Genomic DNA, 56508 nt, shown 5'->3' on the forward strand with positions numbered 1-56508 from the left:
CCGAACAATACCTTGAACGTGAGCTGGCGCCACACGGTGACGCCGCAATTGAGCCTGGTCATGAATGTGACCGATGTGTTCAGCAGCAACAAGATGGAAACCGTCATCAACAGCGCGTCCCTGCGCGAGACGAGCACGCGGCGCTTCGATGGACGCATGATTTATGTGGGGCTGTCGTACCGCCTGGGCGGCGCCAGCTCGGCGGCGAAAGAGGGTGAGCGGGAACCGCGCTTCGGTCCGCCGGGCGGACGGGGGCCGGGCGGACCCGGTGGTCCAGGCGGTCCCGGCCAGGGCGGGCCGGGAGGCGAAGCAGGCTAGGCCGCTGCCGCTATCTCGTTCAGGAAGTCGATGAAACTGTCCGCATGGCGCTCGAAGCGCCATGCGCCCATGCCGTGTTCGGCCGTGTACACGGGCGCATCGCCGCCGGCAATGGCGCCCAGGTCCAGGCAATACGGATCGGCGCCCGCGTCGGCAATCACCAGGTACTGTTCCGGCCAGCCGGCGATGGCGGCGCTGCTGACGGTATCCCAGGCATAACCGTGCTGGGCCTTGACCAGCTCGGCCGCGCCGTACAGGCTCAAGCCCTGGAAATACTGTGGGCTGTCGATCAACACCCGCAGCGGCGAATGGCAAGCGAGGAAGCGCCGGTACTGCTCCGGCAAGGCCCAGCGCTGCGCGATGCCGGCCATGTCGGCGGCGCTGGCGATGGTCAGCCAGTTCGATGGCTGCGCCAGGTCCTGCTCCTTTTTGCGCCGGGCCGCCAGTTTTTCTCCAGCCTGGCGGCAGCCTTTTCCAGCGGCGTGCGCGGCTCATCGAGCGCCGCGTGGGTGGCGGGCGCCGCATGGCCTGCGCCATCCGGGTAGCCGTCCGCTTGCCAGGCCAGCACGGCGTCGAGCGGCAGGCTGTCGGGCTTCCAGTGGCCGGGGTCATGCGGCAAACCCGTATCGAAAGGCTGGCGGCTGAAGACGGCCAGGCTTTTCACGGCCTTGGCGCGTACTTCCAGGCGCGCGGCGCCGGACGCTGCCAGCGCCACCAGCGGCGCATAAGCGTCCTTGCCTGTGCTTTTCAGCATGCCATCGACGGCCCGGTAGGCCAGTTCGGGCTGCGTCAATGCCCATGCAAAAAATGCCGTCTGTTCATTGGCTTCCGCCAATTGCACGATATCGCTCATCAGGAAGGCGCGCCAATGCAGCAACTGGCCTTCCCTGGCGTAGGCGGTCAGGATGGCGAGCACGGCTTGCCGCTCGTCGGCAGCATGCTTTTTCAGCAGCCGGTCTTTCAGGCTGGAAAACTTCACGCCGTCCGTTTCGTCAAACAGCTTGCGGTGCAACGCCGCCAGCGGGGCGACCGCCATCAGACGGCCATCGCCGCCTTGATCGGCGCATGGTGTTCATAGCCTTCCAGCGAGAAATCCGACGGCTCGATCTTTTCCAGCCATTCCGGCTCGTACTTGCCCGTCTTGGCGTAGTCGGGCACGCGGTCGGAAATGACAAACTTGGGCGCCGGGAACGGCGTGCGCTTCAATTGTTCTTCCACCATGTCGAGGTGGTTTTCATAGATGTGCGCGTCGCCGATGAAGTAGGTGAACCAGCGCGGCGTGTAGCCCGTCAGGCGCGCCACCAGGTGCAGCAGGGCCGCGCCTTCGGCGATGTTGAACGGCGTGCCCAGGCCGATATCGTTGCTGCGCACATATAGACACAGCGAGATTTCGCGCGTGCTGGCGTTCGGGATGAACTGGTACAGCAAATGGCAGGCGGGCAGGGCGACGGCATCCAGCACGGCCGGGTTCCAGCCGTGGAACAGGATGCGCCGGCTGCCGGGATTGGTCATGATGGTGTCCAGGCACTCGCGCAGCTGGTCGACGGCCTTGTACAGCAGCACTTTTTGCACACCGTCCTCGACGATGGGGGCGACCAGGGCAAAACCGTTCGCTTGCGCATCGGCGATTTGCGCGGGCTGGTCAGCGTCCAGCAGCTTGTACGCGGGCCACTGGCGCCATTGCACGCCGTACACGGGACCGAGGTCATCCTCGCCTTCGCGGTAGGGGTTGGCCAGCCATTGCGCGTTTTCATTGGCGTTCTGGTCCCACACCTTGCAGCCCAGCGCGCGGAACTCGGCCGCGTTGCGCGAGGCGCGCAGGAAGGCGCACAATTCGCCGATCACGGATTTGAAAGCCAGTTTCTTGGTTGTCACGGCAGGGAAATTGCCGTTGGCCAAGTCGAAACGCATCATGGCGCCCGGCACGCTCAGGGTGCGGATGCCCGTGCGGTTGTCTTGCCAGCTGCCCGTTTCGAGCACGGTCTTGATCAAATCTTGGTATTGCTGCATGTATTTCTCCAACGGTAAGGATGGTGATTGTAACGCAGGCGCGACAGGCGGGCTGCGGGCCGCACACTTAATTACGCGGCCGGCTTACCTGCAAACATGACTCTGTGGTAATTTGTGTGTCCTTGAAGAAATACACAGAAACGGCAGATGCTGCACCATGTTCTTGCGACAATTTGTAAATAATAATAACGCCGCCGTGGTGGAGATGAGCAGGGCCGATTTTCTCAAGGCCAACCTGCGCCTGATCCTGGCCTGGCCCTTGCTGGGGCTGGTCCTGTGCGCGGTGCTGTGGACGGCCACCCTGCTGCAGCTGGAGGCGGAAAAGAAGGTGGCGCAGCAGCAGGCGCTCGACAGCGTCTCCTCGCAGGCCAAGGCTTACAGCCAGTACCTGCTGCGCACCCTCGAGCAGATGGACCAGCTGACCTTGCAGCTCAAGTATGAGTGGGAAAATTCGCGCGGCCGTCTGCGCCTCGACCAGTTGAAGACGCAGGGCATGTATGCCTTGCCGCAATTCGCCATCGTCGCCATCCTCGACCGCAAGGGCCATCCCGTGACGGCTACGGCGCCGCTGCAGCGCTTGCGCGTCAACGAGCGCAGCGATTTTTTGCTGCGCCACTGGCGCAGCAATTCCAGCGCGCTGCGCATCGCGCTGGGCAAGGCCAATGCCGCCAGCGAGGCGGCAACCCTGGGCGCCGGCGAAAGCCTCGTGCATTTCACGCGCCGGCTGGAAGACGAGGATGGCAATTTCGATGGCGTGCTGCTCATCTCCATCCATTCCAGCTATTTTTCCGAATTCTATAACAGCGTCAATTTCGGCAAGTTCGGCATGTCCGCCATGGTGGGCGAGGAGGGCGAGCTGTTCAGCACGCGCCTCGGGTCGCGCGTGCTGCCGAGCCAGAGCGGCGAGGGTACGCCGTTTCTCGACACGAGCTTTCTGGAAACGGAGAGCGGCGCCCTGCATTCGGGCGGCAGGATCGCTTTTTCCGACAAGCAAAGCCGCTATGTGGGCTGGCAGGCGCTGAAAGCCTATCCGTTTACGGCCGTGGTCGGCCTGTCGGATGGCGAGATGCTGCACCCCTACGAAGAAACGCGCACCATTTATATCGGCATCGCGCTGGCCGTCACCGTGCTGCTGCTGGCTTTTGCCGCCGTCGCCACCATGCTGTCGCTGCGCCTGGCGTGGCGCCACCACCAGTCCGAAGGCGTGCGCAATGCCTACCGCATGGCCACCGAAGGCACGAGCGACGGCTTTTATATCATCGCCGCCCTGCGCGGCACCGATGGCAGCATCCTCGACTTCGAGATCGTCGACTGCAACGAGCCGGGCGCCGGTTATTTTGGCGTGCGGCGCGAGCAATTGCTGGGCATGCGCCTGCAGTCGCGCGCCCACGAGCCGTATTTCCGCGACCTGATCCACAATTACCGGGCCGCCATGGAGTCCGGCTTTTCCGAGGAAGAGATCGAGCTGCCGGAAGGTAACCCGTTCAAGCTGCGCTGGATACGCCGGCGCCTGGTGCGCAGCGGCGACCGCCTGGCCGTCACCCTGCAAGACATCAGCACGGCCAAGGAGCACGAGCGCGACTTGCGCCGCCTGGCCAACGAGGACGGCTTGACGGGGCTGCCCAACCGCTACTGGCTGCAGCAATTCCTGCCCGGCGCCCTGGGCCGCGCCGCCATCGCGCGGCACATGCTGGCGCTGCTGTTCATCGACCTCGACGGCTTCAAGGATATCAACGATACGCAGGGCCACGCCGAGGGCGACAAGGTGCTGCGCGCCGCCTCGCTGCGCCTGAAGGCCGTGCTGCGGCCGGGCGACCACGTGGTGCGCCTGGGCGGCGATGAATTCGTCGTCGTGCTCGACCCGGTGGAGGACGACAGCCGCGCCGAACAGGTGGCGCAGCGCATCGCCATCGCCTTCGACGAACCGTTTTACCTGGGCAGCGAGCGCCACAAGATGGGCGCCTCGATCGGCATCAGCCTGTATCCGCGCGATGGCGCCGAGACGGAAGTGCTGCTGAAGAACGCCGATATCGCCATGTACGCCGTGAAAGTGGCGGGCAAGGGCCATCACCGCTTCTTCCAGCCCGAATTGTTCGAAACCATCCGCAACCGCCGCGAACTCGAGCAAAGCCTGGTGGCGGCGCTGGAGCAGGACCAGTTCCTCGTCGTCTACCAGCCGCGCGTCGACGCCATGAGCGGGCAGCTGTGCAGCATGGAGGCGCTGGTGCGCTGGCACCACCCGCAGCACGGCATGGTGCCGCCGCTGGAATTCATTCCCGTGGCCGAGAGCAGCGGCCTCATTTCGCAGCTGGGCGAAGTCGTCATCGAGAAGGTATGCCTGCAGATGGCGCGCTGGCAGGCCAGCGGGCTGGAACTGGTGCCCGTGTCCATCAACGTGTCGGCGCGCCAGTTCGGCCGCGGCGACGTGCACCAGGTGCTGGCGTCGGCGCTGACGCGCCACCGCATCGATGCGCGGCTGATCGAGGTGGAAATCACGGAATCGGCCATGATGGATGAACAGAACCGTGCCGTGGAGCAGCTGTCGGCCATCCGCGCGCTGGGCGTGCGTCTGCTGGTCGACGATTTCGGCACGGGATACTCCTCGCTGTCGCAGCTGCAGAAATTCGCCATGGATGGCTTGAAGATCGACCGCGCCTTCACCATGGAGCTGGGCCGCTCGGAGCAGGGCGAAGTGTTCGTGCGCGCCATCCTGTCGATGGCGCATGCGCTGGGCATGAGCGTGGTGGCCGAAGGGGTGGAGACGCGCGAGCAGCTCGACATCCTGCGTACGCTGCAGTGCAATGAAGTGCAGGGCTATTTCATCTCGCGCCCCGTGCCGGCCGAACAGATGCTGGCGCTGATGCACCAGCGCTTCCTGATACCGCTGCCAGCCCCGGCGCTGGCACTGTAAAACGTCGTGACTGGCGTGGAAAACAACGCCGTTTCATAAAAAGAGCGAACGTTCGCTTTTTTCTAAGAAATATTATATGCTTCGCTCATGCCGTCAGTGAATTGGAGTTCACGGCGGCAAGAACAGTGCAGGACGGGTGAGGTTGAGCTACCCGGGACAATGTGACGAAGACACTTCATATAATAAAGAGAGACCAACTTGAAACATAAATATCTGCCCCTCCTCATCGCCGTCGCATGCGCCGGCTTCGCATCCACCGCCCAGGCATCGGGCTACCGTTTCGGCTCGCAAAGCGTTTCCGCCCAGGGCACGGCCGATGCCAGCGGCGCCGAAGCGGCCGACGCCTCGACCATTTTCTATAATCCGGCCGGCATGTCGCGCCTGGAAGGCACGCAATTCGTGGGCGGCGGCACCCTCGTGGTACCGCATTCGACCTACACGGATTCGGGTTCGAAGCCTTTCTTCCCGGGCAACCGCACGCCTTACGCGGCAACCAAGGACTACGCGCCGGATGCCGTGTTTGCGCCGGCGCTGTATGCCAGCAAGAAAATCAATGAGCAGTGGACCGTCGGCGCTGGCCTGTTCGTGCCGTATGGCGCCAAGCTCGACTACGGCAACGACTGGTTTGGCCGCTATGCGATCACCAATATCAAGCTCGAAGCCATCGCCCTGAATCCTTCCGTCTCGTTCAAGCTGGACCAGCACCACTCGTTCGGTTTCGGCGTGACGGCCGAATACATGAAGGCGGAACTGGGCCAGGGCGTGGACGTGCCGGGTTCGGTCGCCTACCTGGGCAAGTATGCCCCTGGCGCATCGCAGGCCTTCCTGGCCAATATCGCCAAGACGCAAGGCCTGGCCGCGGCGCAAGCTGCGGGCGCCGCGTTGCAGGGTCCCATCAAGGATGGCCACGCATCGATGGACGGCCATGACTGGGGCTTCGGCTTCAACCTGGGCTACCTGTACCAGCTGAACGAAGGCACGCGTTTCGGCATCGCTTACCGCTCGTCGATTTCGCACAAGCTCAAGGGCAGCACCATCTGGGACTTCTCGCAGGTGACGGGCAACCCGGCCGTGAACGCCTTCATCGCCAAGGCGTCGAACAAGGTCAATTCGGAAGCGCTGGTGGAATTGCGCACGCCGGAAACCCTGTCGATCAATGCCTTCCATCAGATGGATGACAAATGGGCCTTGATGGGCGACGTCACCTGGACCCGCACTTCGCGCCTGCAGAACCTGGACATCCAGTTCCCGCCGACGGCCGAAGGCGCCGAGCGCATCCGCCAGAACTGGAAAGACACCTACCGCGTGTCGCTGGGCACCAACTACAAGTACAGCGAAAGCCTGATGCTGCGCGCCGGTATCGCCCACGACCAGGCGCCGGTCCGCAGCGCCGAACTGCGCCACCCGGCCTTGCCGGACAGCGACCGTATGCAGTATTCGATCGGCGCGAACTGGAAGCTGAACGCCAATTCCTCGATCGACCTGGCTTACAGCTATATCGACTTCAAGGATGCTGAAGTCAACTACAAGAATGACTGCTCGCCCGTCATGACTGGCTGCACCGGCAACGGTGAAACCACCAAGGGCCTGTTCAAGACCCGCATGCAGTTGATCGGTCTCGCTTACAACTACAAGTTCTAAGCAGGTAGTGGCGGCCGACCCGGCCGCCATGAAAGGGAAAAAGCGCCTTCGGGCGCTTTTTTATGCCGCGCCGCACGAAACTTGCTTTTCGAAAAATGTTGATTCATTATTGGAATGAAACCGGATGCAGGTCTGGATGGACATGAAAACCGACAAGGGCATGACATGCGAATTGACATTGATCAAAGCGGCGATGCCGCATTGCTGAAGGCGCCGGCAGGCGCCAGCCCGTGGCCGCCATGCGGCGCCACCCGCGGCGGAAAGGCCTGGCCATGAGCGCCACGTTTCCTGCTTTGCCGCCGACTTTCGTCCGGCCTGGCTTCGGCGACGTGCCCGTCGGTGCGGTGGTCGCCTTTGCCGGGGACAGCGCCGGTGCGCATATCGAGGCGAGCGGCTGGATGCCGTGCGACGGCCGCACGCTGGCCGCCGCCAGCTACCCCGAGCTGTTCGTCGTGCTCGGCTATCTGCATGGCGGTTCGGACGAACAATTCTGCCTGCCCGACTACCGGGGCAGCTTTTTGTGCGGCCACGCTGCCGGTGCTTCCGCGCCGACAGATATCGGCGTCAACTATCTGATCAAATTTACCTACGGTTTGCGGACACGGTAGCCATTCCGGCGTCAATCACGACCCTTTACCAGGAGACCAGGAGCGCGGCATGGCAGATTATCTTCAAGGCATGGATGTATCGGACAATAACGGCGTCATCGGATGGGGCCAGGTCGCCAGGGGCGCGGCGGCGCCGGCATTCGTCTATCTGAAAGCCACCGAAGGCGGCAGCCGGGTCGACAGGCAGTACGCCAGCAACCGCGCTGGCGCCAACGCGCAGGGCCAGTTGTGCGGCGCCTATCACTTCTTCTCGCCCTCCACGCCGGTGGCGCAGCAGGTGGCCAACTTTTGCGGCACGGTGGGCAGCGTCAAGGGCGACTTGCCGCCCATGCTCGATGTCGAACAGCCCGGACTGGCCCAGCCTGCCTATGCGGCGGCTGTGGCGGACTGGCTGCAGCAGGTCGGCGACAGGCTCGGCTGCATGCCAGGCATTTATACCAATGCCAACTTCTGGAGCAGTTGCGTGGGGGCGTTTGCGCCGTTCCTTGCCCATCCGCTATGGATCGCGCATTACACGTCCGGGCCCGGTCCCGCGCTGCCGCCTGGTGCCTCCAGCTACACGTTCTGGCAGTTTGCGGATACGGGCAGCGTGCAGGGTGTCGCCGGACCCGTGGACGTGAGCCGCTTTGCCGGCTCGCTGGCGCAGCTGCGGGCGCTGCGCTGCTGACGCCGGCCTGGCGGGAAGCCGGGGTCTAGATGCGCATGGCCTGGTCCAGCAAGGTCAATGCCAGCCGCACGCTGTCGTCCGGCAGTTCCAACAAGTTGTCTCCCACATACCACTCCACCACGCTGTGCCCGGGCAGGGCCGCGTGGCTGGCGCGGCCGAACAGCCAGATGCCGTGGTCCTCGGCCAGCTGGTTGCGGATGGCGATGGCCCGCTCGCGCGACACGGGCAGGTGCAGGTGCAGCATGTTGGCCTGCGGCTGGGCGGGGTTGACGGCGATCGATGGAAAATCGCGCAGCAGCGCGTACAGCCACTGCGTGCGTTCGAAATACTGCGGCATGGCGGCGAGGCGCGCGTCGAACTGCATGGCGGCGGCCACCACGTAGGGCGTGCGGTGCACGATGTTGCCGCCCTGGCGGCGGAACCATTCGCGCGCCCGTTCCACGAACGGGCGGCTGCCGGCCAGCATGGCGCCGCCGAGGCCGCCGATGCCCTTGTACAGCGACACGTAGACGGAATCAAAACCGTCGCAGATGGCGGGCAGGGGCTGCTTGAAGCCGGCCTGCGCTTCCCACAGGCGCGCGCCATCCATGTGCAGGTGGATGTTGTGCTCGCGGCAATGCCGCTTGATGTCGTTCAAGGCATCCCATGACGGGCGCTGGCCGCCGATCTCGCGCATCGGCAGTTCGACCTGCGCGGCGCCCAGCGCATCGGGCACGGCGCGCAGGTCGTCCGCCGTCCACGGGCGGTGCGGGTCCCCCAGCATCAAGCCCTGGAAGTGATCGAGCAGTTCATGGTTGCCCCGCTCGTGGCGCAGGATGTGCGAAGTCGGATGCAGCGCCACCAGGCACGAGCCCCGGTCCTGGCACGCCAGGCGCAGGGCGGTGACTTGCGTCATGGTGCCCGTGATGCAGAACACGGCCGCCTCGAAGCCGAGCAGGCCGGCGATCTTGTTTTCGAACTGTTCGATCAGCGCGCCTTCGCCATAGGTATCGTGCGCAACGTCGTTGGCCTCGCACCAGGCGGCCATGGCGGCGAAGGTGGCCGCCGGCGTCGGCTGGCGGTGGCCCGGCAGGACGGTATGGCAGCGCTGGCGCAGTTCAAGCTCGTTCACGGTGTTTTCCTTACAGTGTGGCCGTGGCCAGTTTCGCGCCGAAGCCGATGAACATGGCGCCCACGCCGCCGCCCATGCCTGCCGACAGGCGGCGACGGCGGCGGAAGGTCTCGGCCAGGCGGACGCCGACAAAGATGATGGCCGTCAGGTAGGTAAAGCTGATCACCTGGCAGATCAGGCCCAGGCCGATGAAGGACAGCACGGGGTTCGGGAAGGCCGGGTCGACGAACTGGATGAAGAAGGAAATGAAAAACAAAATCGCTTTCGGGTTCATCAGGCTGATGATCAGGGCCTTGCGGAATGGGTCGCTTTCCTTGACGGAGGCAGGCACGGCTGCCGCTTCGCCTTCGGCGGGCGCGGGCGCGCGCAGCTTGCGCCAGCAGCCTATCAGCATCTGCAGGCCGATCCAGCCCAGGTAGGCCGCGCCGATGTATTTCACGACATAGAACAGGGCCGGGCTGGCTTTCAGCAGCGAAGCGACGCCGCAGGCAGACAGCACCATCAGAATCAGGTCGCCGGCGAAGATGCCGAAGGCGCCCTGGTAGGCGGGCCGCACGCCGCGCTGGGCGGCCACGGACAGCACGTACATGGAATTGGGGCCGGGCAGGATGACGATGAAGATGGTCCCCAGTAAGAAGGTCCAGAAATCGGTGATGCCCAGGTTGGCGTGGAAAAGTGCGTTCATGATTATTCCGCTGGATTGAGCTGTACGTGATGGAATTGCAGTGCGGCAAGATTCGCATAGATGCCGCCCAGGGCAACCAGCGACGCGTGCGTGCCCGTCTCGACGATCCTGCCGTCTTCCATGACGATGATGCGGTCGGCCCGCTGCACGGTGGCCAGGCGGTGGGCGATGATGACGGTGGTGCGGCCCACCATGGCCGCCTCCAGCGCCTTCTGCACCAGGCGTTCCGATTCCGCGTCGAGCGCGCTGGTCGCTTCGTCGAGCAGCAGCAGCGGCGGGTTTTTCAGCAGGGCGCGGGCGATGGCGATGCGCTGGCGCTGGCCGCCGGACAGGCGCACGCCCCGTTCGCCGAGGAAGGATTTGTAGCCGTTCGGCAGGCGCTCGATGAATTCGTGGGCGGCCGCCATCTTCGCGGCGGCGATGACTTCCCCGTCGCTGGCGCCGGCGCGGCCGTAGCGGATGTTTTCCATGGCGTCGGCCGAGAAGATCACGGTATCCTGCGGCACGATGCCGATGGCGTCGCGCAGGGTGTGCAGGTCCAGCTGCTTGATGTCTACGCCGTCGAGGCGGATCGTGCCGCTTTGCGGGTCATAGAAGCGTAAAAACAGCTGGAACAGCGTGGTCTTGCCGGCGCCGGAAGGGCCGACGACGGCCACCGTTTCGCCGGCGCGGATGTCGAGGCTGACGTGGTCCAGCGCGTGCGTATCGGGGCGCGACGGATACGAGAACATGACGTCGTCCAGCGACAGCGCGGCGCCGTTCGCGGCGCGCGCGGGCAGCGGCAGCGGCGTGACGGGCGACTCGATTTCCGATTTGACGGCCATCAATTCCAGCAGGCGCTCGGTGGCGCCGGCGGCGCGCTGCGCTTCACCCATGACTTCGGACAGGGCGCCGATGGCGCCGGCCACGATGGAGGCGTACAGGATGAACTGGCCCAGGTCGCCGCCCGTCATCGCGCCTTCCAGCACGGCGCGCGCGCCCAGCCACAAGACAAACACGATGGTGCCGAAGACCAGCAAAATCGCGATCATGGTCAAGAGGGCGCGGGCGCGGATGCGGCGCATGGCCGTCATGAAGGCGTTTTCGACGGAGTCGCCGAAGCGCTTCGATTCGATCTTTTCATGCGTGAACGCCTGCACGGTGGGCATGGCGTTGAGGATTTCGCCGGCCATGGCCGAAGCGTCGGCGATGCGGTCCTGCGAATCGCGCGACAGCTTGCGCACGCGGCGGCCAAACACGATGATGGGCACGACGACGAGGATGAGCAAGCCGATGATGATGCCCGCCAGCTTGGCGCTGGTGACGAACAGCATCACCAGGCCGCCGAGGAACAGCAGCACGTTGCGCAGCGCCATGGAGATACTGGTGCCGACCACGGCTTGTATCAATGTCGTGTCGGTGGTGATGCGCGACAGGACTTCGCCCGTCTGCGTCGTTTCAAAGAATTCCGGGCTTTGCGTGACGACGTGGCGGTACACGGCGCTGCGGATGTCGGCCGTGACCCGTTCGCCCAGCCACGACACGGTATAAAAGCGCGCCGCCGTAGCCAAGGCCAGAACGGACGCCACGCCGAACAGGGCGAGGAACACCAGGTCGACGTGCTCGATGCTTTTCGAGCCGGCTGCGCCGCCGAAACCGAGGTCGATCATCTGCTTGAAGGCGGCGGGAATGGCCAGGGTCGAGGCGGCGGCCACCACCAGCGCGATACCGGCCAGGAAGAACTGCTTGCGGTACGGCGTCAGGAAAGGCATCAAGCCCTTGAAGGCGGCCAGACTGCCTTTTTCAGTTCGCGGCTGCTGCCGGTATCGGGCGTTGGTGCGGTGCTTGCGGCGGTTGCTTTGCTGGTACTGCCTGTTTCTGTGCTGGTTGTCATTGTTTTTCGCTTAGGATTTACTGTATTTCGGCATTTTATGCATTGCTTATAACTTCATCGGCTGGACATAGCCCGTCATCTCCAGGTAGGCGCGGCCGACCGGCTGGCCGTCGCGCTCCACCGTCACGGCGCCTTCCCAGTACACTGCCCCCGTCGAGCGGCGCGAATCGAGCTCCTGGTCCGCCTGCAGGGGCTTGATCTGCCAGCGCGTGGGGCCAGTGCGGATCTCGGTGGCGACCGGGTATTCGGCCTGCGTGCGGGGCGAGCGCCACAGCTGCGTGGGCGTGAAATCGACGTCGCCGGGCGCGTACTGCGTCATCTTACCGGACGCGTCGCGCCATGTCGCGTGCGCCCATAGTTTAGCACCTGTCTTGCTGCGGATATGGAAGGCCATCAGGGCGCCGCCGTCGTCGAGGTTGGCGCCTATCCAGTTCCAGCCGCTGGCGTCCGCATCGAGCACTTGGCTCGACCACTCGTGATCGAGCCAGGTGGTGCCCGTCACGGCTTCTGCCTTGCCGCCCGCGCGGGCGATGGTGCCCGTGGTACGCAGCTGCGGCTCGCTGTAGTAGTAACTCGATTGCGCGGGCCGCGCGCCTTTGCGCGAGTAGCCGCCGACGCCCTGCAGCAGCACGGCCTGCGTGGGCGCCAGGGTCAGCTGCAGGCTGAAGTCGCGCGCGGCCAGGCTGACCTTGTAGCTGCCGTCGGTCTGGCGCTGCATGCGCCAGTCGTCGAGTTTGACGTCCGTGTCGCCCACCTTGGCGTAGGCCAGGCCGAAACCCTCGCGCGCGCTTTTCTCGTCGTGCAGCAGCTTGCCCACTTTCGGGTCGGACAGGGCAGCATGGCCGATGATCAGCTGTTTCGGCGCGAAGGCGCTGGGGTTGTCCGCGTCGGCGGCCGTGGCGCTGCGAAAGAAGGTCACCTGATAGCCCAGCTGCTCGCCGCCGCTCGTTTTTACCCATCCGGTGGCGTACCACCATTCCGTTTTATACGCGGGATGGGCGCCGAAATCGTGCGGCATGCGCAGGGTCTGGCCGGCCGCCAGCGGCGTGACGGGGGCAAAGGCGGGCGGCGCGGCGATGGCGGCGGCGCTGCAAAACAATAGTAAACAAGTCAAACGGCGCATTACCAGTCCTCCCTGACGGCGCGGATGGGGCCAGCGGACAGCGCCTGGCGCCCCGCGATGAGGGCTGTGAGGGCGGCCGCCGTCAGCAGGGCGCCGGCCACGGTGGCGATCAAGGGCCAGGGCAAGTGCAGCTGCATGGTCCAGTGGAACGATTGCGGGTTGACGATGAAGACCAGCACAAAGCTGATCAACAGGCCCAGGACAAAGCCGGTGGCGATGCCCAGCGCCGTCAGCGCGCCGCCCTCGAGCGCCAGGATGGACAGGATCTGGCCGCGCGTCACGCCCACGTGGCGCAGCATGCCGAATTCGCGCGCGCGCGCCAGGGTCTGGGCCGAGAACGTGGCGGCCACGCCGAACAGGCCGATGACGATGGCGATGGCTTCAAGCAGGTACGTGACGGCGAAGCTGCGGTCGAAGATCTGCAGGCTCAGGGCGCGGATGGCCGACGGGTTCGACACTTCCAGGCTGGCGCCGAAGGGCAGGGCTTTCAGGCGCTGCTGCAGCTGCTCGCCCGTGGCATCCTTGGCCAGCCACAGGGCGGCGTCGCTGACGTCCATGTCGCCGGTCAGGGCGCGGTAGTCGGCCAGCGGCATCTGGATGGCGCCGGAAGAACGCGCATAGTCGCGCCAGATGCCGGCGACGAAGAATGGGTGCAGGCCGCCCGCCAGCGGCAGGGCCATCGGCTGGCCCGGTTTGACGTTGTACAGGTCGGCCGCCGCCTCGGACAGCCACACGGGCCGGCTGCCTGCCGGCACGGCTAATGTCTCGCCCACCAGCACCATGCTCTTGCCCGGGTCCTGCAAGTTGATGGGGCGCGCCAGCAAGATCACGTTCGGGCGTTCTGCGGCCAGCGACAGGCTGCGCACGCGCTGGAAATCCACCCTGGCCACGCCGGGCAGGGCGAGGATGGCGGCCTGCTCGCGCGGGTTCAGGGCCGTCGTGCCGCTGGCCGAGGTGCGCGCGTACACGTCGGCCGGCAAAATCTGCAGCAGCCAGTCGTCGACGGAGACGCGAAAGCTCGACACCATGATGGCCATGGCCACCATCAGGCTAAAGCTCGACAGCACGCCGCCGAGCGCGATACCGGCCTGGCCCGAGGCGTTCGCCAGGCGCGCCACGGTCAGGCTGCGCACGGGCGCGTGCTGGCTCGTTTGCGTGCGCAGCCAGGCGGCTTGCAGGGCGCGAAAGACGACGGACGCCAGCTGCGGCATCAGGGCGATGGCGCCGATCAGCAGCAGCGCGATGGACAGATAGCCGAACAGGGGCAGCTCGAACACGGGCGGCAGGATGGTCAGGGTGCCGGCCAGCAGCAGACAAGCCAGCGCGGGCCAGGTCTTCGCCAGGCGCGTCGTCACGATTTCCTCGCTGCCCGATTTCAGGGCGATGGCGGGGGCGGCGCGCGCCGCTTCCAGCGCGGGCGCGGCGCAGCCCAGCAGGGCCACGCCGAGGCCGAGGATAAAGTAGACGAAGGCGGCGACGGGCGTGAACTGCACCTGCGGCTGCACGCCCGCGAAATAGCCGGCGCCCAGGTCGCCGCCGAAGAAGCGCAGGGCGACGGCCGCCATGGCGTAGCCGCCGGCGATACCCAGCCCAGCGCCGACGATACCGAGGCTGGCGCCCTCTAACAGCACCTGGCGCAGCAATTGTCCCCGCTCCATGCCCAGCACGCGCAGCAGCGCGAACTGGCCGCGGCGGCGGATGACGGACAGCGCCTGCGTGGAAAACACGAGGAACGCCCCCGTAAACAGGGCGACCAGGGCCAGCACCGTCAGGTTGACGCGGTAGGCGCGGCTGAGGTTATTGTTGCGGCTATTCTGGTTCTCGTCATTGGGCTGGCCCACGTGGAAGCGCCCCGGGTACTGCGCTTCCAGCGCGCTGCTCAGCGCGGCCTGGAAGGCGTCGCGGTTGACGCCCTGGCGCAGTTTCAAATCGATGCGCGACAGCTTGCCCAGCTTGTTGAAGCGCCACTGCGCCGCGCCGATATCCATCACGGCGATGCGCTGGCCGGCGCGTGCCCGCTGCAGCGAGCCGGCCACGCGCAGGCTGACCGCACCGGTGCCCGATTGCAGGGCGACCTGGCCGCCTTCGGTGACATCGAGCCAGCGCAAGGCGGCCGGCGATAAAAAGAGGGCGTCGTCGGCCAGGGTGTCGAAAGGCTGGCCTTCGGCCGGCGCGCCGATCAGGTCGGGCGAGATGAAGCCGGCGCGGAAGACGTCGAGTGCCAGGATCTGCAGCGGGCCGCCATCCTTCTTGCCGCTAACGCCGGCTTGCAGTTCCAGCACGGGCGAGGCCACGGCCACGCCGTCGCGCTGCGCCAGCCACGGGTAGACGGCTTCGTCGAACAGCGCTTCGCGCCCGGCCACCTGCACGTCGGCCTGGCCGGACAGGCTTTTCACGGCCGTGGAAAATTCATTGAAGGCGGCCGCATTGATCAGGTGGATGGCAAAGCCCAGCGACACGCCGATGGCGATGGCGAGGATGGCGACGAAGGCGCGCACGGGGTGAAAGCGCCATTCGCCCAGCAGCAGCCAGCGCGACAGCAGGCGCGTACCCGCGGGATTGGCTGCCGGCGCACTCAATTCAGACATTCGACGGCCAGGCGTTCGCCGGCGCGCCGCGCTTTCAGTTGCGCCGCATCGCGGTTTTTATCGCCCGCGCCGACGGCGTCCTGCGCCGCCCATTTCTGCTCCAGCCGCAGCTGGGCGCAATGCTTCTCGTGCATTTCCTTCTGTTTGGCGGCCCGTTCGCGCGCCTGGTCTTCCAGCTTCTCGCGCTGCTTGCGCGCCGCTTCCATCTGGCTGGCCACCCGTTCCTGGCGCGTGGCGGCGCCCTTGTCGACGGCAGGCGGCGGCGAGGGCACTTCCAGGATCTGCAGCTGGCCGCCCGCGCAGGGTGTAGCGCTATAGCTGGTCCGGCCATCCTGCACGCATTTGTAGACGTCCTGCGCGCTGGCGGAAGCGGTCAGCAAGGCCATGAGCAGGAGGGGCGGCAGCTTCACAATATCTTCCCCGGATTCATGATGTTCTGCGGGTCCAGCGCCTGTTTGACGGCGCGCATCAGCTGCAGTTCCAGCGGCGACTTGTAGCGCGCCAGGTCATCCTTCTTCAGCGCGCCGATGCCGTGTTCGGCCGATATCGAACCGCCGAAACCGTGGACCTGGTCGTGCACGATGCGGTTGATGGCATCCTGGTTGGCCAGGAAATCCCGGTCTGTCATGCCGGCTGGCGGCGCCACGTTGTAATGCAGGTTGCCGTCGCCCAGGTGGCCGAAGCACACGAGCTGGCAGCCGGGGAAGGCTGACTCAAGGGCCGCATCCGTGACGGCGATGAAATCGGCGATGCGGGAAATGGGCAGCGAGATATCGTGCTTGATGTTCTTGCCCGCCTGCGCCTGCGCCAGCGGAATGTGCTCGCGCAGCTGCCATAGTCCCTCGGACTGCGCCACGGAACTGGCGACGACGGCGTCTTCGATCAACTCGTCTTCCAGGGCCGCGCCGATGCTCGCTTCGAGCAATTCCACGGCATGCGCCTCGGACTGGCTGCTGGACAGTTCCAGCAACACGTACTGCCCGTGCGCGTCGGCGAACGGACGCGGCAGTTGCGGGAACTGTTCCGCCACCAGTTGCAGACAATACTGCGACATCAATTCAAAGCCCGTCAGGCTGGCGCCGCAATGGTCCTGCATCAGCGAGAGCAGGCGCAGGGCGTGGGCGGGCGAGGGCATGGCGGCCAGCGCCGTGATGCAGGCTTTCGGCTGCGGGTACAGTTTCATCACCGCGCCCGTGATCACCCCCAGGGTGCCTTCGGCGCCGATGTACAGGTCGCGCAAATCGTAGCCCGTATTGTCCTTGCGCAGGCCGCGCAAGCCGCTCCAGATCTCGCCCTGCGGCGTGACCACTTCCAGGCCCAGGCACAGTTCGCGCGTGTTCCCGTAGCGCAGCACGGCCGTGCCGCCCGCATTCGTCGCCAGATTCCCCCGATGGTGCAGCTGCCTTCGGCCGCCAGCGACAGGGGGAACAGACAGCCGGCGGCGCTGGCCGCTTCCTGGATGGTTTGCAAAATGCAGCCCGCATCGACCGTGATGGTACGGTTGACGGGATCGAGCGCGCGGATGGCGTTCAGGCGCGCCAGCGACAGCACGACGGCCGTGCCGGCGGCATCGGGGATGCTGCCCAGTACCAGGCCCGTATTGCCGCCCTGCGGCACGACGGGCACCTGCCATTGCGCGCAGGCGCGCAGCACGCCCGCCACCTGTTCCACGGTGGCGGGGCGCAGCACGGCCAGGGCCTTGCCGGTAAACCTGTCGCGCCAGTCGGTGAGGAAGGGCGCCGTGTCGGCATCCTGGGTGAGGACGTAGGTGTCGCCCAGCAGGTCGCGGCAGGCGGCGAGGAAGTCGGCTTGGTCATGCACGGGCTGTACACTCATTTCTTGATGCTCACTTTATTCACTTTTTCCAGCAGCTCTTTGGCCATGCGCTTGGCGGCCTTTTTATACGGGCGCAGATACAGCACGGCGCAGATGAAATACAGGCAGACGATGGCCGCCTCGCCCCAGGCCATCAGGGCCGAGGTGGGGTTCCTGTCGCTGTAGCCGCGCACCACGCCTTCCGTAAAGTACAGCAGGATCACCATCGACGACCATTGCAAGGTGTAGACGTCGCGCTTGATGACGCCGTACAGGGGAATGAGCAGGGGCGCCGCCTTCAGGACGACCCAGGAGCCGCCCGGCTGCAGCGGCGCGACCACGGTTTCCCACAGCAGGCACCAGACGATCAGGGTGACGAGGCTGGCGATGGCGCCCCAGTGAAAATACCTGTGCAGTGTGCCGTGCATCATGCGCCTGCCAGTTTCGCGGCGTTTTCCGCCAGGCGCCGGCCCAGGGCGATGGCCAGGCGTTTTTCATCGTCGCTCAAGGCCTTGTCGCCGGCGATGCCCGACCAGTGCGTGGCGCCATACGGCGAGCCGCCCGTGGACGTCGTCATCAGTTCCGGGTGCGTGTAGGGCAGGCCCATGACCAGCATGCCGTGGTGGAAGAGGGGGATCATCATCGACAGCAAAGTCGACTCCTGGCCGCCGTGCAGGCTGCCCGTGGACGTGAACACGCAGGCGGGTTTGCCGGACAGGCTGCCGCCCAGCCAGTCGCTGGCCGTGCCATCCCAGAAGTACTTCATGGCGGCGGCCATGTTGCCGAAGCGCGTGGGCGAGCCCAGGGCCAGGCCCGCGCATTCCTGCAGGTCGTCCAGTTCCACGTAGGGCGCGCCGTCCAGCGGCACCTCGGGCGCCGTCGCTTCCGTCACGGTGGAGACGGCGGGCACGGTGCGCAGGCGCGCATCGCAACCGGGCACGCTTTCCACTCCCTGGGCTATCAGCTCGGCCAACTGGCGCGTGGCGCCATGGCGTGAATAAAACAATACGAGAATAATCAGATTGGTTGGCTTCATCATTGGTATTATAGGGCGCTTTACAGCCTGATACGACTGCTGTCATGGCGCCGTTCTGATTTTGCACATGTTTTCAAAATATATATTCCCGTTCTTCCAATACCTGTGGCGCACCCTGAGCATGGGGCTGGACGTCGTGCGCGGCCTGACGTGGTCCGAAACGCGCGACCTGCTGCAGTTCGCGCGCCGCCGCGTGCGCGAGGAAAGCCTGCCGCAAGTGGCCGGCAGCCTGACCTTCGCCACCGTGTTCGCGCTGGTGCCCCTGCTCACGCTGGCCCTGGCCATCTTCACCACCTTCCCCCTGTTTAATACCTTCCGCCACGCGCTGGAAGACTATTTCGTGCAAAGCGTGATGCCCAAGGGCATCTCGAACACCATCCTCGACTACCTGACCACGTTCGCCTCGAAGGCCACGCGTTTGTCGGCCATCGGCGCGGGCGCCCTGATCGTCACTTCGGTGGGCATGATGGGCTTGATCGAGCGCGTCTTCAACCGCATCTGGCGCGTGCGCCGGGAGCGCCGCTGGACCAAGCGTTTACTTGTCTACTGGGCCATCGTCACTCTCGGGCCGCTGCTGGTGGGCGTGTCGCTGACGGTGACGTCGCGCCTCTTCATGGCCACCAGCGGCGTGGTAGGCGCCGTGCCTTTCATCGGTGCCGTGTTTTACACGCTGGTGTCGATCGGCCTGACCATGCTGGCGTTTACCTTGCTCTACATCGCCGTACCGAACCGCGACGTGGACTGGCGCGACGCGGCCTGGGGCGGCTTGCTGGCGGCGCTGGCGTTCGAGGTGGCCAAGCGCGGCTTCGGTGAATTCATCCAGGAGTTCCCCACCTATTCGCGCATCTACGGCGCGCTGGCCGCCTTGCCGCTGTTCCTCGTGTGGATTTACCTGAGCTGGATGATCACCCTGGTGGGCGCCTTGCTGGTGGCCGCCTTGCCCGTCGTGAAATACGAGCGCTGGTGGTACGAGGCGGCGCCGGGCAGCGAATTCGTCGATGCCGTCGCCATCCTGAAAGTGCTGCACCAGGCTTGCCACTGCGCCGATTCGGCCCTGGTGGGCGCGGCCGAGATCCGCCGCAGCACGCGCCTGGGCTTCGAAGAGATGGAAACCCTGCTCGACAAGATGGTGCAGCAGGGCTGGGTGGGACGGGTCAACGTGGAAGGCGCCGTGCGGGTGCAGTGGGGCAAGCGCGTGGCCGACAGTTCCGATCACTGGGTCTTGCTGGGCAACGTCAACCGCATCAGCCTGGCCGATGTCTACCGGCTGTTCGTCTTCGGCGGCATGCGCGTGAACTCCGGCTACCCCGCCGGCTCCACCAATGAACGCGACATCAGGGCGGCGGAAGAAGCGGCCGCGCTGGCCGCCCAGGTGGAAAACGCCGTGGAGCAGGGACTGGGCCTGAGCCTGGCGCAGCATTTCGGGGAAGTGCGCTGCAATTGACGGGCCGGGGCCGTGCGCTTCCTGCCGGCATCCGCCTCGCGCGATAGGGACACATGTCATAAACTGGTCACCGAAGGCCGGTAAGCTTTCCTCTCCATTCATCTTGTAGAGGAAGCAAATATGCGTTGTCATTTGAGCGGTTTGAATTTGTGCCGCGGCCTGGCCATCGTGATGGTCAGCGGCGTGCTGGCTGCCTGCGGCGGCAGTTCCTCTGCCGCTCCCGACGCGGTGCCCAAGGAGGGCGAAGGACTGCCGCACCAGCTGGTCGGCTGGGCAGCGTTGCCTGACACGGCGCGCTGGCCGGGGCCGGTTTCCGGACAGTTTACGGCCGCGGTGCTGGGCGTCAGCCCGCCGTTTGCCAACGGCGTGCCGATTCCCGGCTTCTCCGCGCTGCTGAGGAATGACGACGGCAGCTGGACCGCCATGGCCGACAATGGCTACGGCGCCAAGGGCAATTCGGCCGATTTCGTGCTCGGCCTGTATAACGCCAGCATCAACTTCCGCACGGCCGCAGACGCCAGCAAGACGCCGGGCAGCATCAAGATCAACAGCTTCCTCGCTTTCAACGACGCCAGGGGTTTCTTAAACGACGGCAAGGGCATCGACCTGAAAATCACGGCCGACCATGTCAACTACCCAAGCAACACCTCCGGCGGGCTGGTCTTTTCCGACAGCGGTATCGCCGTCGATGCGCGCATTCGCGCGGGCCGCCTGCTGACCGGTTTTGACTTCGACATTGAATCGCTCGCGCGCGCCGCCGATGGCACCTGGTTCGTGGGCGAGGAGTTCGGCCCGTACATCCTGCACTTCGACAAAAACGGCACGCTCATGGGCGATCCCGTTCCCCATCCCTTCCTGCGCAGCCCGGCCAATCCGGAAGTGCTGGGCAAGGGCGCCAGCATCACCGTGTCGGGCAGCCGCGGCTTCGAAAGCCTGGCCTATAACGCCGACCACAGCCTGCTCTACGCGGTGCCGGAAGCGGCGCCAAGCGACCCGTCGCTGCGGCCCGTTGCCGCGGATGAGCGCTACCTGAATATCTTCGAGTTCGACCCCGCCGCCATGCGCTACACGGGCAAGAACCTCGTGTACCGCAAGGATGGCGCGGCCAAGGATAATGGCGTCGTGATCGGCGACATGACCAATGTCGGCGGCAGCAAGTTCGTGCTGATCGAGCGCGACGGCTTCTGGGGCGCCAAGGCCGTGATCAAGCGCCTGTACCTGGTCGACCTGAAGGAAAAAGATGCTGATGGCGCCCTCAAGAAAACGCTGCTGGTGGACTTGCTGAACATCTCGGACCCCAAAGGCATCGGCGGGCAGGCCAGCAATATGCCCGTGGGTAAGTTCAGCATGCCGTTCGACTCGGTGGAGAGCGTTGAAGTCCTCGATGCCCACACGCTAGTCGTGGCAATTGACACGAACTACCCCGGTGAAGACGGCCGCAAGCCAGGCAAGCCGGACGATACCGAAGTCATTACCCTGCGTTTTGACAAGGCGCTGTTCGACCGTTCCGTCAAGTAAATGACGCACCCGGCAAGCAACGGCGTTCCATGTTGCCGGCCGGGTGCGATATCAGCAGACGGGCCGGCAAGCCGTCACAGCAGCACGGGCCGCAGGGCCGCCTGCAGCGCCGCCTTGCTGAACGCGTCCGCATCCTGCGCCCGCACCACGCCCAGATAATACGTATCCTCGCCGCCGTGCAGGTTCACCAGGCGCAGCTGATGCGGCGCCAGGTGGGCGGCGATGGCGGCCAGGCCTTCGGCCATCGCATCGCCGTCTTCGCGCTCCGCCCAGGAAAAATCGCGCAGCGCGGGCAGGCCGATATGCTGGGCTATGCGCGGCACTTCATCGACGGACTTCCAGTCCAAGGTGGTGCCGTGGCCCAGCGCATCGGCGGCCGTGGACCAGAGCAGGAAGAAGCACGCCGCTTCGGGCGTATCGCCTTCGTATTCCTCTTCCGGGTCGTCCTCGGCCAGTTCTTCCAGCGTGATGTCCACGCAGCGCGCGGCCAGTGCCGCATCGCCCGGCAGGAGCAGGGCGGCCAGGGCGCGCAACTGCTCGCGGTCGGCCTTGGCCAGGATCTGCGCGGGCGTAAAACTGCGGCGCTTGGCGGGCTTTTTCTCGGGCTTGTTCTTGCCCAGGCCGATGGACTCGCTCAATTGCGCCGTGATGGCCGCCTTGAAGTTGTCCACGGTGTCGAACTGTTCCAGCAGCTGGCCCGTGAAATCCATGCTCCAGGCCATGCCATCCTTGACGACATATAAAAAATCGCCTTGCACGGCCACGCCGCGCAGATGGTGGGCGGGCGGATACCGCGGCGTGAAGGCTGGTTTTCCGTCCAGGGTCAGCATGCACGCGAGGCCCTGCGCATCGATGGCGAAGATCAGGTTCTTGCGCAGCTTCGGTGGCGACGAGGTAGTGGCGCAATCGATGGCTTCATACCGGCAGGGCGCCAGCAGCTCGCCCTGGCTATTGACCAGGCCAAACAGGAAGCGCCCGGCGATGCGCTGGCTGACGATGGCGATTTTCTTCTTCGTGCCGAAATCCTGCACGCAGCTGTAGGCGGGCGGCACCACGACCTTGCCCGTCTTGTCGACCACGCCGTGCACATTGCGCCTGTCGTCATCGTTTGTCTCGCCTGTCTGGCGCTCGATGTCGATCAAGCCGTCGTCGCGCTGGCAGATGTTGTCGACGCCATCGATCAGCAGCGCGCCATCGGGCAGGCGCAGCAGACGGCTGGCGCCGTCCGGTGCGATTCTCTGTACCAGATGGGGGCTGATGACGTACAGGGCGCCGGGGGACGGCGGCAGCACCACCGTGCCGTTGAGGTCCAGCACGCCGTGCGCATCGGGGGCGTCCGCCGTGGCAAAGGTGATCCAGCCATCGTCCGCGTAGTAGACGCCCAGGTCGACATAGCGCTGCGACAGGGGCACGATCCAGCGGCCATAGGGCGTAACCAGGCCGGTGACGTCCGGTGCGCCGGCGGTGCTCACTGCATAGCATAGCGCGTCTTCTTCCCATCCCGCCACTTCCATGTCCTGCAGGAAAGGCAGTTCGTCCGCGCCGCGTTCCTCGACGTCGGCCAGCTGCGCCTCGGCCGTGGCCGACCAGTAGCCGGTGGCGGGCGATGCGGCGCCGGCGGCCAGCAGAGGCGCCAGGGCATCGCGCTCGCCGCGCTGCAGGGCAAGGTGCAGGGCTTGCGCCTCGGCGCGCAGGGCTTCGAGCCCGGCCGCGTATTCCGGCGTGCCGATGTCGTGCGCGATCAGCTGCACGCAATCGAGGATCAGCCACGGCTGGCCGCCCGCCAGCAGGGCGCTGATGGCACCGCGCGCGACGATGGCGGCCGCGTCGCGCGGCCGGTCCATCAGCGCGGACAAGGCTTGCCAGCTGGCTTGCGCCTGCGCCATCGGCGCGGCCAGCACGCAGGGGCAGTCTTCGCCATCGCCGTAGATGGGCCAGGCGACGGCTTGCGTGCCGGCGCCGATGAGCAGCTTGAACAGCATGGGAATATCGCGCCGCCATTCGGCCAGGCCGGTGATGGCGTCGGTGTCGAAACCGGCCTGGCCGGGTAAAAGGCGGTGCTGAACAGGGCTGCGGTATGGATCATTGATATTTATCTAAAAGTAAACGGGACATTCAGGGCGTGGGCGGCATCACCCAGTGCGCCAGCGCGCCGCGTTCCAGGCCAAGATGTTTGGCCACGGCGGCCGCCTCGAAGGCCCACAGGCCGTAGTAGCCGCCCAGGCCCTGCGCGCGCAAATGGCCGTTGAACCAGTCTTCGCGCACCAGCGCCGTGTGCCAGCTGGCCAGGTAGTGCCGCAGGTGCTCGAGCTGCTGTGCGCGATCGTCCGCGTCCAGGCAGTCGAACAGGGCGGTATAAGGTTCGGCGAAATACCATTCGTCGACGGCGGGGCGCCGCGGATCGATGGCCGCCAGCAGTGCTTCGTACACGCCGTCTTCGCCATCGAAGGCCGTCTGCAGGGCGGCCAGGCGCATGGCCAGGTCGTGGCGGCCGAACAGCAGGGCCGCGCCCAGCAGCTGCAGGGTGCGCGCATAGTCCGTCAACTGTTCGAAATCGAAGGCGGGCAGGGCGTCGTCATCGTAGGCGGCGGCCAGGGCCGCGCGCGCCGCTTCGCAGGCGGCGATGGCCGCTTCCAGCGCCGTCTCCACATCAGGCAAGGGCAGGCCGGCCGTGTAGCGCAGCGAGAAGACCTGGTAAGCCGTGCTGGCGGCCGCGCACGCCCAGTAGGCGCTATCGCCGCCATCGACTTCCGCCTGCGCCTGCGCGCGTCCGTAGGCGGCCAGCAGGGCGTCGAGATAGGCGAGGTTGCGGGCAAAGTCGAAGGGTGCGGACGGCGTCTGGCGCGGCGTCCATGGCCAGGGCGCGGACGAAGGCAGACAGGTGGCGGCGCAATCGCGCTGGATGGCCCAGTCGGCGAAGATCTGCTGCAGATATGCCGCCGTCTCTTCGTCGTGGGCGATGGCGCCCGCGCCCACCAGGGTCGTGCCCAGCAGAGTGTAGCCGGGGAAGCGGCTGCTCTCGTAGGCGATGGTGGTCACGCTCTGGATGGCCTTGCCGTCGCTCAGGTCGCGCACGCGGAAATACACGTCGTCCCAGCCCGCCAGCGGCGCTTCCGGCTGCCCCGCTGGCAAGGTGGTCCAGCTGCCATCGGCCTCTTCTTCATAGGCGTCGAGCAGTTCGTCGATGCCGCCGGGGCGGTCGATGCGGTTGTTGGCGTCGTATTGCAGGCCCAGTTCGGCCGCAAACGCGGCCGCGTGGCGGCCCGCGAAGACCAGGTACTGGGCGTTCAGGGTGCCGACCAGCAGGTCGCTCGCCTGGCCCGCCACCGTCAGCGCCTGCGGCAGCCGGTACCAGTGGTGGCCAGGGATGCCGGCCATGGGACCGTTTTCGTCCGCTTGCGGGTTGGCGCAGCGTAGCTGTTCCAGCCAGTTGTAGCGTTCGTGCCGCTCCGCCTCCGTGCCGCTGCCGCGGCCGGTCAATTCATCGAACAGGGTATTCAACAACATGTGCATCTATCCTAAAAAAGCGTTCATGCCGCTGCCGTTTGGGCGAACGCAAACAGCGCGTCGAGCACGGCGTCCGGCTGCTCGGCCATCAATTCGTGCCCGCTGTCGACCTGCACCACCTTGCCATGCGCGATGGCGGACGTCAGCCAGCGGGTCGATTTGGGCGGCGTCATCATGTCGCGCGCGCCGAAAATGAATAAAGTGGGGCAGTGTATCGAAGCGGCGGCGATTTCGCCGTTCGCATAGGCATTGCAGGCATAAAAATCCGTGTGAAACACGTGACCGGGGTTGAGGGCCGCGATGCGCTGCTTCAGGCGCCGCGCGCCGCCCATGGCGTAAAAGCCCGGGCCAGGAAACGACGGCTTTTGCGCGATCGACGAGTGCGACCAGATATTGACCATGTCGATGGCCGCCTGTTCATCGTTGAGCGCCGTTTCCAGCAGGGCCGGCGAGACTTTCATCGGGTAGGTGGAACCCAGCATGGCCAGGTGGCTGACGCGATCCGGCGCCAGGAATGCCGCTTCCAGCGCGATCAATGAACCCATGCTGTGGCCGACCAGCATGGCCCTGGATGCGCCGGCCCCGTCCAGCACGGCGAGAATCCAGCGCGCCAGTTCCTCGACCTTGGTTTTCGCCGCGCCGCCGCTGCGGCCATGGCCCGGCAAGTCGACGGCCAGCACGTTCCAGCCGTGGTGGGCGAAATAGCGCGTCTGCAAGGCCCACACGGAATGGTCGTTCTGCGCGCCGTGGATGAAGACGGCCGTGGGCTGGTTCGGCTTGAATGGCTTGCCGCCCGTGTAGCAGTAGGCCGTGGTGTTGTCGATGGTGAGCAGCATGTCAGGCGCCTTTCTGCGACAGTTTCAGGCCACGGGCCAGGTCTTCGATCAAATCGTCGGCGTCTTCCAAGCCCACGGACAGGCGCATGGTGCCCTGCGTGATGCCCGCCTGCGCCAGTTGATCGTCGGGCACGCGGAAGTGCGTGGTGGAGGCGGGGTGGATGACGAGCGACTTGGCGTCCCCCACGTTGGCCAGGTGCGAAAAGATCTTCAGGCTGTCGACAAAGCGCTGGCCCGCCGCACGGTCGCCGCGCAGGCGGAAGGTGAACACGCCGCCCGCGCCCTTCGGCAGCAGGGTTTTCGCCAGTTCGTAATCGGGGTGCGACGGCAGTTCCGGGTAGGACACGGATTCCACGGCCGGATTGGCCAGCAAAAAGTCGATGACCTTGCGCGTGTTGGCCACGTGGCGGTCCATGCGCAAGCCCAGGGTTTCGATGCCCTGCAGGATGGCGAAGGCGTTGTGCGGGCTCATGACGGCGCCGAAGTCGCGCAAGCCTTCGCGCCGCGCGCGCAGGGCGAACGGCGCCACCGTCGATTCCTCGGCGAAGACCATGCCGTGAAAGCCGTCATACGGTTCGCACAGTTCGGCAAAGCGGCCCGTCTTGTCGTAGGCCGCCTGCCAGTCGAAGGTGCCGCCGTCGACGAGCAGGCCGCCGATGGCCGTGCCATGGCCGCATAAAAACTTGGTGGCCGAGTGGAATACCAGGTCGGCCCCATGCTCGAAGGGACGCAGCAAATAGGGCGTGGTAAACGTCGCATCGAGCATCAGCGGCAGCTGGTGCTCGTGCGCCAGGGCGGCAATCCGGGGGATGTCGAGCACGTCGAGGCCGGGATTGCCCAGGGTTTCGGCGAACAGCACTTTGGTATTCGGGCGGATGGCGGCGCGCCAGGCATCCACGTCGCGCGGGTCGACAAAGGTCGTCTCGATGCCGAAGCGTTTTAATGTATACGCCAGCAGGTTGTGCGAGCCGCCGTACAGGGCGCGCGAGGCGACGATGTGCGAGCCGGCGCCGGCGATGGTGGACAAACCCAGGTGCATGGCGGCCTGGCCGCTGGCTGTGGCGATGCCGGCCACACCCCCTTCGAGGGCGGCGATGCGCTCTTCCAGCACGGCGTTGGTGGGATTCGAGATGCGCGAATACACGTGGCCGGCCCGCTCCATATTGAACAGCGAAGCCGCATGCTCCGAGCTCTTGAAGGCGAACGAGGACGTGAAATGGATGGGCGTGGCGCGCGCGCCCGTGGCCGGGTCGGGCGCCGCGCCCGCATGCAGGGATAAGGTATCGAAACCGGGGTATTTCGGGCCGCTCATGGTGTCTCCGCCAAGTTTTATAGTGGCAAGATCGTAACCTGATTTGCATCTGAGCAAAAGGGCTCCTGTGCAGGGCGCATGGGGCCGTGCTGGCGGACGGCCAGACTCAGCTCGCGTGTAACCTGAAGTGTAAAAAAGTGACCGGCGCGGTGCGGCGGTGGTACGATATCGTATCAGCGATATTCGGGCTGTTTTACCTGTGCGCGTGCGCCGCGCGGCAGGGAAGCAGTGGCAAGCGAACGAAATCCTGGGCTTCAGGCGCACTCTCATGCATGTCCACCAGGAAAGATTTTATGCCCGCAATATCGTTCGACGGCTCCCTTGCCGTTCCCGGACCTTCTATCGTCGACGGCCTGTGCCAGGCAGGCTGGCTCATGCAAGAACACTTTATTTCCCCTGAACTCAGCCGCCAGCTGGCCGCCGAATGCGTGCAATCCATGCTCAGCGGCAAGATGAAGGGCGCCGGCGTGGGCAGCGGCCATGCGCCGCTGCTGCAGCCGGATATCCGCGGCGACCATATCGAATGGCTGGAAACGGGCCGTTCAGAAGCGTGCGACCGCTACCTGGCACACATGGAAGCGCTGCGCCGCGTGCTCAACCGTGAGCTGTTCCTGGGGCTGGAAGAGTACGAAAGCCATTTCGCCCTGTACGCGCCGGGCGCCTTTTACCGGGCTCATCTGGACCGTTTCCGCGACGACGACAAGCGCACCGTGTCCGTCGTGCTGTACCTCAACGACGACTGGCTGCCCGGGCACGGCGGCGCGCTGCGCCTGCACCCGCAGGATGGCGGTCAGGTGGACATCTTGCCGCAGGCGGGCCGCATGGCCATGTTCCTGTCGGGCGAGATGCTGCACGAGGTGCTGCCGACGGCGCGCGAACGCCTCTCGATTGCCGGGTGGTTCCGCCGCCGGGGCTGATGAAAAGTTGCGCGCAATCCCTCTTGATTTGATTGCGCGCAAGGCTGGATTTTTCCGCAGGCATAGGCTACAGTCGCAGTAAGGGCTTAGAATAACTAAAATACCAATCACGCGGACAGGACGGCCAATATGAAAGTATCTGAAATTCTCCAAGTCAAGGGCAACATCCTCTACACGGTCACGCCTGACCAGCCCCTGCTTGACGCGGCCAATACCATGGCTGAAAAAGACATCGGTTCGCTGGTGGTCATGGAATTTGGCGACCTGGTCGGCATGCTGACCTTCCGCGAGGTGCTCAACGCCTTGCATGAAAACGCGGGCCAGATCGGCGGCGGCACCGTGCGCAAGCACATGGATGACCATCCGATCACCGTGACGCCGGATACGGAAGTCAATGAAGTGCGCCGCATCATGCTGGAAAAGCACGCGCGCTACCTGCCTGTCATGAACGCCAAGACCCTGCTGGGCGTCATTTCCTTCTACGACGTGGCGCGCGCCGTGCTCGAAGCGCAAAGCTTTGAAAACCAGATGCTGAAAGCGTATATCCGCGACTGGCCGGCCGAAACCACCGATTAAGCTTAGCTCATGCAGTAATAACAACGCCGGCAACAGCCGGCGTTTTGCATTGTGAATGCAAGCCGGCGCCTACGCCGCCCCCTGCAGCGCCTCGTTGTTCAGCCAGGTGCCCAGCGCGGCGGCCGTCATGGGGCGGGCGAACAGGAAACCCTGCGCCATGGGACAGCCCAGCGCCTGCAAGATCTGTGCTTGCCGCTCGTCTTCCACGCCTTCGGCGATCACGGCCAGGCCCAGGTTGCGGCCCAGCTGGATGACCATTTCGGCGATGCTGCTGCCGCGCGCGGATCCCGTGATCTCGGTGACGAAGGCGCGGTCGATCTTCAGGCGGTCGACCTGCAGGCGCTGCAGGTAGGACAGCGAGGAAAAGCCCGTGCCGAAGTCGTCGATGGCGATGCTCACGCCCGTCTGCTTGATCTGCCACAACATCTTGATCAATAAGTCCGGCTCTTCCATGGCCATCGACTCCGTGATTTCCAGCTCGATGAACTCGGGCGGCGCCTGCGTTTCTTCCAGCGCCGCGCGCAGCATTTCCAGGAACAGCGGGTGGCGGAACTGCACTTGCGACACGTTGACGGACATGACGAAGTTGCGGTGGCCCTGCTCGCGCAGCAGCACCAGTTCGCGGCACGCCGTGCGCAGTACCCATTCGCCCAGGTCGATGATGATGCCCGAATACTCGGCGATCGGGATGAAACGGTCGGGCGAGATGAACTTGCCGTCCGGCGTCTGCCAGCGCAGCAGCGCTTCGGCGCCCACGGGGCGGCGCGTGGTCAGGTCGATTTGCGGCTGGTACACGACAAACAGCTGGTCCTGGCTGAAGGCCGTGCGCAGCGCGTGCATCATGCGGACTCTTTCCCGGATTTCGATGCCCATGCTGCGCGAGAAATAGAAGTGCCCGGCCCGCTGCTGGCTCTTGGCCCGTTTCAGGGCGATATCGGCATCCTTCAGCGCATCGGCGCCCGTGCCCGCATGTTCGCCCAGGCGCACCAGGCCCAGGGTGGCCGACAGCTGCACATCCTGGCCATCGATGCAGAATGGCGGCTGGAACAGGGCCAGGATCTTGCTCGGGTTGACTTGCGACGAGTCGCCCAGCACGCAAAAGATGTCGCCGCCCAGGCGCGCCACCGTCAGATGCGGTCCCAGCTGGGTTTGCAGCCGGCCCGCCACGGCGATCAGCAGGGTGTCGCCGAACTGGTGGCCCAGCGCGTCGTTGGTCTCGGCAAAGTGGTCGAGGTCGACCAGCGACAGGGTGGCGTCGTCGCGCGCGGGGCCGGCCAGCGTGGCGTCGAGGATTTCCACCAGGCGCGTGCGGTTGGGCAGCTTCGACAATTGATCGTAGAAGGCGGCGTTGTGCAGGTGCGATACCAGCTCGACGTTGTCCAGGCCCACGGCGACGTTGCTGCAGAACACTTCCAGCAAGCTTTCGTCGATGGCGGAGAGGGCGCGGCAGCACGAGGTAGGCGGCCGCGTCGCGGCCGGCCTTGCCCGCGAAGTACAGCGTGGCGTAATCGTGCGCGTAGACATTGCGCCGCTGCGCCAGCGTATGCTCGATGGCGGCCATCACGCGCGGGTTCTGCAGGCCGCACAGGGCGCTGTGCGGCAAGCCGGAAAAGCTGCCCGTGCAGGCCGAGACGAGCAGTTCCTTGCCGCCATTGTCCTGCAAGTCCTGCACGCACAGCACGCCGTCGGCGCGGATGCCCAGCAGGTCGGCGATCTGCGCCAGCACGCCGGCCGAGAAGTTCTGCACGCCGTGCAGCGCCATCAGCTGCGTGCTGGCGTGGACGATCTGGTCCAGGCCGCGCCGGCTGTTGCTGATCGAACGGATCTGCTCGTACGAGCGGATGGCGGCCGTCACCGTGGTAAACAGCTTGATGCGCGTCAGTTCGGACTTGGTCTTGTAGTCGTTGATGTCGAAATCGCGGATGGCGTCGATTTCCGGCGCATAACCGGGCTGGCCCGTGCGCAGGATGATGCGCACGTCCGTCATCTTGAGGGTTTCGCGGATGTAGCGCACCAGGTGCAGGCCCGCGTCGTCCTGTTCCATCACCACGTCGAGCAGGATGACGGCGATGTCGTCTTCATGCTTGAGCAGTTCGCGCGCCTGGCCGGCCGAATACGCATGCACGAATTCCAGCGGGCGGTGCTGCATTTCCAGGTTGCCCAGGGCGAAAGTGGTGGTGGAGTGGACGTCTTCATCGTCGTCGATGATCATCACCCGCCAGACGCTGCGCTGTGCGGCGGCCAGCGGCGCCGCTGGTTGCTCATCGAGGAATACCAGATCGTCGTGATCGTCCTTGTTGGCGTCAAGGGGGATGATCGGTGCGGGCATGTATAGCTTCTCCAGGATGACTCAGTACGGGATGTGAGCACATCAGAAATGTCCATGGCGTTGTTGCACCGCCTCGCCGTACTTGCGTACTGTCTTCGGCGGTGCGCCTAGCCCTGGCCATTTCTGATGCACTCAGGTCGCATCGAAAATGTAGCACTCAGGTGCTGCCGAGGCTCGCACATTTTCTGATGGTCCATCGTCCAAGTATATAGCTATTTAATAAGCAAAATGTTTTTTTAAGTCTATTCTGTGGAGCAATATTTCCTGGATTGCATGATTGCAACTCATATTTGGTGTTTTTTATATGAAAAAATACACGGGATTTAAAAATGGCGAGACGGGTGGGGCAATATCGGGCCTCGCTGAGGCATTAGCGGCATGGCATGCCCCGCAGGCTGGTAGAATTGAGTTTTCCAGTTCTCACACTTCCTACTATGTCCGGCAATTCTTTTGGCAAGCTGTTTACTGTTACCACTTTCGGCGAATCGCACGGTCCGGCCATCGGCTGCGTGATCGATGGCTGTCCGCCGGGCCTGATCCTGTCGGAAGCCGATATCCAGCCCGAGCTGGACCGCCGCAAGCCCGGCACCTCGCGCCACGTGACGCAGCGCCAGGAATCCGATACGGTCGAGATTCTCTCCGGCGTGTACCAGGGCGTGACGACGGGCACGCCCATCGCGCTGCTGATCCGCAATGAAGACCAGCGCAGCAAGGATTACGGCAATATCGCGGAAAGCTTCCGCCCCGGCCATGCCGACTACACCTACTGGCATAAATACGGCGTGCGCGACCCGCGCGGCGGCGGGCGCTCCTCGGCGCGCCTGACGGCGCCCGTCGTGGGCGCGGCGGCGATCGCCAAGAAATGGCTGCAGCAGCAGTATGGCACCACGTTCAAGGGTTGCATGAGCCAGCTGGGCGACATTCCCGTGCCGTTCCAGTCGTGGGAACATGTGCATGCGAACCCGTTCTTTGCCGCCAGCGGCGACGCCGACCTGATCGCGCGCATGGAAGCGGCGATGGACCAGTTGCGCCGCGACGGCGATTCCATCGGCGCGCGCATCGACGTGATCGCGCAAAACGTGCCCGTCGGCCTGGGCCAGCCCATCTATGACAAGCTCGACGCCGACATCGCCTACGCCATGATGGGCATCAATGCCGTCAAGGGCGTGGAAATCGGCGCCGGCTTCGATTCGGTGGCGCAAAAGGGTTCCGAGCACGGCGACGAACTGACGCCGGAAGGTTTTGTCGGCAATAACGCCGGCGGCGTGCTTGGCGGCATTTCGACGGGGCAGGATATCAGCGTGTCGATCGCCATCAAGCCGACATCGTCGATCCGCACGCCGCGCCGCTCGATCGATAAAGAGGGCAATCCCGTGATGGTGGAAACGTTCGGCCGCCATGACCCGTGCGTGGGCATCCGCGCCACGCCGATCGCCGAAGCCATGCTGGCGCTGGTCCTGATCGACCACGCCTTGATGCACCGCGCGCAGTGCGGCGATGTGTCCGTTTCTACGCCGAAGTTGAAGTAAATTGAATGTTGTCGGATGACGGGCCTGCGGCCCTGATCCGACCTACGACCCATGCCATGGAATGCTGTCGGATGACGGGTTTGCGGCCCTGATCCGACCTGCGACCCATGCCATGTAGGTCGGATTAGCGCTTGCGCGTAATCCGACACCATTGTCGGCGCTTCCTGTCACGCCACCTTGTTCGCTACCAGCTCGAGCTGGTGCCGCATCTCCACCGACTGCACCAGCAACGCCCGGATATCGTTGATCAGGTTGAATTCCGTCTGGTTCAATTGGATCGGCGGGAAGCTGTCGTCCCAGTCGCCGTACAAGAATCCCGTGGGGTGGCCGTTGGCCGACAGTGGCAGCACGACGAAGCTGCGCGCTTCCGACAGCGTCGCTTTCCACCATTGCGGCAGTTTGGCGGCGAATTTCGGGTCGCGCGCATTGTCGATGAAGATCACGCGGTCGCTGTTGAGGGCCGCGTGGAATACGTTCGGTTCATACGCGTCGCCGAACACCATCAGGTCCTGCAGGTCGGCCATGCCGTCGCCCATGCTGATGCGCGCCGAATACAAATGATCCTTGTGGTTGCGCACGAAGGCCACCGAGCGTGAGAAATCGAAGCCCTGGTGCAGCGTTTCGAGCGCCATCGAGACCATCTGGCCCGGACTGGCGCTGCCGATGGCGCCGCGCAGGTCGGCCAGGCCGCCGATCAGGACGCGGTTACCCTCGGCGCGCATGCGCGTCGACGCCAGCTGGCGCGCGCGCCGTTCGGCCGGTTTCGACAGCGGCGCGATCGACAGGTCGGCCGCCGCCATGGCCTTGGCCTTGTCCACCGCGACCACCAGGTCCGTCGCCGCGATGCCCAGAGTGCCCGCATAGTCGTCGATCAGCGCGTGCACCTGCGCCGCGCCGGCCGCATCGTCGTGCCACAGCGAATCGGCGCAGCGCGCCGCCATGGTCGACAATCCCGCCATCCAGTCGGCGCCGCTGACGGGCGAGTCGTCCGGCGACGGGTCCATCGGACGCATGCCGTTGATCAGGTGCTGCGGCAAGCCCCAGTGGGCAGCCGTGGCATAGCCCACTTCCGGCAGCGACAAGCCGAGGATTTCGCGCGCGGCCGCCGCCTCGTTGCCGGGACCCGCATGCGCCTGCATGCGCGCCCAGAAGTCCGTCATGTAGAACGTCACCATCATGCGGCCCAGGGTGTGCAGCATCGAGCAGACGACGGCCTGCTCCGCCTGCAGGCTGCCGGCGCTGGTGGCCACCTGCTGCGCCACCATCCCGGCCAGCACGGCCTTTTCCATTTCTACGTGGGCGCTGACGGAATCGGGCGACGCCTGCGACAGTTCCTCGATCAGTTTCAGGCCCAGCGCCAGATGGCCGATGGCGTCGATGCCGAGCACCAGCACGGCCTTCGAGACCGTGTTGACGCGCTGGCCGAAGGCCGAGTACATGCCGCTGTTGGCCAGCCGCAGCACCTTGTGCGTGAGGACAGGGTCGGACAGCACCGTTTGCGTGATGTCGAATTCGTGGTCATCCTCGCCGCGCATGGCGCCCAGGATGGCACTGATGGCTTTCGCGAAGCCGGGCATGTCGCCCTGCTGTCGCGTGCGGGCCCACAGCAGTTCCAGAGTGTTTTTGCCGAGCTGTGTCGGCACCGTGAAATGACCTGGATTCATTGCACACCTCCGCGCAACTCATTGGCAGACGGCGTGGGCACCAGCGCCGCATAGGTTTTGTCGCTCAAGGCCGACAGCGCGGCATGGGCCGGCATCGGTTTTCCCGTCAGGTAGCCTTGCACATACTGGCAGCCGCGCGACTCCATGAAGTGCATCTGCTCCTCGGTTTCCACGCCCTCGGCCACGACGGACAGATTCAAATGCTTGGCCAGGTCGAGAATGGTGTTGCAGATGGCCGCATCCTTGCCCGATTCGGGCAAGTCCTTGATGAAGGTGCGGTCGATCTTCAGTACGGAGATGGGGAAACGCTTCAGATACGCGAGCGACGAGTAGCCGGTACCGAAATCGTCGATGGCGATGCGCGCGCGGCGCTCCGTCATCTTGACGAGGATGGTTTCCGCATGCACGGGGTCGATCATCAGCGTGCCTTCCGTAATTTCCAGCACCAGGTGTTCGCCGGAGAGTCCGGAAAAGGCGATGGCGTCATCGAGCACGTCGAGGAATTTGTCGTTGCGGAACTGGCGCGGGCTGATGTTGACGGAGATGTACAGCGGCCGCCTGGCCACTTCCTGGAACTGCTTGAGCTGCACGCAGGCCGCCTTCAGCGCCCAGGCGCCCAGCAGGTTGATCAGGCCATTCGCCTCGGCGATCGGGATGAAGCGCACGGGAGGCACCAGGCCCAGGGTTGGATGCTTCCAGCGCATCAGGGTTTCGAAACCCTGGATTTGCCGCGTGTGCGCATCGACGATGGGCTGGTAAAACAGCAGAAATTCGCCTTCGCGCACGGCGTGGAACATGGCCGCTTCCAGCGAGATATCGTGTTCCGACGGGCCGTTCAGACGGGGGCTGTAGACCAGGCAGCGGGCCTTGCCCGTTTCCTTTGCGCGCGACATGGCCGCATCGGCCAGCGCCACCAGGCGCACTTCGTCTTCCGCATGCAGCGGATAGATCGATACGCCGACGGAGGCCCCCACGTAGATCGTGTGGCCATCGACTTCGAACGGCGCCTGCAGGGTGGCCAGCAGGCGGCCCGTCACCAGCTTGATCTGGGCGTCGGTGGCGCTGCCGGGCAGCACGGCGACGAATTCGTCGCCGCCCACGCGCGCCAGGGTGTCGCTGTCGCGCAGGGTCTTGCGCAGGCGCGCCGCGGCCAGGCGCAGCACGGCGTCGCCGACGGGGTGGCCCAGGCCATCGTTGACCTTTTTAAAGCCATCGAGGCCGATGGTGGCGACGGAAAAGCCCTGGCCCGAACGGGCTGCCTGGGCGATGACCATGCGGATGCGGTCCGACAGCAGCAGGCGGTTCGGCAAGCCGGTCAGCGCATCGTGCGTGGCCATGTGGCGCAGGCGTTCTTCCGTATTGTGCTGTGCCGACGTGTCGCGCCCGACCACCAGCAATTCGGCCACGCCGGCCGCGTTCATATAAGACGACAGGCGCAGCTCGAACCAGATTTCCTGGTCCGGCGTTTGCAGGCGCACTTCCAGGCGGCCCGGTTCTTCCAGGGCGTCTTCCAGCGCCGCCTGCAGCGCCGCGCGCGACGCTTCCGTGGCCAGCGGCAGCAGCAAATGGCCGGACAGGCCCGATGGCGCGCCAAACAGCGTGGCCGCGCGCTTGCTGGCGAACAGGATCAGGCCGTCCATATCGAGCCGGAACACGACGTCGCCTGCCTCTTCCATGAGGTTGTCCAACTCGTGGCGGGCCTCGCGGTGGGCGGCGGATGGGGTACTGGAAAACATCGTGCTGGCTTTTACCTTTTTGTTATCAGTGCCGGCGCTCGCTGCAGGGCGGGCGCCAACGGAAAGAGTGCGTCGTGCGTGACGCGCGCCATAGGGGCCGGAAGGGCGGCTATCGGAACGCGATCCACACGAAATGTATCATTGAAAAGCATTCGATTACATGAAATAGAGCAACATTGCTTCAGGTTTTGTAAATATTCCTGCCTTCCATGAAAAAAATCATGCTACGCGACACACACAGGTATTTTCATCCCACGTAGAAACATTTATCTGCGCTTGCTTCCACTGGCGCGCTTGCCCCGCCATGCGCTTTGCGCTAGTCTGGCTGGCAGACGGCGTTGACGGCGCGTCCGCTGCGGGCAAGGGCGCCATGATAACAAATCGCGGGAGACCCCCATGAATGCTTTTGACACGCATGAAGTTTTCAACCAGGCCACGCCGTTTGAAAACGTCAACCTGTTCGCCTGCGACCCGGCGCTGATCGAGGCGCTGTTGCGCGAGGGCGGCGGCGCGGCGCGGCAGGAACTCGACGCGCTGGGCGACAGGCTGGGCCGCGCCGAGACGTATGCGCTGGCGCGCCTGGCCAATATCCACACGCCCGAGCTGCAGCAGTTCGACCGGGCCGGGCGGCGCATCGACGAAGTACAGTTCCATCCGGCCTGGCATGAACTGATGGCCATCCTCGTGGGCGCGGGCGCGCACGCGTCGCCCTGGGCGTCGCCCGGCCCCGGTGCCCAGGTGGCGCGCGCGGCCGCCTATCTATTGGTGGGGCAGGTGGAAAACGGCACGCAGTGTCCCGTGACGATGACGTATGCCTCGGTGCCGGCCTTGCGCCAGGCGCTTGATCTGCCGCAAATCGCCGCGCGCTGGCTGCCGAAGATCCTCTCGCGCGAGTATGATCCCCGCTCCTTGCCCGTGGAACAGAAGCGGGGCGCCCTGGTCGGCATGGGCATGACGGAGAAGCAGGGCGGCTCCGACGTGCGCAGCAATACCACGCGCGCCACCCCCGTGCCGCAGGATGAGGCGCGGGCCATGTTCGGCGAAGAGGCCGGCGCCGCCTGGCGCATCGTCGGCCACAAATGGTTTTTTCGGCGCCGCAGTGCGACGCCCATCTGATCCTGGCGCAGGCGGACGAGGGCGGCTTGTCGTGCTTCTTCCTGCCCCGCTACCTGCCCGACGGCAGCCGCAACGCCATCCGCGTGCAGCGCCTGAAGGATAAATTGGGCAACCGCTCGAATGCCTCGTCGGAAGTGGAATTTACCAATGCCTACGGCTGGCTCGTGGGGCAGCCGGGGCGGGGCATTCCCACCATCCTGGAAATGGCCAGCCACACGCGCCTCGATTGCGTGCTGGGCAGCGCCGGCATCATGCGCGCCGCCTTGACGCAGGCGCTGCACCATGCGCGCCAGCGGGCCGTGTTCGGCAAGCCGCTGGCCGAGCAGCCACTGATGCAAAACGTGCTGGCCGACCTGGCGCTCGAATCCGAGGCCGCCACGGCGTTTGCGCTGCGCCTGGCCCGCTGTTTCGATGAAAAGGACGATGCGCAGCAGGCGATGCTGGCACGCGTGCTCACGCCGGCCGGCAAGTACTGGATCTGCAAGCGGGGGCCAGGCTTCGGCGCGGAAGCCATGGAAGTGCTGGGCGGCACCGGCTACGTGGAAGAGGCGCCGCTGGCGCGCCTGTACCGCGAGTTTCCCGTCAACTCGATCTGGGAAGGCTCGGGCAATGTCATGTGCCTCGACGTCTTGCGCGCCTTCGGCAAGTCGCCGGCCGCGCGCGACGCCCTGGCGGCCGAGCTGGCGCTGGCCGGCGATGATCACGCCGACTTTGCAGATTACCGCGCGCGCCTGCTGGCCGACCTGGACGGGCCGCAGACGGACGAATTTGGCGCGAGGCAACTCTCCGAGCGCATCGTGCTGGCCGTGCAGGCGGCCTTGCTGCTGCGCCATGCGCCGCCGTTCGTCGCGCAAGCCTTCCTGCAGTCGCGCCTGCTGCAGGCGCCGGGCGGGGCGTATGGCCGCTTGCCGGCCGGCACCGATTGCGCGGCTATCCTGGCGCGCGCGCTGCGCGAGTCTTGACGGATGCGATCCGCAATTATTTCAAAATTCCGGCCACAGGCGGGCTGTGGGCTGGGATAATGCTGCAATCCATGATTTTATCGACACACGGCGCGCTTGCGGTGCATGCCTGCCGCCGCGCCAGAGAGTAGAGAAAGAAAAACAATATGAAACAAGATCCACGCTTCCCGAATTTGTTCATTACCGATCATCCCTTGATCCAGCACAAATTGAGCCACATGCGCGAGCACGACACGTCAACGCGTACCTTCCGCGAATTGCTCAAGGAAATTACTTTGCTGATGGGCTATGAAATCACGCGCGACCTGCCGCTGACGACGCGCGAAATCAGGACCCCGCTCGTCACCATCGATGCGCCCGTCATCGCCGGCAAGAAACTGGCCATTGTGCCCATCTTGCGCGCCGGCATCGGCATGAGCGATGGCTTGCTGAACCTGGTGCCATCGGCCAGGGTCGGCCATATCGGCGTGTACCGCGATCCCGCCACCCACATGCCGGTGGAATACCTGGTGCGCCTGCCGGACTTGAACGAGCGCACCTTCATCCTGTGCGATCCGATGGTGGCGACCGGCAATTCGGCCGTGTACGCCGTCGACGTGCTGAAGAAGCGCGGCGTGACGGACGAGCAGATCATCTTCCTGGCCCTGGTGGCGGCGCCGGAAGGCGTGACCGTGTTCCAGAACGCGCACCCGAACGTCAAGATGTTCTGCGCCTCGCTCGATTCGCACCTGGATGACCACGCCTACATCGTGCCGGGCCTGGGCGATGCCGGCGACCGCATCTTCGGCACCAAGTAAGCCATTCAGACGAGTATTGCGATGGCAACCTTGATCGACCCGGATTTCCGCGCGCGTTTGCGCGCCCTGAACGAAAAATATGCGGCCAGCGTGCCGGCCCTGATGCAGGCGATCGCGCAGGCAAGCGGCCGCTGCGACAGCGAAGGCCCCCGCCTGGAACCGTTGACGCAGTTGCACCGCGCGCTGCACGCGGTGGCCGGCTCGGCCGCCACCTTCGGTTTTGCCGCGCTGGGGCAGGAATGCCGGCGCATCGAACAGCTGGTGCGCACCATGCTCAATGCTCCCGCGCAAGCGGTGACGGAATGGCCCGCCGTGCGGGCGCAGGTGGTGGTGCTACTGGATTGGGCGGGACGCGATGCGGCCGCCACCCAGTTCACCGCATAAGCGACAACGCTATAGAGATGTGGTTGCAATGATTCATTTGATGCAACGCAAAGCACCCGCGTCGCAGATTAGGATATAGTGTATCCATGCCGCTGGTACAGGGCGCCGCAAGACGGGGATTTGGCTATTAAAGTAGTGTTCGCAAGTTTATTTTGCGAAAGAATGGTTTTTCTCAGTTTTGTTGGTATAATTGGGCATCGTTGGATTCGAGGTAGTAGTGCAGTTTGTCTGTCATTTCTTTCTTGCTTCAAACGATATAACGGGCGCAAGCCCAACTTAACTGAAATAGGAAATTGTAATGGCAACTGGCATCGTAAAATGGTTCAATGATTCGAAGGGTTTCGGCTTTATTACCCCTGACGAAGGCGGCGAAGATCTGTTCGCTCACTTCTCGGCTATCCAGTCGAACGGCTTCAAGTCCCTGCAAGAGAACCAACGCGTTTCTTTTGAAGTGACCGCTGGCCCTAAAGGCAAGCAAGCTTCGAACATTCAGCCAATCTAATACGCTGGATCAAACGAAATAAAGAAATCCTCGGTCTCCGAGGATTTTTTTCGCCTGAATTTCCGTAAAGCATGGGATTTGCGTGGGCTGCGCGCTCTTTTCGGCGTGTTTGCGTCGTCGTGTAGGTCGGCTTGGCGCAGCGTAAGCCGACACCAGCCCATACATTTTGCCAACACCACCAGGGTCGGCTTACGCGCAAGCTACGCTCTACGATTCCGTCCGGCAGTGACTAGATTGTTCTTTCGCGCCAGTAATCTGGTTGCGCATAGCTATGCCGTAAAAAATCCACAAACGCCCGTATGCGCAGCGGCAGATGGCGGCGCTGGGCGAACACGGCATAGATGTCATTGCCCGGCGCGGCGAACTGGTCCAGCACCGTCACCAATTGGCCCGATTCGATCTCCGCACCGACTTCCCACATCGAGCGCCACGCCAGGCCCTTGCCGGCCAAGGCCCAGTCGTGCAGCACTTCGCCATCGTTGCACACCATGTTTCCCGCCACTTTTAAAATCACATTCTTGCCGTTTTCGCGGAAGGTCCAGCCCCGCTGGCTGCCTTCGCTGCTGATGGCCAGGCAATTGTGCTTGGCCAGGTCGGCCGGGATGCGCGGCGTGCCCGCCCGTTTCAGATAGGCGGGCGAGCCGACCAGCACGCGCTGGTTGTCCGCCAGCTTGGTGCTCACCAGCGAGGAATCGGACAGGCTGGCGATACGGATGGCCACGTCGATGCCTTCGCCGATCAGGTCGACCAGGCGGTCGTTCAGGTTCAGCGACACCGTCACGTCGCGGTGCTCGGCCACGAAAGAGGGGATCAAGGGCGCCACGTGCTGGCGCCCGAAGCCGGCCGGCGCGGAAATGAGCAGATGGCCGCTGGCCTTCACGCTGCGCTCGGCCACGGCCGCTTCCGCCTCTTCCAGTTCACCGAGGATGCGCTGGCAATCCTCCAGGAAGGCGGCGCCTTCATTCGTCAAGGCCAGCTTGCGCGTCGTCCGCTGCAGCAATTTCACGCCGAGGCGCTGCTCCAGCGCATCGAGGCGCCGGCCTATCATGGCCGGGGCGATGCCTTCCGCGCGTGCGGCGGCCGACAGGCTGCCCTTGGCCACCACTTCCACGAAGGTCGATATTTGTCTGAACTGGCCCATATGCTGTGCTCGCTATCTCGTCACTTGTGATAAAAACGCATAGATGAAGTGATTTTTAATCTCGTTTCCATGCCTTATAGTGCAATACTATAGAACAAACGCGCCGCCTGGCAGAGTGTTTTTGCACCTCTGTCCAGCTTGCCCATGCAGTCCTTGCGCTTATACTTGGATCATCAGATTACTTTTGCTTATATTTATTCAAAACCGGAGAACTTCATGACGCAGAACACGATCGCACTTCCAGAAGGCATGCAAATCACGGGTGACATCCAGCCCGGCTACGAACAGATTTTGACGCCGGCAGCGCTGGCGCTGGTGGCCAAGCTGACGCGTGCATTCGAACCGCGCCGCCAGCAATTGCTGGCTGTGCGCGTGGAGCGGGCCAAGCGCCTCGACGCGGGCGAGCGTCCTGATTTCCTGCCAGAAACCGCGCACATCCGCGACGGCGACTGGAAGATCGCGCCGATCCCGAAGGCGCTGGAATGCCGCCGCGTGGAAATCACCGGTCCCGTCGAGCGCAAGATGGTCATCAACGCGTTCAATTCCGGCGCGGACAGCTACATGACGGACTTCGAGGATTCGAACACGCCGAACTGGGATAACCAGATCACGGGCCAGATCAATATGTTCGACGCCGTGCGCAAGACGATTTCGCTGGAGCAAAATGGCAAGTCGTACAAGCTGAACGACAAGATCGCCACCCTCGTCGTGCGTCCGCGCGGCTGGCACCTCGATGAAAAGCACGTGCTGGTCGACGGCAAGCGCATTTCCGGCGGTATTTTCGATTTCGCCCTGTTCATGTTCCATAACGCCAAGGAACAGCTGGCGCGCGGCGCCGGCCCGTATTTCTACCTGCCGAAGATGGAATCGCACCTGGAAGCGCGCCTGTGGAACGACATCTTCGTCATGACGCAAAACGAACTGGGCTTACCGCAAGGCACGATCAAGGCGACCGTGCTGATCGAAACCATCCTCGCCGCCTTCGAGATGGATGAAATCCTGTACGAACTGAAGGAGCACAGCTCGGGCTTGAACGCGGGCCGCTGGGATTACATCTTTTCGTGCATCAAGAAATTCAAGCTGGACAAGGATTTCTGCCTGGCCGACCGCGCCAAGGTTACGATGACGGCGCCATTCATGCGCGCCTACGCCTTGCTGTTGCTGAAAACCTGCCACAAACGCGGTGCGCCAGCGATCGGCGGCATGGCAGCTTTGATCCCGATCAAGAACGATCCGGAAAAGAATGACATCGCCATGGGCGGCGTGCGCAACGACAAGGCGCGCGACGCCACCGACGGCTACGACGGCGGCTGGGTCGCCCACCCGGGCCTGGTCGAACTGGCCATGGGCGAGTTCACCAAAGTGTTGGGCGACAAGCCGAACCAGATCGACAAGCAGCGTCCCGACATCGATGTGAAGGCGTCGGATCTGCTGAACTTCCAGCCGGAAGCGCCGATCACGGAAGCGGGCTTGCGTTACAACATCAACGTGGGCATCCACTACCTGGGCAGCTGGCTGGCCGGCAATGGTTGCGTGCCCATCCACAACCTGATGGAAGACGCGGCCACGGCCGAGATCAGCCGCTCGCAAGTGTGGCAGTGGATCCGTTCCAGCAAGGGCGTGCTGGAAGATGGCCGCAAGGTGACGGCCGAGATGGTGCGCGCCATGATTCCGGAAGAGCTGGCCAAGGTGCAGCGCGATGCGCCAGGCGGCAACGGCCCGACCTATGTGCGCGCCGGCCAAATCTTCGAGGAAATGTCGACGTCGGAATCGTTCGCCGAATTCCTGACCTTGCCGCTGTACGAAGAAATCTGATCCTGATCAAATAACCGCATAAAAAAATCCCGGCGATGCCATCAGCATCTGCCGGGATTTTTATTGCGGAAGGATAAGCTTAAAAATTATTCTTCCACATCCGCAAGGCCGCAAATGCTTCCACGGGCGAAGCGTCGCTGGCCAGCTTGCCTTCCACCTTCAGGCTGGTCAAGATCGCCGGTTCGCGGTAGCGCAGGAAGGGGTTCGTCGCTTTCTCAAGAGCAATGGTCGACGGCACGGTCGATAGACCTTGCTGGCGCTTCTCCGTGTCGATGGCGATGCGTTCCTGCAAGGCCACGTTGCCCGGCTCGACGGCGTTGGCGAAGCGCAGATTGGACAAGGTGTACTCATGCGCGCAAAATACCTCGGTATCGTCGGGCAGGGCGGCCAGCTTGCCCAGCGAATCGGCCATCTGGCCCGGCGTGCCTTCGAACAGGCGGCCGCAGCCGCCGGCAAACAGGGTGTCGCCGGAAAACAGCCACGGCGCGCCGCTGCGCTCGTCGCGCTGGCGCACATAGGCGATATGCCCCTTGGTATGGCCGGGCACGTCGATGACCGTCAGCGGCAGGCCCAGCTCGGCCACGTAGGCGACAACGCCTTCGCCAAGCGGTTCCGTGATGGCTGTGATAGCCTCATTGCGCGGGCCGAAGACGGGCACGGCGAAATGCTGCAACAATTCAGGTACGCCACCCGTGTGGTCGGCGTGGTGATGCGTGAGTAAAATGGCGGACAAGGTCAACTGATGGGCTTGCAGCGCATCGAGGATGGCCATCGCATCGCCGGGGTCGACCACGGCGGCGTGGCGGCCGTCATGGATCAGCCACAGGTAATTGTCGGCGAAGGCGGGCACGGCAAGTACCGATAAAGCGTGTTCAGGGGAGTGTGTCATGAGCAAAAGAGAAAACTGAATGGACAGTGCGGCATCCGAAAAATCCATTATAGCGCTTGACGGCTGGTTGCAGACCCCGGCCGGTCTCTACGTGCGCGCCTGGGAGCAGCAATGCCTCGACAGCCTGACCGTGGATATCTTCGGCTTTAACGCCGTGCAGATCGGCTTGCCGCAGCTCGATGCGCTGGCCGCCAACCGCATGCCGAACAAATGGCTGCTCGATGCGCGCCTGCCGTCGCAATCGCCGCAGGGCAGCCGACTGACCCTCGTGTCGGCCTTCGACGAGCTGCCGTTCGACTCGCAAAGCCTGGACCTGGTGGTCTTGCCGCACGTGCTCGAATTTGCTGCCGAGCCGCACCAGGTCTTGCGCGAAGTCGAACGCGTGCTGATCCCGGAAGGGCGCGTGATCGTCTGCGGCTTCAATCCGGCCAGCCTGTGGGGCATGCGCCAGGGGCTGGGACGCATCACGGGACGCCGCTATCTGCCGCAGGCGGGCGAGCTGATCTCTATGCCGCGCATGAAAGACTGGTTAAAATTGCTGAACATGGGCGTCAGCCAAAGCCACTTCGGCTGTTACGCACCTGCCTGCCGGACAGAAAAATGGCTGCGCCGCAACGCCTTCATGGACAAGGCGGGCGCGCGCTGGTGGCCATATCTGGGCGCAGTGTATATAGTGCAGGCGATCAAGCGCGTCAAAGGGATGCGTTTGATCGGTCCGGCGTGGACCAAAAAACCGGCGACGGCGCCCGCAGGCGCACCGGTCACGAATAAAAGGCGGGAACAGCAAGATGGATAAGGTAGAAACGAAGGTTGAGATTTATGCCGATGGCGCATGCAAGGGCAATCCCGGCACGGGCGGCTGGGGCGCACTGATGGTGGCCGATGGCGCCAAGAAAGAAATTTACGGTGGGGAACTGAATACGACGAATAACCGCATGGAATTGAAGGCCGTGATCGAAGCCTTGACGGCGCTCAAACGTCCCTGCCAGGTGGTGATGTATACCGATAGCCAGTATGTCCAGAAGGGCATCAGCGAATGGATCCACGGCTGGAAGGCGCGCGGCTGGAAAACGGCGGCCAAGGCGCCCGTGAAAAACGTCGACCTGTGGCAGGCGCTCGACGCTGCCCAGGCCGTGCACGAAGTGGAGTGGCGCTGGGTGCGCGGCCACAACGGCCATCCGGGCAATGAGCGGGCCGATCAGCTGGCCAACCTGGGCGTGGAAACCGTGCGCGCCTAAGAACGCCCAACCAAACCTACTGCGCGTCGCGCTTTGCGGCCTGTGATGCTCACCGGCTCGGCGCCCCCGTACCAAGTACGGTTGCGCTTCTCGGCCACAAATCACTGCCGCTCGCTACGGTTTTGTTGGGCGTTCGAACATGTCTGGGTGCGATTGCAGCACACAGGTTTGCTATACTGTGCCCTTCGCTTTTTGCTTTTACGAATGAATCCGCCATGCGTCAAATTGTTCTCGATACTGAAACCACCGGCCTGAACCCGCGCACGGGCGACCGCATCCTGGAGATCGGGGCGGTCGAACTGAACAACCGCATGTTGACGGGGAATAATTTCCACCATTACATCAATCCCGAGCGCGATTCGGAAGAGGGCGCGCTGGCCGTCCACGGATTGACGACGGAATTCCTCAGCGACAAGCCGAAATTCGCGGAAATCGCCGACGAATTCCGCGCCTACATCGCCGGCGCCGAACTGATCATCCACAACGCCCCCTTCGATATCGGCTTCCTCAACGCGGAATTCAAGCGCCTGAATCTGCCGCCCGTGCACGAGCAAGTCGCCGGCGTGATCGATACCCTTGTGCAGGCGAAGGAAATGCATCCGGGCAAGCGCAACTCGCTTGACGCCCTGTGTGACCGCTACGGCGTCTCGAACGCCCACCGCAAGCTGCACGGCGCGCTGCTCGACTCCGAATTGCTGGCCGACGTCTACCTGGCCATGACGCGCGGGCAAAACAGCCTGAGCATGGAAGAAGAAGTGGAAGTGGCCGCCGACGGCGCCGTGCTGGAAATCGTGCCCTTGGCCGAAGTCATCTTCCAGAGCGCCACAGCCGACGAGCTCGCCGCCCACGCCGCCACCATCGCCGGCCTCGACAAGGCCGCCAAGGGCCAGTGCATCTGGACCGCCGTCACGGCCCCACCAGCGGCCGCCTGAGAAAAAAGTGGGCCATGACAAATTTCCTCTTGCCAGCCCTTGCAGATGCCGCAACACCTATGCGATAATTCGCCTCGCTTCGGGAGGTTAGCTCAGGGGTAGAGCACTGCATTCACACTGCAGGGGTCGCAAGTTCGAAACTTGCACTTCCCACCAAATTTTCGTTTGTATTCAATGGCTTAGGATTTCATATCTTGTCTGAATAGGAACTTGGGGCAAACTCGGGGCAATGGAATTTCCGTCCATTGCCCAGCCCCAAACGATACGGCCGTTTCCTGCGGCCGTTTTCACATCTAGCTGGTTTCAAGCGCCTATCCAACCTCCCCTTGCTCTCAAAGCAACAAGTTCGTACACTAAGCCATGCAGGTCGTCCGCTATCGGCTGCGGACTCAATCGTTCAACGCAACACTTTAACTTAAATGCATCGTTGTAGAGTGGAAATGATGCAAAAGAGCACTCGAATTGATTGCTCCGCAACCCGCAAATCCAGGGATTAACGCTGCAAGAGGTTTTGCCACGGAAGAGTTCATGGTGGAATCCACCGAAGCTCAAGCAACTATGGCTTCAGCGCGGCAAGAGTCCCTATAGGGCAGGGGATTGGCAGGTCGGCCTCGATCTCGTCGTTGGATCAGGCGGCTACGAGATCGCACACCAAGTGCCTGGCAGGACGCCCGGGCCCCAACACGATCCATCGGGATCTCATTTCCCAAGAAATATGGATCCAGGGTTGCCGCGAAGTTCCTCATCATTCACGCGACAATTCAAAAAAGGCAATATTTCCAGGTGTATTTTTACACTGGATAACATTTTTTTGTTATGATTATTGCACTATTTTCGCTTGCTGGAGCCATTATGAAACATCAACAATATGATGTCGACTTGCTGATAGCAGTCGTAACATCAACATTTCCAAACGCTACCCAAAGAGTGCTCGAAGAAGTTGTTAATGCCCTGAATGCGCTTTCAGCTCCCACTGAAAGTGATGCTTGGAAAGAATTAGGTAATCGTTTCTTCGACAGTGCTAAGGAAGCACGGGAAAATTCCGAGGCGTTCACCTATTGCCTGTTTGGTGGAGTCTGCCTGGGACGCTCTGTTGACTTGGCCCGTGCTAAAAATGTGGCAGCGGGTGGTCAACACTAAGGCAAAGACATTATTGCCGATAGGCTGTACCGGTTATGCCGCGGCAAGATCATCGCTACCAGCGCCGCCAAATACAGCACAGCTCGAACTGAGGCCTAGCCGGCAGAGCGCGAGGCGTCGAGCGCTCGCTGCAAGTGGTAGCGCGGCAGGCAGCAGTCGCAGTCATTGAATCGGGGCTATTCGGCACGCGGCCTTTGGTGACCAGCACGTTGTGGCTTATTTCGCGGCAAGCACCGGCGCTGGGATCTGCCTCAGCATCAAGTTGCGGATAAGGATGGACGCGAAGGTCAGCGCCAGGAAGACCAGGCCACCCAAGATGATCGACCGGATACCCATGCCAGCAATGAACATGCCGCCGATCGTGGTACCCAGAGTGATCCCGATATTGCCGAAGGACAGAAACAGGCCCGTCGCCAGTTCGGGGCTGTCGGGTAGAGCCGAGGCGATCCAGTATTGCTGGAAATTGTTCCCGGCGCCGTAGACCAGCCCCCAGAGGCAGGCCAACACGAGCATCGTCAAGGTGGAGGCTCCGACGAAATACAGGGCGATATAGATGACGCCCAGCACGAACGGGAAGAGAAACACGGCCCGCAGCGGGTTCGTGCTCAGTAGCCGGCCCGCCACAGGATTGCCGCAGATGCTGGCCAGGCCGAACAGCAGCAGGGTGAGGCTCAGCGTGTGTGGCGCCAGCTGCGCGACGTTTTTCAGATAGTCGGCCACGTAGCTGTACACGCTGGCCATCGAGGCAGCGATCAAGGCCACGGTAGCCAGGGAAATCCACGTCAGGCCGCTACGCAGCAGGTTCAGCTGCGTGCCGTAGGCAACCCTGGAGCCCACCGGCATCGACGGCATGGCCAGCAGGGTGAGCATGAAAGCGACCGCATTGACGGCGGCGAAGAATAGCATGACGGCGGAAAACGAGGTCGCGCCTGCGATCAAGCTGCTTATCGGCACCCCGAATACCATGCCAGCCGAGACACCCATCATGATCCTGGCCACAGCCTTGGAAGCGTCGCGCGGGCCTGCCGTTTCTGCAGCGATGGTGAAGGCCAGAGTGCAATAGACGGGGTGGCATAGCGCGGGAATCAGGCGCGCCAGAAGCAGCACGGTGAAATTGTTTGTCACCATGCAGACCAGGTTGCTGAGTACGAAAATACCTTGCACCCCTAACATGGCTGTTTTCCGGTTGACGCCGGAGAACAGCAGCGGCATGACCGGTCCCGCCAGCGCCACGCCCAGCGCGAAGATACTCACCAGCCATCCCGCCTGCGTCACGCTGACGTGAAAGGTGTCCGCGATCAGCGGCAGGATGCCGACTACGCCCAGTTCCGTGGTAAGGATGCCAAAAATACCAAAGCTGAGTTTCCAGACCGGCGCCTTGTTTTGATTTTCCATAGTTCACATATCATGTAAGAATTAATATCGGCCTACCTGCGGCATGCTGGCACCGTACTGTGCGTCGCTGACCTGCTCCATCCAGACGACGTTGTTGCCATCGGCAGTGCCGGTCAGCGCCAGATGGGTCATGGGCGCCGATGGCGTGGCGCCGTGCCAGTGCTTGACGCCGGGAGCGCACCACAGCACGTCACCGGGCCGCAGCTCGATCACCGGTCCGCCCCACGCTTGGGTCCGGGCGGTGCCGGCCACGATCACCAGGCGCTGGCCGGTGGGGTGGGTATGCCAGGCCGACCGCGCGCCCGGCTCGAATGTGACGAAACCGCCGGTGAGCGGTGCCTCTCGGGTCGGCTCAAACAGGGGCGTGATGCGCACCCGGCCCGTAAAAAGCGTGCCGGCGCGTCGATGGTCGGACGCGTTGCTGCTGGTGAAATCTCCTGCTGCAGCGCTTGCGCGCTGGCGGCGAGTGGCGCGTACAGCAAGGCGGAGACAAGCAGGGCGACACTGGCGGGGAGGTGAAATGGCATGCGCTTTCCTTTCTGTTAATGGGAATACTGCGCGAACACTTGCTTGACGGCGGGCAGTGCCGAAAAGACGCTGGGCCAGCCAGCGTAGAACGCCATCTGGGTCATCGCCTCTGACGCCTGCTCTTGCGTCAAGCCGTTGTCCAACGCGCGGTTCAGGTGGTAGCTCAATTGCGCCACCTGACCGTTGGCGACCAGCGCGCTGACCGTCACCAGGCTGCGGTCGCGCGGCGCCAGGCCTGGACGCCGCCACAGGTCGTGGAATAACACGTCGGTGGTGTATTCCACCACGCCCGGCGCCGTGGCACCGACGCTCTGCAGCACGGCGGCCTCGCGCTGCGCCTCGCTTTCCAGGTCGAGCGGCAGTAGTTCGGGCCGGGCCGGCGGCAGTTGCGCCGGCCCGACGCCGCGCTGTGCGAACACTTGGCTGGCCGCCGTCACGGCGGCTGTGGCATTGCCCCAGCCGCAGTAAAAGGCCAGATGGGTGATGATTTCGGAGACTTCGCCTGGCGTGACACCATTATCGAGCGCCAGGTCCAGCTGATAGGGCAAGTCGATGGACTGGTTGCGGGCAATCAGCACGGCCAGCGTGACGACGCTGCGGTCCCGTGGCGACAACTGCGGGCGCGCCCATAGCCCACCATGCACGGTGTCCGTGGTGTAGCGGGCCAGGCCCGGCGACACTGCCTGCATGTCCTCCAGCGTGGTCGCGTGCCGGGCGCCAAACGCCGTTGTGTGCTGCGGCATGGAGGCGCAGGCACCCAGGCTCAGACAGGCCGCGATGGCAGGTGTTGCGTAGGATTTCATCATGCGATTAGCGGGCATGGTCGGCGCACTCGACAGGCAGGCCGACGGCATATTCCGCGTCCGTGACTTTCTCCAGCCAGACCACCGCTACGCCGTCGAGTGCTTCCTGCACCGCGATATGCGTCATGGGCGTGGTCGGCGTGGCGCCATGCCAGTGCTTGTGGCCAGGCGGACACCAGACCACGTCGCCAGCCTGGATCTGCACGATCGGCCCGCCTTCGCACTGGGTCCAGCCGCAACCGGCCGTAACGATCAGCGTCTGGCCCAGCGGATGGGTGTGCCACGCAGAGCGGGCGCCAGGCTCGAAGGTCACATTGCCGCACGAGGTACGGGCGGGCGCCGCCGGGTTACTCAACATTTGTACACGTACCTGGCCAGTAAAACAGGCCTCGGGACCCGCGACCGTGAGAAGCGTTGCTGCACGTTTCAGTTCCATGGAGTGTCCTCTATAAATGAGTCGGCGAAACCGCCGCTATGTCTTATTTACTATAGGGACAAGGCGCTGATGCGACTAGTGGCTATAATCGGCAAATACTTATGAAAATGAATCATAAATGGCGCGCACAAACAATTTCAACGATCTGCTTTTCTTTATTGCGGTGGCGCGCGAGCACAGCTTTACGCGCGCCGCGGCGCAGCTGGGCGTCTCGCAGTCTGCCCTGAGCCACAGCGTGCGTGCCCTTGAGGCGCGGCTCGGCGTACGCCTGCTGACACGAACCACGCGCAGCGTTTCGGCCACCGAGGCAGGCGAGCGCTTGCTGCAAAGCGTGCCGTCGCACTTCGACGACATCGAGGCAGAACTGGCTGCGGTGGCCGAGTTTCGCGACAAGGCGGCCGGCAGCATCCGCATCACCTCGACCGATTACGCCACCCGCACCATCCTGCTGCCGCGCCTGGCACCCGTCCTGCGTGACTATCCACAAATCCGGGTAGAGATCATTAACGACTACGGCCTGGCTGACATTGTTGCCGAACGCTATGACATCGGCGTGCGCCATGGCGACCAGGTGGCCAAGGACATGATCGCAGCACGCATCGGTCCTGACCTGCAGATGGCGATCGTCGGCGCGCCCACTTATCTGGACGGACGGCAAGCGCCGATGACGCCACAGGACCTGATGATGCACAACTGCATCAATCTGCGCCTGCCGACGCATGATGCGTTTTATGTCTGGGAACTGGAAAAAGACGGACGCGCCATCCAGGTCAGGGTCGAGGGGCAGTACGCATTCAATGGCGCCTATGAGATCCTCGATGCGGCCCTGGCCGGCATGGGCCTTGCCTACGTGCCGACGGACCTCGCCGAGCCGTACGTGGCGACCGGCCGCCTGCGCCGCGTCATGGAGGACTGGTATCCGCGCGTGCCGGGCCTGCACGTGTATTACGCCAGCCGCCGGCAATCGTCGCGGGCAATGCAACTGGTGGTCGAGGCCCTGCGCTACCGTCCTGAGCAAACGTAAGGGCCTGGATCCGCCTGGCAGCTCGTTTCATGAGTCATTTTCATAAGTGCATGCGCTTTACCCGAATTGATCAATGTTCAGGACCTGGCTAACATCGTCCGCTGATGACAGTCAGGGGGAAATGACATGGCGGGGGCAACGCAACACTGGAGGGTAGCGAGCGGTCCGCAGTCGCTGCGCACGGTGGCGATACTCGGCGTCCTGATGGCGTTTGCGTCGATCTCGACGGACCTGTATCTGCCGGCGATGCCGTCCATGGCCGAGGCGCTGGGTACCGATGCCGGGCACATGGAGTGGAGCATTGCCGCCTACCTGGCCGGCTTCACCCTGGGTCAGCTGGTATGGGGGCCGCTGTCCGACCGCCATGGCCGGCGCCTGCCGGTCGCTGGCGGCCTGCTGGTGTTTATCCTTGGCTGCGCGGGTTGTGCCATGTCGGGTTCGGTGGGCGCGCTGGTCTGCTGGCGCGCAGTGCAGGCCGCCGGTGCCAGCGCCAGCGTGGTCATCGCCCGGGCCATGGTGCGCGACTTGTACCGGGGCCCGCGCGCGGCGCGGCTGATGTCGACCCTGATGACGGTGATGGCGGTGGCGCCGCTGCTCGGCCCCAGCGTAGGCGGCCTGATCCTGCACGTGGCGTCGTGGCGGGCGATTTTCTGGACGCTGGCGGCGCTCGGCGGCGCCACTCTGGCGGCACTGTCATGGTTGCCGGAAACGTTGCCCCCGGCGCGGCGCACTTGCGCACCGCTATCGGCAGCGTTGGGCGCCTATGGACAATTACTGCGCCATCGCGCCTTGCTTGGCTATGCCGGCGTTGCCGGATGCTATTTCGGCGCCTGCTTCGCCTACGTGGCAGGTTCGCCGTTCCTCTACATTGCCTATTTCCATGTATCGCCACAATGGTACGGCATGCTCTTCACGGCAGGCGTGTCGGGGATCATGCTGGCCAACCAGATCAACATACGGCTCCTGAAACGCTTTTCCGCCGACGCGCTGATACGTTTCGGGACCGGCATGGCGGCCCTGGCAGGCGCCGTTGCCGCGCTCGACGCATTCGAAGGCTGGGGCCACTTGTGTGGCGTCGCCATTCCCCTGGTTTTTGTGGTGGCGGCGAACGGTTTCATTAGCGCCAATGCCATTGCCGGCGCCTTGAGCCATTTCGACGAGGGCGCCGGTGCCGTCTCGGCGCTGCTTGGCAGCGTGCAGTACGGCACCGGCATGGTTGGCTCCGTACTGGTGGGCACGTTCGCAGGCGCCCGCTCGAGCTTGAACGTCATCGCCTGGATGTGCGTCGCCAGCATGCTGGGCGCGTGGCTGTTTCTGCCTGGCCGGGCAGGGAAGCGGCACGCGATTACATCGCCAGTGCAGTAGCGGTGAGGTGGCGCGGCCCATGCGGGCGGCCGGAAAACCATTCCATGAATGAAGCGGAGAATATGCATGTCTACTGAAAAAACCATGAAAGCAGCCGTGCCAGCGTTGATTTTGCTGGGCCTGGTGATCCTGCTGTACGGGCTCGCCATGCTGGCCGGCGGGGTGTATCTCATAGCGCTCGGCGGTTCCTGGTTCTTCGCCCCGGCGGGGCTGGCACTGGCGTTGGCCGGCTGGCTCATTGTTCGGCGGAGCCCGCTGGGAGCTGCGCTGTACCTTGCCGTGTTCGCCATCACGGTCGCTTGGTCGCTGTGGGAAGCAGGGTTCGCTTTCTGGCCCCTGTTTTCGCGCCTGTTCGCCATGGCGGTGCTGGCTCTGCTGCTATTACTGCTCATGCCGGCCTTCCATCGGGGCGGTGACGCGTTCCGGCGCCGCCCGGCCCAGCTGTTGGCCGCAGCCCTGGCAATTGCGCTGGGCCTGACTTTTTATGCCAGCTTGCAGCCGCGTCCTCTTGCCACGGTACAGTTGACACCGGCACCGGTGGCGGGCATGGCTGTCGGCACGGTCGCGGCGGCAAGCTGGCCGTACTTCGGACGTACCGCATCCGGCACCCGGCACGCGCCGCTTGAGCAGATCACGCCCGCCAACGTTGCCAGCCTGACAGTCGCCTGGACCTACCGCACGGGCGAGATTCCCAGCGGCAGCGCGGCGCACGTGGTGACGCCCCTGCACATCGACGGCACCCTGTATGGCTGCACCCAGTCGAGCAAAATCTTCGCCCTGGATGCCGAGACGGGCAAAGAGCGCTGGCGCTTCGATTCCCATGCCGCGCCGAATAAGGTTTATCCGCGCTGCCGTGGCGTGGCGTATCACGATGCCGGCGCCGATGGCAGGGCACCTGCGGCCGCATCGGCGCCGGCATGCAGGCGCCGCATCATTGCCACCACGGTCGATGCGCGCATGGTCGCGGTCGACGCCGCGAGCGGCAAACCTTGCGAGGATTTCGGCGAGCATGGCGTGGTCAGCCTGCGCCCGGGCATGCAAAATCCGAATCCCGAGCTGTATTTTCCCACTGCCGCGCCAACCGTGGTGCGTGATCTGATCGTCGTTGGCGGGCTGGTGTGGGACAACCAGAAGGTGGGCGAACCGTCCGGCGTGGTGCGCGCCTTCGACGTACGCACCGGCGCCCTGGCCTGGGCCTGGGACCTGGGCAATCCCGCCATCACCCGACTGCCGCCGGAAGGCGGTTCGTATTCACCGGGTACGCCGAATGTCTGGTCGATTCCGTCGTTTGACGAGAAGCTGGGTCTGATCTATCTGCCGACCGGCAATTCGACGCCCGATTTCTGGGGCGGCCATCGCAGCGCGGCCAGCGACCGCTATTCGTCCTCCGTCGTCGCGCTGGACATCGCCACGGGCCGGGAGCGCTGGAGATATCAGACCGTACACCATGACTTGTGGGACTATGACGTGCCATCACAGCCGGCGCTGTACGATGTCGCCGACGGCCACGGCGGCGTCGTCCCGGCCCTGATCCAGACCACCAAGCGCGGTGAAATTTTCATGCTCGACCGCCGCAACGGCAAGCCAGTCGCAACTGTCGAGGAGCGCCCCGTGCCGCAGGGCGGCATGGCCGACGACCGGCTTGCGCCCACCCAGCCGTTTTCGGTGGGCATGCCGTCCATCGGCACCGAGCCGCTCAGCGAAGTGCGCATGTGGGGACTGACCTTGGTCGACCAACTGGCGTGCCGCGTGGCGTTTCTCCAGTCGCGCTACGAAGGCATCTTCACGCCGCCTGGCGAACGCCAGACCATCCAGTATCCAAGCTGGCTGGGCGGCATGAACTGGGGTTCCGTCAGCATTGCCGAAAACCTGGGCTACCTGATCGTCAACGATACCCGCGTTGCCGTGACCAACAAGCTGGTACGGCGTGAAGACTATGACCGCAAGGTGCAGGCCGATGGCGGGCACGAGGGCAGTGCGCCCCAGGCGGGTACGCCGTGGGGCGTCGAGCAGCGACGGTTCCTGTCGCCGCTGGGCATTCCCTGTCAGCAGCCGCCATACGGCACGCTCACAGCGATCGACCTGACAACGCGCCAGATCGTCTGGTCGGTCCCGTTAGGCACCACGCAGGAAACCGGCCCCTTGGGCATCGCCACCCGCATGCCGATCCCGATCGGCATGCCCACGCGCGGCGGACCATTGACGACTGCGTCAGGTCTGGTATTCATCGGTGCAAGCCAGGATTTCCGGCTGCGTGCTTTCGACGTGCGCACAGGGGCGGAGCGCTGGAGCGTGCAATTACCGGTAGGCGCGGAGGCGACGCCGATGACCTACCTGTCACCGCGTAGCGGTCGCCAGTTCGTCGCCATCAGTGCAGGTGGAAACTCCGCGACTACGCAGAAGGGCGACTATATCGTCGCCTATGCGCTGCCACGCTAGCTCCGTTTGGCGCCTGGCATCGACATGATAGTGCGGCAAGTGCCGCCAAGTTCCACGTCGGGCCGCCCGTGATCGCCAGTTCCAGTTCACCGCCAGCGTCATACATCCCAGATATCAGCCAGTGCTCGAGCAGATGATGTGCTGACCACTATACCGAGAACCACGGATCAGAAGAGTCTAAGCTACTGGCAGCGATTCAATGGTACTGTCTGCTTCCGCCCCGAAGCAGACGTTAGGGGTGGTGCCGACCACCCATGAATCGGTTTCTCGATGCTTGCCAAGCCCAACTGTATCAAACCGGTCTTTGCCATCGAGAGGCCAAACACCAAGCCATTCAAGTGCCGAATTGATGGCGTTGTTAGAAACAGATACGAGCGCATCTGTCCCCCCTGCTGGAATCAATGTGTGTGCTTGCGTGCCACTCCCTGTAGTGGTTTATCGTAACCAACTGTGCCGTCATAGTGGGCCTCTACGAGCCCATCCAATCGCGCTGTGTCGCCGTCGATGGTGACACGTGGGTTGGTCACGGAATGAGTCGTATCCAACGTCGCGAGAGAGGCGGTGAGGGCAGCAACGATATAGTCTCTACCCTCGATCACCGGATATTCAAATCCGGCCTTGGCGGCAGCTGGGCGAAAGTCCGACATGGCATTTTCTGCCAGTGCGGACGATAGAAGGTTCTTGTCTCGAAGGTCGATGCCAGCGGCGAAGCGGTACAGAGTATCGACTACCGCAAGCTGGTCTGCGACCTCGTTGGCAAGTGATGGTGACATGGTCATAAGTAATTCCTTTGCTGAACCGGCGGCTTGCGAAATGCAGCCAGTCCCGGCATCGGCACCCTTGAAGGCACCTATCATTGTTTTCTCTAATGGTTACTCGAGATCGGCGTCGATGTGTTCGATCAGACCGGCGGCGTTGGCCTGGATTCGGAGAGACCCAATCTCGTGGCCAAAGGTGCCGGTGAAGTCAACGCGAACAAGCGCCACCAGGTTGTGTGGTTGCTCTAGCGACAACAACTTGCTCGCAGTGTTATAACCGACGAAGAATTGTTCGAGGTAGCGACGAATACCTTCGATGCCGGCGAAAACATTGCCAACCGAAACGTCTTCGATGACCGCATCGGACGTGAAGAGAGCCAACGTTCCCTCGACGTCAAAGGCATTGGCGAGTCGTATAAATTGATTAATTAGCTTTTCCATGGAATGCTCCTCAAGCATCGACGATCGTGGTGTCGGCGATGGTCTCGGCAAAACCATTGCCGAAAAGCATTGCAGGGGTCTGAAAACCAGAACGGTACTCGCCGCCGAGAACGCGCCGTCCTGTCTCGGCGGCGGCAGTAGCGGTGAACGTGTAGCCGTTGACTGTGTCGAGCACCGAGCGGACAACACTGCCATCTGAACTGGTGACCTCGGCGACGGCCTGATAACGATGGGCCAACCGTTCCTGCTCACTCGGCCCATCCGGCAGTGCCGAGAGATCACCTTGAGGGAATCCGTCACCGGTAACGAGGACGAACGTTTCAATGTCAGGAATGCCAGTTGACTTCCAGATCGTAATCAGATCGGGAAGGGTGACCTGAAAGCAATCCACTGCCCCCTTGCCAAAGTCGAGTTTTCGGACCGCTCCGTGCGGCCGCACAACCAGTCCTCCGCCGTGGCGCGCAAGCGTCTCTGAGGTGACGCTGCCCATGGCGCTGACGGCCGATCCTCGCGACAAACCACCTGATACATGCATGGCCACTTGAATGCTCGATGGATTATTTGCCTTTGCGACGGCGTGTCCGGCAAGGCAGCCCAGCATTGCCACGCTGCCGCCACTGCCCGGCAGTAGCATCACACCTGCGGCTTT

46 protein-coding genes, 1 tRNA gene and 4 pseudogenes (2 of these 51 running past the window's edge) are annotated in these 56508 nt (G+C 63.8%); 23 read left to right on the top strand and 28 right to left on the bottom strand.

Annotation, left to right across the window (positions count from 1 at the left end; genetic code table 11):
- Positions 1–318 (top strand): annotated as a pseudogene (locus ACRHIG_RS15785) (outer membrane beta-barrel family protein); it begins 1490 nt to the left of the window's first position.
- On the opposite strand, the gene ACRHIG_RS15790 reads toward ACRHIG_RS15785, so the two are convergent.
- From ACRHIG_RS15790 to ACRHIG_RS15800, 3 genes are read right to left on the bottom strand one after another with little or no spacing between them, the layout of a single operon-like run.
- Positions 315–689, bottom strand: a complete 375-nt coding sequence (locus ACRHIG_RS15790; protein WP_489627017.1) for an SMI1/KNR4 family protein — start codon at positions 687–689, stop codon at positions 315–317. The pseudogene ACRHIG_RS15785 and the gene ACRHIG_RS15790 sit on opposite strands and share 4 nt — an antisense overlap.
- Before the next feature lie 20 nt (positions 690–709).
- The gene (locus tag ACRHIG_RS15795) at positions 710–1354 is read right to left on the bottom strand and encodes a hypothetical protein (protein ID WP_489627018.1); all 645 of its coding nucleotides are present in this window, start codon (positions 1352–1354) and stop codon (positions 710–712) included.
- A complete protein-coding gene (locus ACRHIG_RS15800) occupies positions 1354–2328 on the bottom strand; it encodes a thymidylate synthase (RefSeq protein ID WP_489627019.1) in 975 nt (324 codons plus the stop codon). The genes ACRHIG_RS15795 and ACRHIG_RS15800 overlap by 1 nt, the downstream gene beginning before the upstream one ends.
- 157 nt (positions 2329–2485) lie before the next feature.
- Here ACRHIG_RS15800 and ACRHIG_RS15805 point away from each other — a divergent pair, with 157 nt between their 5' ends.
- The 4 genes from ACRHIG_RS15805 to ACRHIG_RS15820 all read left to right on the top strand — a co-directional run bounded on the left by ACRHIG_RS15805 (position 2486) and on the right by ACRHIG_RS15820 (position 8155).
- Complete coding sequence (locus tag ACRHIG_RS15805) at positions 2486–5239, top strand: bifunctional diguanylate cyclase/phosphodiesterase (RefSeq protein ID WP_489627020.1); 2754 nt, start codon at positions 2486–2488, stop codon at positions 5237–5239.
- Positions 5240–5437: 198 nt separating this feature from the next.
- Positions 5438–6880 (top strand): OmpP1/FadL family transporter, encoded by a 1443-nt coding sequence (locus tag ACRHIG_RS15810; RefSeq protein ID WP_489627021.1) that lies wholly within the window; start codon positions 5438–5440, stop codon positions 6878–6880.
- Between the two features lie 272 nt (positions 6881–7152).
- A complete protein-coding gene (locus ACRHIG_RS15815; RefSeq protein WP_475416450.1) occupies positions 7153–7488 on the top strand; it encodes a phage tail protein in 336 nt (111 codons plus the stop codon).
- 49 nt (positions 7489–7537) lie between these two features.
- On the top strand, positions 7538–8155 hold the full coding sequence (locus ACRHIG_RS15820; protein ID WP_489627022.1) for a glycoside hydrolase family 25 protein: 618 nt from the start codon (positions 7538–7540) through the stop codon (positions 8153–8155).
- 25 nt (positions 8156–8180) lie between these two features.
- Here the strand turns inward: ACRHIG_RS15820 and ACRHIG_RS15825 are convergent, their stop codons facing one another.
- The 9 genes and pseudogenes from ACRHIG_RS15825 to wrbA all read right to left on the bottom strand — a co-directional run bounded on the left by ACRHIG_RS15825 (position 8181) and on the right by wrbA (position 18386).
- Entirely contained in the window at positions 8181–9266 is a 1086-nt protein-coding gene (locus ACRHIG_RS15825; protein ID WP_489627023.1) for a threonine aldolase family protein, read from the bottom strand.
- A gap of 10 nt (positions 9267–9276) precedes the next feature.
- The gene (gene leuE, locus ACRHIG_RS15830; RefSeq protein WP_489627024.1) at positions 9277–9951 is read right to left on the bottom strand and encodes a leucine efflux protein LeuE; all 675 of its coding nucleotides are present in this window, start codon (positions 9949–9951) and stop codon (positions 9277–9279) included.
- A gap of 2 nt (positions 9952–9953) precedes the next feature.
- Complete coding sequence (locus tag ACRHIG_RS15835) at positions 9954–11702, bottom strand: ABC transporter transmembrane domain-containing protein (RefSeq protein WP_489627025.1); 1749 nt, start codon at positions 11700–11702, stop codon at positions 9954–9956.
- Positions 11703–11870: 168 nt separating this feature from the next.
- A complete protein-coding gene (locus ACRHIG_RS15840) occupies positions 11871–12947 on the bottom strand; it encodes a lipocalin-like domain-containing protein (RefSeq protein WP_489627026.1) in 1077 nt (358 codons plus the stop codon).
- Complete coding sequence (locus ACRHIG_RS15845) at positions 12947–15535, bottom strand: FtsX-like permease family protein (RefSeq protein WP_489627027.1); 2589 nt, start codon at positions 15533–15535, stop codon at positions 12947–12949. The genes ACRHIG_RS15840 and ACRHIG_RS15845 overlap by 1 nt, the downstream gene beginning before the upstream one ends.
- Complete coding sequence (locus ACRHIG_RS15850; protein ID WP_475416456.1) at positions 15523–15945, bottom strand: DUF4124 domain-containing protein; 423 nt, start codon at positions 15943–15945, stop codon at positions 15523–15525. Before ACRHIG_RS15850 ends, ACRHIG_RS15845 begins: the two co-directional genes overlap by 13 nt.
- Positions 15942–17371, bottom strand: a pseudogene (locus ACRHIG_RS15855) (FAD-binding oxidoreductase). Before ACRHIG_RS15855 ends, ACRHIG_RS15850 begins: the two are co-directional and overlap by 4 nt.
- The gene (locus tag ACRHIG_RS15860; protein ID WP_489627028.1) at positions 17368–17781 is read right to left on the bottom strand and encodes a DUF2069 domain-containing protein; all 414 of its coding nucleotides are present in this window, start codon (positions 17779–17781) and stop codon (positions 17368–17370) included. The pseudogene ACRHIG_RS15855 and the gene ACRHIG_RS15860 overlap by 4 nt, the downstream one beginning before the upstream one ends.
- The gene (gene wrbA / locus ACRHIG_RS15865) at positions 17778–18386 is read right to left on the bottom strand and encodes an NAD(P)H:quinone oxidoreductase (protein WP_489627029.1); all 609 of its coding nucleotides are present in this window, start codon (positions 18384–18386) and stop codon (positions 17778–17780) included. The genes ACRHIG_RS15860 and wrbA overlap by 4 nt, the downstream gene beginning before the upstream one ends.
- Before the next feature lie 67 nt (positions 18387–18453).
- Between wrbA and ACRHIG_RS15870 the strand changes: the two genes are divergently transcribed.
- Together ACRHIG_RS15870 and ACRHIG_RS15875 are read left to right on the top strand one after the other, a co-directional pair.
- Positions 18454–19830 carry a YihY family inner membrane protein gene (locus tag ACRHIG_RS15870; RefSeq protein ID WP_489627030.1) on the top strand — a complete coding sequence of 459 codons (1377 nt, stop codon included), beginning with the start codon at positions 18454–18456 and terminating at the stop codon, positions 19828–19830.
- A 120-nt stretch (positions 19831–19950) separates the two neighbouring features.
- On the top strand, positions 19951–21348 hold the full coding sequence (locus ACRHIG_RS15875) for an esterase-like activity of phytase family protein (protein WP_489627031.1): 1398 nt from the start codon (positions 19951–19953) through the stop codon (positions 21346–21348).
- Between the two features lie 74 nt (positions 21349–21422).
- On the opposite strand, the gene ACRHIG_RS15880 is transcribed toward ACRHIG_RS15875, so the two are convergent.
- The 4 genes from ACRHIG_RS15880 to ACRHIG_RS15895 are packed head-to-tail and all read right to left on the bottom strand — an operon-like array spanning position 21423 to position 27003.
- Positions 21423–23444: a DUF6630 family protein gene (locus tag ACRHIG_RS15880; protein WP_489630812.1), complete on the bottom strand. Its 2022-nt coding sequence runs from the start codon at positions 23442–23444 to the stop codon at positions 21423–21425.
- Positions 23445–23463: 19 nt separating this feature from the next.
- Positions 23464–24855, bottom strand: coding sequence for a PoNe immunity protein domain-containing protein (locus ACRHIG_RS15885; RefSeq protein WP_489627032.1), 1392 nt, complete (start codon positions 24853–24855; stop codon positions 23464–23466).
- 23 nt (positions 24856–24878) lie between these two features.
- A complete protein-coding gene (locus ACRHIG_RS15890) occupies positions 24879–25691 on the bottom strand; it encodes an alpha/beta fold hydrolase (protein ID WP_489627033.1) in 813 nt (270 codons plus the stop codon).
- A gap of 1 nt (position 25692) precedes the next feature.
- A complete protein-coding gene (locus ACRHIG_RS15895) occupies positions 25693–27003 on the bottom strand; it encodes an O-acetylhomoserine aminocarboxypropyltransferase (RefSeq protein ID WP_489627034.1) in 1311 nt (436 codons plus the stop codon).
- A 293-nt stretch (positions 27004–27296) separates the two neighbouring features.
- Here ACRHIG_RS15895 and ACRHIG_RS15900 point away from each other — a divergent pair, with 293 nt between their 5' ends.
- Both ACRHIG_RS15900 and ACRHIG_RS15905 read left to right on the top strand, forming a co-directional pair.
- Entirely contained in the window at positions 27297–27920 is a 624-nt protein-coding gene (locus tag ACRHIG_RS15900) for a 2OG-Fe(II) oxygenase (protein WP_475416465.1), read from the top strand.
- A 129-nt stretch (positions 27921–28049) separates the two neighbouring features.
- Entirely contained in the window at positions 28050–28496 is a 447-nt protein-coding gene (locus ACRHIG_RS15905; RefSeq protein ID WP_010398828.1) for a CBS domain-containing protein, read from the top strand.
- Between the two features lie 69 nt (positions 28497–28565).
- Here the strand turns inward: ACRHIG_RS15905 and ACRHIG_RS15910 are convergent.
- Positions 28566–30825 (bottom strand): annotated as a pseudogene (locus tag ACRHIG_RS15910) (putative bifunctional diguanylate cyclase/phosphodiesterase).
- Positions 30826–31259: 434 nt separating this feature from the next.
- Here ACRHIG_RS15910 and aroC point away from each other — a divergent pair.
- Positions 31260–32354: a chorismate synthase gene (gene aroC / locus ACRHIG_RS15915; RefSeq protein ID WP_489627035.1), complete on the top strand. Its 1095-nt coding sequence runs from the start codon at positions 31260–31262 to the stop codon at positions 32352–32354.
- A gap of 167 nt (positions 32355–32521) precedes the next feature.
- On the opposite strand, the gene ACRHIG_RS15920 is transcribed toward aroC, so the two are convergent.
- Together ACRHIG_RS15920 and ACRHIG_RS15925 are read right to left on the bottom strand one after the other, a co-directional pair.
- Positions 32522–34018: an HDOD domain-containing protein gene (locus ACRHIG_RS15920; protein WP_489627036.1), complete on the bottom strand. Its 1497-nt coding sequence runs from the start codon at positions 34016–34018 to the stop codon at positions 32522–32524.
- Complete coding sequence (locus tag ACRHIG_RS15925) at positions 34015–35754, bottom strand: putative bifunctional diguanylate cyclase/phosphodiesterase (RefSeq protein WP_475416469.1); 1740 nt, start codon at positions 35752–35754, stop codon at positions 34015–34017. Before ACRHIG_RS15925 ends, ACRHIG_RS15920 begins: the two co-directional genes overlap by 4 nt.
- A gap of 396 nt (positions 35755–36150) precedes the next feature.
- Between ACRHIG_RS15925 and ACRHIG_RS15930 the strand changes: the two are divergent.
- From ACRHIG_RS15930 to ACRHIG_RS15945, 4 genes and pseudogenes are all read left to right on the top strand, one after another.
- Positions 36151–37832: pseudogene (locus ACRHIG_RS15930) on the top strand (isovaleryl-CoA dehydrogenase).
- A 146-nt stretch (positions 37833–37978) separates the two neighbouring features.
- A complete protein-coding gene (gene upp, locus ACRHIG_RS15935) occupies positions 37979–38629 on the top strand; it encodes a uracil phosphoribosyltransferase (RefSeq protein ID WP_326458529.1) in 651 nt (216 codons plus the stop codon).
- Positions 38630–38650: 21 nt separating this feature from the next.
- Positions 38651–39013: an Hpt domain-containing protein gene (locus ACRHIG_RS15940; protein ID WP_489627037.1), complete on the top strand. Its 363-nt coding sequence runs from the start codon at positions 38651–38653 to the stop codon at positions 39011–39013.
- A gap of 298 nt (positions 39014–39311) precedes the next feature.
- Positions 39312–39515, top strand: a complete 204-nt coding sequence (locus ACRHIG_RS15945; RefSeq protein WP_010398811.1) for a cold-shock protein — start codon at positions 39312–39314, stop codon at positions 39513–39515.
- A 229-nt stretch (positions 39516–39744) separates the two neighbouring features.
- On the opposite strand, the gene ACRHIG_RS15950 is transcribed toward ACRHIG_RS15945, so the two are convergent.
- On the bottom strand, positions 39745–40656 hold the full coding sequence (locus ACRHIG_RS15950) for a LysR family transcriptional regulator (RefSeq protein ID WP_489627038.1): 912 nt from the start codon (positions 40654–40656) through the stop codon (positions 39745–39747).
- Between the two features lie 216 nt (positions 40657–40872).
- Here ACRHIG_RS15950 and aceB point away from each other — a divergent pair, with 216 nt between their 5' ends.
- The gene (gene aceB / locus ACRHIG_RS15955; RefSeq protein ID WP_475416473.1) at positions 40873–42471 is read left to right on the top strand and encodes a malate synthase A; all 1599 of its coding nucleotides are present in this window, start codon (positions 40873–40875) and stop codon (positions 42469–42471) included.
- Between the two features lie 79 nt (positions 42472–42550).
- Here the strand turns inward: aceB and gloB are convergent, their stop codons facing one another.
- Positions 42551–43360 carry a hydroxyacylglutathione hydrolase gene (gene gloB, locus ACRHIG_RS15960; RefSeq protein WP_489627039.1) on the bottom strand — a complete coding sequence of 270 codons (810 nt, stop codon included), beginning with the start codon at positions 43358–43360 and terminating at the stop codon, positions 42551–42553.
- 19 nt (positions 43361–43379) lie between these two features.
- On the opposite strand from gloB, the gene ACRHIG_RS15965 reads away from it, so the two are divergent.
- From ACRHIG_RS15965 to ACRHIG_RS15985, 5 genes are all read left to right on the top strand, one after another.
- Positions 43380–44156 (top strand): class I SAM-dependent methyltransferase, encoded by a 777-nt coding sequence (locus ACRHIG_RS15965; protein WP_475416475.1) that lies wholly within the window; start codon positions 43380–43382, stop codon positions 44154–44156.
- Positions 44149–44598 (top strand): ribonuclease HI, encoded by a 450-nt coding sequence (gene rnhA / locus ACRHIG_RS15970; protein WP_099375866.1) that lies wholly within the window; start codon positions 44149–44151, stop codon positions 44596–44598. Before ACRHIG_RS15965 ends, rnhA begins: the two co-directional genes overlap by 8 nt.
- 215 nt (positions 44599–44813) lie before the next feature.
- Complete coding sequence (gene dnaQ, locus ACRHIG_RS15975) at positions 44814–45530, top strand: DNA polymerase III subunit epsilon (protein WP_489627040.1); 717 nt, start codon at positions 44814–44816, stop codon at positions 45528–45530.
- Positions 45531–45611: 81 nt separating this feature from the next.
- Positions 45612–45686 (top strand) — tRNA-Val (locus tag ACRHIG_RS15980).
- 696 nt (positions 45687–46382) lie between these two features.
- Positions 46383–46670 carry a hypothetical protein gene (locus ACRHIG_RS15985; RefSeq protein WP_489627041.1) on the top strand — a complete coding sequence of 96 codons (288 nt, stop codon included), beginning with the start codon at positions 46383–46385 and terminating at the stop codon, positions 46668–46670.
- Between the two features lie 216 nt (positions 46671–46886).
- Here the strand turns inward: ACRHIG_RS15985 and ACRHIG_RS15990 are convergent, their stop codons facing one another.
- The 4 genes from ACRHIG_RS15990 to ACRHIG_RS16005 all read right to left on the bottom strand — a co-directional run bounded on the left by ACRHIG_RS15990 (position 46887) and on the right by ACRHIG_RS16005 (position 49832).
- Positions 46887–48065, bottom strand: coding sequence for an MFS transporter (locus tag ACRHIG_RS15990; protein WP_489627042.1), 1179 nt, complete (start codon positions 48063–48065; stop codon positions 46887–46889).
- Between the two features lie 21 nt (positions 48066–48086).
- Entirely contained in the window at positions 48087–48440 is a 354-nt protein-coding gene (locus ACRHIG_RS15995; RefSeq protein ID WP_489627043.1) for a (R)-mandelonitrile lyase, read from the bottom strand.
- A 167-nt stretch (positions 48441–48607) separates the two neighbouring features.
- The gene (locus tag ACRHIG_RS16000; protein WP_489627044.1) at positions 48608–49399 is read right to left on the bottom strand and encodes a carboxymuconolactone decarboxylase family protein; all 792 of its coding nucleotides are present in this window, start codon (positions 49397–49399) and stop codon (positions 48608–48610) included.
- Positions 49400–49403: 4 nt separating this feature from the next.
- Positions 49404–49832 (bottom strand): (R)-mandelonitrile lyase, encoded by a 429-nt coding sequence (locus tag ACRHIG_RS16005; protein WP_489627045.1) that lies wholly within the window; start codon positions 49830–49832, stop codon positions 49404–49406.
- 118 nt (positions 49833–49950) lie between these two features.
- On the opposite strand from ACRHIG_RS16005, the gene ACRHIG_RS16010 reads away from it, so the two are divergent.
- The 3 genes from ACRHIG_RS16010 to ACRHIG_RS16020 all read left to right on the top strand — a co-directional run bounded on the left by ACRHIG_RS16010 (position 49951) and on the right by ACRHIG_RS16020 (position 54660).
- Positions 49951–50856 carry a LysR family transcriptional regulator gene (locus ACRHIG_RS16010; protein WP_489627046.1) on the top strand — a complete coding sequence of 302 codons (906 nt, stop codon included), beginning with the start codon at positions 49951–49953 and terminating at the stop codon, positions 50854–50856.
- A 126-nt stretch (positions 50857–50982) separates the two neighbouring features.
- Positions 50983–52221, top strand: coding sequence for a multidrug effflux MFS transporter (locus ACRHIG_RS16015; protein WP_489627047.1), 1239 nt, complete (start codon positions 50983–50985; stop codon positions 52219–52221).
- Positions 52222–52287: 66 nt separating this feature from the next.
- Complete coding sequence (locus ACRHIG_RS16020; RefSeq protein ID WP_489627048.1) at positions 52288–54660, top strand: membrane-bound PQQ-dependent dehydrogenase, glucose/quinate/shikimate family; 2373 nt, start codon at positions 52288–52290, stop codon at positions 54658–54660.
- A gap of 398 nt (positions 54661–55058) precedes the next feature.
- On the opposite strand, the gene ACRHIG_RS16025 is transcribed toward ACRHIG_RS16020, so the two are convergent.
- The 3 genes in view from ACRHIG_RS16025 to ACRHIG_RS16035 are tightly spaced (at most 15 nt apart) and all read right to left on the bottom strand, a layout consistent with a single transcriptional unit that may run on beyond the window.
- The gene (locus ACRHIG_RS16025) at positions 55059–55517 is read right to left on the bottom strand and encodes a nuclear transport factor 2 family protein (protein ID WP_489627049.1); all 459 of its coding nucleotides are present in this window, start codon (positions 55515–55517) and stop codon (positions 55059–55061) included.
- 15 nt (positions 55518–55532) lie between these two features.
- Entirely contained in the window at positions 55533–55859 is a 327-nt protein-coding gene (locus ACRHIG_RS16030) for a nuclear transport factor 2 family protein (RefSeq protein WP_489627050.1), read from the bottom strand.
- A gap of 10 nt (positions 55860–55869) precedes the next feature.
- Positions 55870–56508 carry the 3' portion of a saccharopine dehydrogenase family protein gene (locus tag ACRHIG_RS16035; RefSeq protein ID WP_489627051.1) on the bottom strand. The gene runs 345 nt beyond the window's last position, so only the last 639 of its 984 coding nucleotides appear in the window; its start codon lies beyond the right edge, outside the window; its stop codon occupies positions 55870–55872.

This window comes from Janthinobacterium sp. C22 (assembly GCF_057919405.1).

What these genes read in the sequence shown, in the direction of transcription:
- wrbA (WP_489627029.1), bottom strand. Translation starts at nt 18,386, where the DNA reads ATGAAGCCAACCAATCTGATTATTCTCGTATTGTTTTATTCACGCCAT.
- ACRHIG_RS15805 (WP_489627020.1), top strand. Translation starts at nt 2,486, where the DNA reads ATGTTCTTGCGACAATTTGTAAATAATAATAACGCCGCCGTGGTGGAG.
- ACRHIG_RS15945 (WP_010398811.1), top strand. Translation starts at nt 39,312, where the DNA reads ATGGCAACTGGCATCGTAAAATGGTTCAATGATTCGAAGGGTTTCGGC.
- ACRHIG_RS15875 (WP_489627031.1), top strand. Translation starts at nt 19,951, where the DNA reads ATGCGTTGTCATTTGAGCGGTTTGAATTTGTGCCGCGGCCTGGCCATC.
- ACRHIG_RS15920 (WP_489627036.1), bottom strand. Translation starts at nt 34,018, where the DNA reads ATGAATCCAGGTCATTTCACGGTGCCGACACAGCTCGGCAAAAACACT.
- ACRHIG_RS15990 (WP_489627042.1), bottom strand. Translation starts at nt 48,065, where the DNA reads ATGGAAAATCAAAACAAGGCGCCGGTCTGGAAACTCAGCTTTGGTATT.
- ACRHIG_RS15835 (WP_489627025.1), bottom strand. Translation starts at nt 11,702, where the DNA reads ATGCCTTTCCTGACGCCGTACCGCAAGCAGTTCTTCCTGGCCGGTATC.
- ACRHIG_RS15795 (WP_489627018.1), bottom strand. Translation starts at nt 1,354, where the DNA reads ATGGCGGTCGCCCCGCTGGCGGCGTTGCACCGCAAGCTGTTTGACGAA.
- ACRHIG_RS15900 (WP_475416465.1), top strand. Translation starts at nt 27,297, where the DNA reads ATGCCCGCAATATCGTTCGACGGCTCCCTTGCCGTTCCCGGACCTTCT.
- leuE (WP_489627024.1), bottom strand. Translation starts at nt 9,951, where the DNA reads ATGAACGCACTTTTCCACGCCAACCTGGGCATCACCGATTTCTGGACC.
- upp (WP_326458529.1), top strand. Translation starts at nt 37,979, where the DNA reads ATGAAACAAGATCCACGCTTCCCGAATTTGTTCATTACCGATCATCCC.
- ACRHIG_RS15860 (WP_489627028.1), bottom strand. Translation starts at nt 17,781, where the DNA reads ATGATGCACGGCACACTGCACAGGTATTTTCACTGGGGCGCCATCGCC.
- ACRHIG_RS15820 (WP_489627022.1), top strand. Translation starts at nt 7,538, where the DNA reads ATGGCAGATTATCTTCAAGGCATGGATGTATCGGACAATAACGGCGTC.
- ACRHIG_RS15890 (WP_489627033.1), bottom strand. Translation starts at nt 25,691, where the DNA reads ATGCTGCTCACCATCGACAACACCACGGCCTACTGCTACACGGGCGGC.
- ACRHIG_RS15950 (WP_489627038.1), bottom strand. Translation starts at nt 40,656, where the DNA reads ATGGGCCAGTTCAGACAAATATCGACCTTCGTGGAAGTGGTGGCCAAG.
- ACRHIG_RS16000 (WP_489627044.1), bottom strand. Translation starts at nt 49,399, where the DNA reads ATGATGAAATCCTACGCAACACCTGCCATCGCGGCCTGTCTGAGCCTG.
- ACRHIG_RS16030 (WP_489627050.1), bottom strand. Translation starts at nt 55,859, where the DNA reads ATGGAAAAGCTAATTAATCAATTTATACGACTCGCCAATGCCTTTGAC.
- ACRHIG_RS15965 (WP_475416475.1), top strand. Translation starts at nt 43,380, where the DNA reads ATGGACAGTGCGGCATCCGAAAAATCCATTATAGCGCTTGACGGCTGG.
- ACRHIG_RS15840 (WP_489627026.1), bottom strand. Translation starts at nt 12,947, where the DNA reads ATGCGCCGTTTGACTTGTTTACTATTGTTTTGCAGCGCCGCCGCCATC.
- ACRHIG_RS15925 (WP_475416469.1), bottom strand. Translation starts at nt 35,754, where the DNA reads ATGTTTTCCAGTACCCCATCCGCCGCCCACCGCGAGGCCCGCCACGAG.
- ACRHIG_RS15905 (WP_010398828.1), top strand. Translation starts at nt 28,050, where the DNA reads ATGAAAGTATCTGAAATTCTCCAAGTCAAGGGCAACATCCTCTACACG.
- ACRHIG_RS15940 (WP_489627037.1), top strand. Translation starts at nt 38,651, where the DNA reads ATGGCAACCTTGATCGACCCGGATTTCCGCGCGCGTTTGCGCGCCCTG.
- ACRHIG_RS15895 (WP_489627034.1), bottom strand. Translation starts at nt 27,003, where the DNA reads ATGAGCGGCCCGAAATACCCCGGTTTCGATACCTTATCCCTGCATGCG.
- ACRHIG_RS16015 (WP_489627047.1), top strand. Translation starts at nt 50,983, where the DNA reads ATGGCGGGGGCAACGCAACACTGGAGGGTAGCGAGCGGTCCGCAGTCG.
- ACRHIG_RS15985 (WP_489627041.1), top strand. Translation starts at nt 46,383, where the DNA reads ATGAAACATCAACAATATGATGTCGACTTGCTGATAGCAGTCGTAACA.
- ACRHIG_RS15885 (WP_489627032.1), bottom strand. Translation starts at nt 24,855, where the DNA reads ATGTTGTTGAATACCCTGTTCGATGAATTGACCGGCCGCGGCAGCGGC.
- ACRHIG_RS15800 (WP_489627019.1), bottom strand. Translation starts at nt 2,328, where the DNA reads ATGCAGCAATACCAAGATTTGATCAAGACCGTGCTCGAAACGGGCAGC.
- gloB (WP_489627039.1), bottom strand. Translation starts at nt 43,360, where the DNA reads ATGACACACTCCCCTGAACACGCTTTATCGGTACTTGCCGTGCCCGCC.
- ACRHIG_RS15790 (WP_489627017.1), bottom strand. Translation starts at nt 689, where the DNA reads ATGGCCGGCATCGCGCAGCGCTGGGCCTTGCCGGAGCAGTACCGGCGC.
- ACRHIG_RS16020 (WP_489627048.1), top strand. Translation starts at nt 52,288, where the DNA reads ATGTCTACTGAAAAAACCATGAAAGCAGCCGTGCCAGCGTTGATTTTG.
- dnaQ (WP_489627040.1), top strand. Translation starts at nt 44,814, where the DNA reads ATGCGTCAAATTGTTCTCGATACTGAAACCACCGGCCTGAACCCGCGC.
- ACRHIG_RS16025 (WP_489627049.1), bottom strand. Translation starts at nt 55,517, where the DNA reads ATGATAGGTGCCTTCAAGGGTGCCGATGCCGGGACTGGCTGCATTTCG.
- ACRHIG_RS15815 (WP_475416450.1), top strand. Translation starts at nt 7,153, where the DNA reads ATGAGCGCCACGTTTCCTGCTTTGCCGCCGACTTTCGTCCGGCCTGGC.
- rnhA (WP_099375866.1), top strand. Translation starts at nt 44,149, where the DNA reads ATGGATAAGGTAGAAACGAAGGTTGAGATTTATGCCGATGGCGCATGC.
- ACRHIG_RS15870 (WP_489627030.1), top strand. Translation starts at nt 18,454, where the DNA reads ATGTTTTCAAAATATATATTCCCGTTCTTCCAATACCTGTGGCGCACC.
- aroC (WP_489627035.1), top strand. Translation starts at nt 31,260, where the DNA reads ATGTCCGGCAATTCTTTTGGCAAGCTGTTTACTGTTACCACTTTCGGC.
- ACRHIG_RS16010 (WP_489627046.1), top strand. Translation starts at nt 49,951, where the DNA reads ATGGCGCGCACAAACAATTTCAACGATCTGCTTTTCTTTATTGCGGTG.
- aceB (WP_475416473.1), top strand. Translation starts at nt 40,873, where the DNA reads ATGACGCAGAACACGATCGCACTTCCAGAAGGCATGCAAATCACGGGT.
- ACRHIG_RS16005 (WP_489627045.1), bottom strand. Translation starts at nt 49,832, where the DNA reads ATGGAACTGAAACGTGCAGCAACGCTTCTCACGGTCGCGGGTCCCGAG.
- ACRHIG_RS15845 (WP_489627027.1), bottom strand. Translation starts at nt 15,535, where the DNA reads ATGTCTGAATTGAGTGCGCCGGCAGCCAATCCCGCGGGTACGCGCCTG.